We start from the raw sequence: 54,685 nt of genomic DNA, 5'->3' as shown, positions 1-54,685 counted from the left end.
TCACGGCGCAGCACAAGCCGCCGTGCACAGCTTGTAACAGTTGGTGCACGGCATCGGTCTGCAACAAGGGTTGCGGGGTGAGGCCGCGGCTGTGGAAGTTGTGGTCGATGGACTGACGAAAGTGCATGCCGCTGGTGAGCATGCCCAGTGGCAGTTCGATCAACGATTCCCAGCTCAACGGTGCGTCGCCGAAGGTGAAAAAGCGCTGATCGTAGAGCAGGCCCATGTGGGTTTCGCTGAGCGTGAACGAGTCGAAGTGTTCGGCATCCAGGCGCTCCAGGTACGACACGCCGAGATCCAGGCGGTTGTTCGCCAACTGTTCGAGGATTTGCTCGGAACTCAGTGCCGACAGCTCGAAGCGCAAGTTCGGGTGTTCGGCATGCAGGCGTTGCAGCAGGGGCAACGGGTCGAAGCTCGACAGCGGCACCACGCCCAGGCGCAAGGTGCCGACCAGATTGCCACGGCAGGCCGCCGCCTCGGCGTATAAACCGTCATAGGCCGCCAGCACGGTGCGTGCCCAGGCCAGTACCCGTTCACCCGGCGCGGTGAAGCCTTCGAATCGCTGCCCGCGATTGACCAGTGGCAGTTCCAGTTCTTCTTCGAGGCTGCGCAGGCGCATGGACAGGGTTGGCTGGGTGATGTGGCAGCGCGCGGCGGCCTGGCCGAAGTGCCGGGTTTCGTCGAGAGCGATGAGGAATTTCAGCTGCTTGATGTCCATCTTCGCTCCAGGATGCGGGAAGGGGCGGATTCTATCGCCTGGGGGGAAGCGGCGTCATTGGTCGGTTTGGAGTCGTGTTTGGCAACCGTGGTCTAGGCTTTTGCGTCTGGACCCTAAATTCCCCAAGGAGAGCACACGATGAGCCTGTTCAGTTTTCTGAAAGAAGCCGGAGAAAAAATCCTCGATGCGCTGACGCCGGACAAGGCCGAAGCCAACAGCGAAGCGTTGACCAAGCATGTGCAGAGCGCGCTGACGGGGATCGACACGTCGAAGATCCAGGTGAAAGTCGAGGGCGACAAGGTCATCGCCACGGGCGAAGCGAATACGCAGGAAGAGAAGGAGAAAATCCTTCTGGCCCTGGGCAACGTGGCGGGTGTCAGCGGTGTTGAAGATCAGATCACCGTGACCGGCCCGGTGGTCGTGGCCGCGAAGTTTGTCGTGGTCGAGAAGGGCGACACCCTGAGCGCCATTTCACTGCGGGTGTATGGCAATGCCAACCTGTACAACAAAATCTTCGAGGCCAACAAACCGATGCTCAAGGATGTGAACAAGATCTATCCGGGGCAGTCGTTGCGCATTCCCGAGTAATGCGAGGCCTGTAGGAGCTGCCGAAGGCTGCGATCTTTTGATTTTGATATTTACAAAGCAAGATCGAAAGATCGCAGCCTTCGGCAGCGCCTACAGGAATTCAAAGCCCTGCAATCAAATCCCGATAATCCCCCACCGCCGCAAATTCCGCCGTGTCCTTCGGCCCTTTACGGCTGTCAGGTTCTTTTACGGCCAGCAAATGCGCCACCCCAAAGTCCCGTGCACTGCGCAAAATCGGCAGCGTATCGTCGATGAACAGGCTGCGCGCCGGGTCGAAGTCGATGTCCGCCTGCAACGCGTCCCAGAATTGCGGGTTTTCCTTGGGGAAACCGTAATCATGAGAGCTGATCAAACGCTCGAAGTACGGCGCCAGTTCGATTTTTTCCAGTTTCAGTGACAGTGAGTCGCGGTGAGCGTTGGTGATCAGCATCACGCGTTTGCCGGCCCGCTTGATCGCCGCCAGAAAGGTGTCCGCATCCGGGCGCAGGGCGATCAGGTGCGCGGTTTCCAGTTTCAGTTCGCGCACCGGCAGCTTCAGTTCGGCACTCCAGAAATCCAGGCAGTACCACTGCAACCGGCCAGCGTTGCGTTCGAACAACGGCTGCAATTCCAGCTCGGCCATGGCCCGGCTGACCCCGTGCAGGTCGGCGTAGCGCTGGGGCAGGTGCTCCAGCCAGAAATGGTTGTCGAAGTGCAGGTCCAACAGCGTGCCGTCCATGTCCAGCAGAACGGTGTCGATGTCGTGCCAGGGCAACGGGGGCATAAAAACTCTCCAACGATAAAAAGGGTATCCGGGGACAACAATCAGGATAGGCCGGGTATAGTAACCCGTTCACGCCAAGGAGCTTTTCATGCGCCAGAAACCCACCATCCTCTCCCGCGAAATCGTCGCCACCAGCCGTTTGTTTTGCGTCGAGGCGCTGAAGCTGCGCTTTTCCAATGGCGTGGAGCGCACCTATGAGCGATTGGTCGGCAAGGGCGCCGGGTATGGCGCGGTGATGGTCGTGGCGATGCTGGATGCCGACCACGCCGTACTGGTCGAAGAGTATTGCGGCGGAACGGACGAGTACGAACTGTCGCTGCCCAAAGGCCTGATCGAGCCGGGCGAAGATGTGCTGGCCGCCGCCGAGCGTGAACTCAAGGAAGAAGCCGGGTTTGGCGCGCGGCAGCTTGAACACCTGACGGAGCTGTCGTTGTCGCCCGGCTACATGAGCCAGAAAATCCAGGTGGTGCTGGCCACCGATCTGTACGAAGAGCGCCTGGAAGGTGACGAGCCTGAGCCGATGGGCCTGGGCAAGGTCAACCTGCGGGAATTGTCGGCGCTGGCGCAGAACCCGCAATTCACCGAGGGGCGTGCCTTGGCGGCGCTGTACCTGGCCCGTGACCTGTTGACCCAGCGCGGAGTGTTTTTGCCATGACGTTTCCCCATCCGTTGATGGCACCGGTGGTCGAGCTGGCCTTGCAGGCAGGTGATGCGATCCTGCCATTCTGGCGTACCGGTACGGCCGTTACCGCCAAGGCTGACGATTCGCCGGTCACGGCCGCGGACCTGGCCGCCCATCACCTGATTCTCGCCGGGCTGACGGCGCTCGCCCCCAGCATCCCGGTGCTGTCCGAAGAAGACGCCAACATTCCTCAGAGCGTTCGCGCCGGGTGGCAGCGCTGGTGGCTGGTGGACCCGCTGGATGGCACCAAGGAGTTCATCTCGGGCAGCGAAGAATTCACCGTCAACATCGCGCTGATCGAGCAGGGGCGTGTGGTCTTCGGTGTCGTTTCGATGCCGACCAACGGACGTTTTTATGTCGGCGGCGCCGGAATGGGCGCGTGGCGTGGCGATAAGGGCGGCGAGCCGCAGCCGATCCAGGTTCGCACTGTGCCGCCGGCAGGTGAGGCCTTCACCGTGGTCGCCAGCCGCCGGCATTCCAGCCCTGAGCAGGAGCGCTTGCTGGCCGGGTTGAGCGCCAGCCTGGGTGAGCTGGAGCTGGCCAATATCGGCAGCTCGCTGAAATTTTGCCTGTTGGCCGAAGGGGCCGCCGATTGTTATCCGCGCCTGGCGCCGACTTCGCAGTGGGATACGGCGGCGGCGCAGGGCGTGCTGGAAGGGGCGGGAGGCGAGGTGCTGGACTTGAGCGGCGCGCCGTTCTGTTATCCGGCGCGGGAGTCGCTGTTGAATGCGTTTTTCCTGGCGTTGCCGGCGAAGGCAGCGTGGCGGGAGAAGCTGCTGGAGCTGGCGCGTTCCTGAGCTTCTCGACCTTTACAGTAAATACACCCCCGTTAAATTCCGTTGACTGATTTGCGGCTGCTGGGCAGCCGTTCGCGAGCAAGCCCGCTCCCACATTTGATCTGCGGTGAATACTGCATTTGTGCACGACGCAGATCAAATGTGGGAGCGGGCTTGCTCGCGAAGGGGCCTAGCGGTGCAATACATACTGCCCGACAAACCTCACCGAATCCTCATCGCTGCCCGCATTCACCACCCGCGTATGTAGGGTCAAGCGTGCGCGGCCGTAACGCTGATAAATGGTCAGGAATTTCTTCCACGCCTGGCTGCTCGGCGCCTGGCAAATGGCATGTGCATCGCCCGTCACCGGCAGCGGGTAGTTGATCTGCCCTTCCTGGATCACGATGTGCCCGTCGGTGATGCCTTCTTCTTTCAGGCGCAAATGCAGCCAGCCCCAACCTGCCAGGACCGCGCCGCAATACAGGCTGCCGCCAAACATGGTGCTCTTGTGGTTGACGTTGGCGTCCAGCGGCAAGTGCAGGCGCAGTTGCTGGTCGTGCCAGTCGAGCACTTTGAGGCCCATGTCCCGGGTGAGGGGGATGTCGTGGTGGAGGACGGATTCCAGTTGACGACTGTCGCGGCTCATTCGGGGCCTCTTGTGCAATGGGTGATTGATGGGGGGCTCAATCGAGTTCATCGGTGTGGCTGGCGGCACCGCTGTCGGCGAAGCTCAGGCCATGCTTGCGCAGCTTGTCGTGCAAGGTCTTGCGCGGAATGCCGAGGGCTTCGGCCACGCTGCGCACCGAGCTGTGGGAGCGCGCCAGTTCGGCGGCAATCAGGGTTTTTTCGAAGTTCTCCACCTGCTCGCTCAACCCGCCGCTGACCAGTTCCACCACCGTGCCGGCGGTGCCTTGCGCCTCGTTGTTGTCCAGCGCCAGCTCCAGGCCGAGGGCGAAGCGTTCGGCGGCGTTTTGCAGTTCGCGCACATTGCCGGGCCAGGTGTGGCGCAGCAGCAGGGCGCGTTGGCCCGGTTGCAGCTCATGGGGCGGCAAGCCGTGACGGGCGCTGGCCTCGTCGGCAAAGTGCTGGAACAGCACCAGCGCATCCTCCCCGCGCTCGCGCAACGGCGGAATGCGCAGCGGCGCGACGTTCAGGCGGTAATACAGGTCGGCGCGGAAACGCCCCTGATCGGCGGACTGCCGCAGGTCTTCCTTGGTGGCGGCAATGATGCGGATGTCCAGCGGGATCAACTGATTGCCACCCAGGCGTTCGACCACGCGCTCTTGCAGCAAACGCAGCAATTTCACTTGCACGTCCAGGCTCATGCTCTCGATCTCATCGAGGAACAGTGTGCCGCCATTGGCGAATTCGAACTTGCCGATGCGCCGCTTCTGCGCACCGGTGAAAGCGCCCGGCTCATGCCCGAACAGCTCGCTCTCGACCACCGACTCGGCCAGCGCGCCCGCGTTGATCGCCACGAACGGACCGTTTCTGCGGCTCGACAAGTCATGCAGCGCCCGCGCCACCACTTCTTTGCCGGCGCCGGTTTCGCCGAGGATCAGCACGTCGGCCTTGGTCGCCGCCAGGGCACCGATTTGCTCGCGCAACCGCAGCATCGAAGGCGATTGCCCGACCAGGCGGGCGCTCAACTCATTGCGATCACTCAGGGCCAGACGCAGGCTGCGGTTATCCAGCACCAGGCGACGCAAGGCCAGGGCACGGCGCACGCTGTCGAGCAGCGCGTCGCTGGCAAAAGGTTTTTCCAGAAAGTCATAGGCCCCGGCGCGCATGGCCTGCACCGCCAACGGCACGTCGCCGTGACCGGTGATCAGCAGCACCGGCAGCTCCGGATCCTGGGCGTGGAGTTCGCTGAGCAGTTCGAGCCCGTCCATGCCCGGCATGCGAATGTCACTGACCACCACGCCCGGCCAGTCGCGTTCCAGTTGCGCGGCCAGGCCCTTGGCTTCGGCCAGCGGCAGGATTTTCAGGCCGGCCAGATCCAGGGTCTGGCTCAGAGCCTGGCGCAGATGGGGATCGTCGTCGATCAACACGACCTGGATGCGATTGTCGATGGTCATGCACTTCGGTCCTCGGACGGTTGCAGGCTTACGCCCGGCGCGCCAGCACGCAGTTTCAGGGTAATCAGGGCGCCACCTTCCTTGTGGTTGGCAAACGACAGTTCACCGCCGAAGGCGCGCATCAGGGTCTCGCAGATCGCCAGCCCCAGCCCAAGCCCCTGAGTGCGGGTCTTGGTGGTGTAGAAGGGCTCGCTGGCGCGACCCAGGGCCTCCATGCAGAAACCGGGGCCGTTGTCGCGAATGTACAGGGTGACGCCGTCGGCAGTGGATTGGGCACTCAACCAGAGTTTACGTGGCGGGCCTTTTTCCGTCAGGGCGTCCAGGGCGTTGGCCAGCAGATTGCCGAGCACCTGGCGCAGACGGGTTTCCCCGGCCTCGACCCACAAGGTGGCGGCGGGCATATCGCGGATCAGTTCGACTTCCATGCTGCGTCGGCGCTTGGCCAGCAAGGCCAGGGCGTCGTCCAGCGCCGGTTGCAGGGCGACGCTTTCCGGGGCGTGGCGATCGCGTCGGGCGAAGGCGCGCAAATGGGCAATGATCGAGGCCATGCGCCCGGTCAGCTCGCTGATCAGCTTGAGGTTGCCGCGGGCATCGTCGGTGCGCTGGTGGTCAAGCAGCACTTCGGCGTTTTCTGCGTAGCTGCGGATGGCCGCCAGCGGCTGATTGAGTTCGTGGCTGATGCTGGCCGACATCGTCCCCAAGGCCGAGAGTTTGCCGGCCTGGACCAGATCGTCCTGGGCGCGCACCAACTCTTGCTGGGCCTGTTCGCGCTCCAGCACTTCCTGTTTGAGGCGTCGGTTGAGGCCTTCCAGGTCGCTGGTACGCTCGGCGACGCGGCCTTCCAGTTCGAGCCGGGCCTTGGCTTCAAAGGCGATCCGCTCCAGGTAATGACGACGGCGCTGCATCATCAGGCCGAGCAACAGCATCACCACCAGCAGCGTCGCGCCACCGATGGCGACCACCGTGCGCACCGGACGGTCGATCAGGGTGCGCGGGGCGAGGATGCTGACATTCCAGCCGGTTTCCGCGATGGCCTGGGTCTGGGTCAGCCAGGCATTGGGGTTGAGCTTCAAGGGCTTCGGATCGCGGGTCGGATACGGCTGGATCGCGCTGATGGCCTTGCGTTCGTCTTCGCTCAACGGGCGGGTCGAGCGGAAGCGCCATTCAGGCCGCGAGGTGAGGATGACCACACCGTTGTGGTCGGTCAGCAGCAGTTGTTCCGGGGTTTTGCCCCAGAGGCTTTCGGTGTGGTCGAGGTCGACCTTGACCACCAGCACGCCGGCAACTTTTTCACCACTGCGCACGGCCGCCGCGAAGAAGTAACCGCGCTTGGCGGAGGTGGTGCCGAGCCCGAAAAACCGCCCGAGCCGCCCGGCCATGGCTTCGCTGAAATACGGCCTGAAGGAAAAATTGCGCCCGACGAAACTGTCGTGCTTGTCCCAGTTGGAGGCCGCCAGGGTCTTGCCCGTGGTGTCCATCAGGTACATCACTTCGGCGCCGGTCTGGGTGCTGATGTTTTTCAACAGGCGGTTGGCGTTGCCCTGGGTGACACCGTCGTCCGGCGCGCCAAGCACGGCGCGCAGGGCCGGCAGGTCGCCGAGAATCTGCGGCAGCACTTCATAGCGGTGCAGGGTGCCCAGCAGGTTGGCGACGTAGAGGTCGAGGGTCTGGCGATTCTGCCCCACCAGTTCACTGCGGTAATAGCGCTCGGCCAGATGCTCCAGCGGCCACAGCAACGGCGCCAGGCACAGCGCAAGCAGGGCCAGGCTGCGCCAGCGGGGTCTGCGGGGGAGGGTCGGGGTCATGAGCATCGAGCGCCTGTGGGTACGGGCACATTATGCCTAGGCAAAGACGTCGGCGTCCTTGAAGAGTGATGCGCCTTGATCCTTGGCTGACAGCAGGGGCGCTCCGTCCAGCTGCCAGTCGATATTAAGGTCCGGGTCGTCCCAGCGCAGGGTGCGTTCGGCGCGCGGGTCGTAAAAGTCGGTGGTTTTGTAGAGCACCTCGGCGGTATCGCTCAATGCGACAAAGCCATGGGCGAAACCCTCGGGAATCCACAACTGACGATGGTGCTCGGCGCAAAGGCGGGTGGCGAGCCATTTGCCGAAATTCGGCGAGCTGCGGCGGATGTCGACCGTCACGTCCAGAATTTCGCCACTGACCACGCGAACCAGTTTGCCCTGGGGCGTTTCCAGTTGGTAATGCAGACCGCGCAGGACGCCTTTCTTCGAGCGCGAGTGGTTGTCCTGAACGAAGGTCGCCTGCACACCGGTCGCATGCGCAAACGCGTCGGCATTGAAGCTTTCGTAAAAGAAACCACGTTCGTCCTCCAGTACCCGAGGCTCGATGATCAGAATACCGGGTAGCTCGGTGGCGATAACGTTCATGGTTTTCTCCGACAGTGGGCGTTGCTGGGCGTCATTCTTGCGCAAAGAGTCGGCGGGTGCGAGTCACCACTGGGCGTGCAGGGCAGGTTCGGGGGTTGCGTATCGGCTCGCGCAATGGCGATATAGGCGCCTAATAAATTTAACACCTTCATTGAAGAGGTCTGTTTCATGCCGCTCGCCACGTTGATTCATCGCGCCAGTTTGCCCAGCCCGCAAGTGTCTGCGGAGCAAGCGTCAGAGCTGTTGCAGGAGCATTACGGGCTCAGCGGAAGGTTACAGGCCCTGGGCAGCCAGCAGGATTTGAACTACCGCGTCGACAGCGACCAGGGCCGTTTTGTCCTGAAAATCTGCCGGGGCGATTATTCGGCGCTGGAGTTGCAGGCCCAACATGCCGGGCTCAAGCATTTGGGCGAACATCCCGCTGTGCACGTCCCGCGCGTGATCCCGGCGAAAAACGGTGCGGACCTGCTGTCCCTTGAGGTCGGCGGCCAGGCGGTGCATGTGCGCCTGCTGGACTACATCGAAGGCCAGTCACTGACCCACCTCGATCATTTCAACCGTACGGTCGTGGCAGGTTTCGGTCGTTTGTGTGGCGAGATGGACCTGGCGCTGGCGGCATTCGATCATCCGGGGCTGGAGCGCACGTTGCAGTGGGATGCGCGTCATGCACAGGCTGTGATCGCGCACTTGCTGCCGATTATCCAGGATGACGCCCAGCGCCAATTGATCGCCGACGCCGCGCTGCAAGCTGGGCGCCACCTGCAACCGTTGCAGGACAAGCTGCCGCTGCAGGCAATTCACATGGACATCACCGACGACAACGTGGTGTGGCAGCGGGATGGCGAACGTCAGTGGCAATTGCAGGGCGTGATCGATTTTGGCGACCTGGTCCGCACCTGGCGCATCACCGATCTGTCGGTGACCTGCGCGGCATTGCTGCACCACTGCGATGGCGATCCGTTCTGCATTTTGCCGGCGGTGCAGGCGTATCACGCGGTCAATCCGTTGCAGCATGAAGAGTTGCTGGCGCTGTGGCCGCTGATCGTCGCCCGTGCGGCGGTGCTGGTGCTCAGCGGTGAGCAGCAGGTCAGCATCGACCCGGGCAATGCCTACAGTCGCGACAACCTGACGCACGAGTGGGAGATTTTCCGCGTCGCGACCTCGGTGCCCTTGGCGTTGATGGAAGCCGCGATCCTGACAGCGGTCGGGCAGCATCTGCCCGGCATCGCCAGCGAAGGGTTTGCACCGCTGCTGCCGAGCCTGGTGGGGCGTGAATTTGCCCTGATCGATCTGGGCGTGCTCAGCCCGCACTTCGAGGCCGGCAACTGGGAACAGGAAGGCATCGATCAACGCCTGCTGGATGAAGCCGCCGCGGCTCACGGTCTGGCGGCCAGTCGCTACGGGCAATATCGCCTGTCCCGCACTTGTCCGGACAGCGCCATCGAACCGGACACCTGCCCGTTGCACGTCGAGTTGCGTGTACCGCAAGGCACGACGGTCGAGGCGCCGTTTGCCGGGGTGGTTCACCAGCCATCGCCGGGCGTGCTGCAACTGGATGGCCCGCAACTGAGCGTGCGACTGTGGGGCGTTACGTCCTCGCTGCACACAGGCGCTGCGCTGGTCAAAGGCCAGGTGTTGGGGGCCGTCAGCGGACCGCTGCTTGTGCAATTGAGCCGGGATTCGTCGTTCAGCGCGCCCTTGTTCTGCTCGCCGACCCGCGCGGCGGCCTGGCAATCGCTGTGCCCATCACCGGCAGCCTTGCTGGGACTGGCCTGCGACGCTGAACAGGAACTCGATGCGCAGACCTTGCTGGCCCGTCGCGACGCCAGTTTCGCCCGCACGCAAAAACATTATTACGTCGACCCGCCGCGCATCGAGCGTGGCTGGCGCAACCACCTGATCGACATGCAGGGCCGTTCCTACCTCGACATGCTCAACAACGTCGCCGTGCTCGGGCACGGTCACCCGCGCATGGCCGCGGTCGCCAGCCGCCAGTGGTCGCTGCTTAACACCAACTCGCGGTTCAACTACGCGGCGGTCGCCGAGTTTTCCGAGCGCTTGCTGAAGCTGGCGCCGGATTCCATGGATCGCGTGTTCCTGGTCAACAGCGGCAGTGAGGCCAATGACCTGGCGATCCGCCTGGCCTGGGCCTACAGCGGCGGGCGCGACATGGTGAGCGTGCTGGAGGCCTATCACGGCTGGACCGTGGGCGCGGACGCGGTGTCGACTTCGATCGCCGACAACCCCAAGGCCCTGGAAAGTCGACCGGACTGGGTGCATCCGGTCACTGCGCCGAACACCTATCGCGGTGAATTCCGTGGCCCGGACAGCGCGCCGGACTACGTGCGCAGCGTTGAGCACAACCTGGCGAAAATCGCCGAACAGAAACGCCAGTTGGCCGGTTTCATCTGCGAGCCGGTGTACGGCAATGCCGGTGGTATCTCGTTGCCACCGGGTTATCTGAAGCAGGTTTACGAAATGGTCCGCGCCCGGGGCGGAGTGTGTATCGCCGATGAAGTGCAGGTCGGCTACGGGCGCATGGGCCACTTCTTCTGGGGCTTCGAAGAGCAGGGCGTGGTGCCGGACATCATCACCATGGCCAAGGGCATGGGCAACGGCCAGCCACTGGGCGCGGTGATCACACGCCGGGAAATCGCCGAAGCGCTGGAGGCCGAAGGTTATTTCTTCTCGTCGGCGGGCGGCAGTCCGGTCAGTTGCCAGGTCGGCATGGCGGTGCTGGATGTGATGGAAGAAGAAAAGCTGTGGGAAAACGCCCAGGTGGTGGGCGGTTACTTCAAGGAGCGTCTGGAAGCGCTGATCGATATTCATCCGTTGGTGGGCGCGGTGCATGGTTCCGGTTTCTATCTGGGCGTGGAGTTGATCCGCAACCGCGAAACCCTGGAGCCGGCCACCGAGGAAACCACGGCGCTGTGCGATCGCTTGCGCGACCTGGGCATCTTCATGCAGCCGACCGGTGATTACCTGAACGTGCTCAAGATCAAGCCGCCGATGGTGACGTCTCGCCAGAGCGTGGATTTCTTTGTGGACATGCTTTCGAAGGTGCTCGCCGAAGATCTGTAAAACCGATATCGCGGGTTTACCCGCTCCCACGGGTGAAGTACGATAATAGTTCGATTGTTATCGGGTTTAAGTGGGTAATTTTAGACGAAAGGCAGATTGGCAGCTTTAAAAGTCGATATTTATCGGATATAAAGTCGGCAATGCCAGGGCGCGGAAAAGCCATGCCCGACCGTCAAGCACTTGCCCGGAGATGATCCATGAGCCGTATCGTTACCGTTGCCGCCACCCAGATGGCCTGTTCCTGGGACCTGGAAGGCAACATCGAGGTCGCTGAAAGACTGGTCCGTGAAGCCGCCGCCAAAGGCGCGCAGATCATCCTGATCCAGGAATTGTTCGAGGCGCCGTACTTCTGCCAGAAGCCGAACCCGGATTACCTGCAATTGGCCACGACGGTCGAAGACAACGTCGCCATCAAGCACTTCCAGAAAGTCGCCAGGGAACTGCAAGTGGTGCTGCCCATCAGCTTCTACGAGCGGGCGGGCCGCGCGCGCTTCAACAGCATCGCGATCATCGACGCCGACGGCAGCAACCTCGGGATTTATCGGAAAAGCCACATCCCGGACGGTCCTGGCTACCACGAGAAGTACTACTTCAACCCGGGCGATACCGGCTTCAAAGTGTGGAACACCCGCTACGCGAAAATCGGCGTGGGCATCTGCTGGGACCAGTGGTTCCCGGAGGCCGCGCGCAGCATGGCGTTACAGGGCGCGGAGATTCTGTTCTACCCGACCGCCATCGGCAGCGAGCCCCACGACAAGACCATTTCATCCCGTGATCACTGGCAACGCGTGCAACAGGGCCACGCCGGCGCTAACCTGATGCCGCTGATCGCCAGTAACCGCATCGGCAATGAAGAACAAGACGGCTACGACATTACCTTTTATGGTTCGTCGTTCATCGCCAACCAGTTCGGCGAGAAGGTGCAGGAACTCAACGAAACCGAAGAAGGCATTCTGGTTCACACCTTCGACCTCGACCAACTGGAACACATCCGCAGCGCGTGGGGCTCGTTCCGTGACCGTCGTCCGAACCTGTACGGCGCGCTGAAAACCCTCGACGGAACCCTGGAGTCCTGATCGACATGACCACTTTGAAAAGCACCCCGCGCGCCGACGGCTTCTACATGCCGGCCGAGTGGGCACCCCAGACCCAGACCTGGATGATCTGGCCCGAGCGGCCGGACAACTGGCGCCTGGGCGGCAAACCGGCGCAAGCCGCGCACGTGGCGGTGGCCAAGGCCATTGCGCGTTTCGAACCGGTGACCGTGGCGGTGTCCGCCGGCCAGTATGAAAACGCCCGTGCCCGCCTCGACGTGCCGAATATCCGCGTTGTGGAAATGTCCAGCGACGACGCCTGGGTCAGGGATACCGGCCCGACGTTCGTCATCAATAACAGCGGCGAAGTCCGTGGCGTGAACTGGGATTTCAATTCCTGGGGCGGTTTCGACGGTGGCCTGTATTCGCCGTGGAACCGTGATTCGCAGGTGGGCGGCAAGATTCTCGAGATCGAGCGCAGCCCACGCTACCGCACCGAGGGCTTCGTGCTCGAAGGCGGTTCGATCCATGTCGATGGCGAAGGCACGCTGATCACCACCGAAGAATGCCTGCTCAACCGCAATCGCAATCCGCACCTCGATCGTGCGGAAATCGAAGCGGTGCTCAAAGATCATCTGGCTGTGGATAAGATCATCTGGCTGCCGGACGGTCTGTTCAACGACGAAACCGACGGCCATGTGGATAACTTCTGCTGCTACGTGCGTCCGGGCGAAGTGCTGCTGGCCTGGACCGACGATCCGCAGGACCCGAACTACCCACGCTGCCAGGCCGCGATGAACGTGCTGCAAAACAGCACCGATGCCAAGGGCCGCCCGTTTACGGTGCACAAAATGCCGATCCCGGGCCCGCTGTACGCGACCGAGGAAGAGTGTGCCGGCGTCGACCCGGTGGACGGCACTCAGGAACGCAATCCTACGGTGCGTCTGGCCGGTTCCTACGTGAATTTCCTGATCGTCAACGGCGGCATTATCGCCCCGAGTTTCGATGACCCACTGGATGGCCCTGCCAAAGAGATTCTGCAGGCACTGTTCCCGCAGCACGAAGTGGTGATGGTCCCGGGTCGCGAACTGTTACTGGGCGGCGGCAACATTCACTGCCTTACCCAACAACAGCCGGCGCCTCACAAGAATTGAGTGAGTGCGTAACAGCTTGAGTTGATTGCGAAATCATTTCGCGCAAACGTTTTCGCGATTTGCCCCGCACACAGCCCGCAGTCCATCAGGACTGCGGGCTTTTTTGTATTTATCTGTCGCTATTTCGTACATATTGGCACAGCTCTTGTATCGCTTTGGGTGCAAAACAGGGAGGGGGAGAACTTAGTCGTTCTGTCATAAACCTTGGATAAAGTTAGGCCGCTCACAAACCAGGAGAGAGCGCTGAAATGAACGCCGAAGTAAATGTAGTGAGCGAGCGGGCGTTGCATCCCCTGGCAGTCAATAACGAATCGCTCCAGATTCTGGCGCACTGGTTCAAGTCCAATGGAACGCGTCAGATCAGCGAGACTGATCCGCGCCGGACGATAATCGAGCGCTACCCCGCTGGTTTATTCAGCGAAGCGGAGCTGGATGCGTTGTGGGATGTGATGGAAGGATAAGAAGAAAAACAACGGATTGATCAAACAAAAGCGCTGCCGGGATGGCAGCGTTTTTTTATGGGCGATGAAAAATAAATGTGGGAGCGGGCTTGCTCGTGAAGAGGGCATGTCAGTCGATAGAGAGGGTGACTGACACATCGCTTTCGCGAGCAGGCCCGCTCCCACAGGAGTCGAGCGTGAACACAGAATTGGCAGTGTTTAGAAACTGTAGGTTCCAGTGACCACCACGCTACGCGGCTCCCCCGGCTGGATCTGCGCCGCACTGGTCGCCGACGAGTAGTAGGTCTTGTCGCTGATGTTGTTCAGCGCCGCGCGTAAATCCCAATCCTTCTGCCGGAAGCCTGCCAGTGCATCCCAGCGTCCGTAACCCGGCAGGACCGTGGTGTTCAGGTTGTCCGCATAGCGATCGCCGACCAGGGTCAGGCCGGTTTCGGCATACCAGCCCATTTCCGGTTTCCAGGTCAGGAACAGGCTGCCGTTATGCTTGGCCACGTTGCTGATGCGTTTGCCTTCAAAGCCGTTGTTGTCCTTTTCCACCGTGGCATCCTGCACACCCACGCCACCGCGCACGTACCAGTTGCCGGCAATCTTGCCCGTGGCCGTCAACTCGATCCCGCGGGAACGTTGCTTGCCGGTGAGCAGGGTGACGGTCGGGTTGTTTGGGTCGCTGGTGCGGCGGTTGTAGAGTTCCAGTTCGTAGATCGCCAGCGTGGTGCTCAGGCGCTCATCCAGCCAGTCGCTCTTCACGCCGATTTCTTTCTGCCGGGTCAGCTCGGGACTCAGGTCATTGGTGTTACCTGCGGCGCCGGGTGTAATACCGATCAAGCCTCCGCCGACCGGTGAGAACGTTTTCGACCAGGAGGCGTAGAAGGAATGGTTCTGCAGCGGCGTCCAGACCAGTCCTACACGAGGGCTGGTGCTATGGCTGTCACGGTCTTCGGACATGTCCCGCAGCTTGTTGGTCGACTCGATGTCGAACGTGTCGTAGCGCAAACCGGCGAGCAACTGCCATTGATCGTTCAGATGCAGTTGGTCCTGCACATACACCGCACGGCTTTCGACCTCGGTGTGCGAGCTGCTCGAAACCTGCATGCGCCCGGTGTGGCGCACATCACGATTGGGATTATTCAGGTCCAGCGAGGGCACGGGTGAGCTGCCCGGTCCCGTGGTGGCGGCGGTGTACAAGGTCGGATCGCGCCGCTGGCTGCCGATCTCGATCCCGGTCAGCAGGCGATGTTCCAGGCCGAAGGTATCGAAACCACCTTCCAGTTCAACGTTGTTGTAGATGTTGCGGGTGGTCAGGTCCTGTTGCCAGTGTTGGCGCGTGACCCGGTTGGTGGCCGGGGTGTAGCCGGTCAGGTAAGTGTTGTCGAAGTCGCTGTTGAGCTTGAACACGCCGAGGGTCTGGCGCAGCTGCCAGTTGTCGCTGAGTTCATAGGTGAGTTTCGAACGCAGGGATTGCGACTTGTCGTCGATGAAATCGTGCTCGCTGCCGTAGGTCGTATCGCGGCCCACATCAGCCGGGCGGCCGTTTACCCCGGGGATGCCGCGATCCGGCGTGCGGTTGTAGCGGCTGTATTCGTACTGCACCAGCCAGTTCAGGTCAGGGGTCAGTTGCCAGCTCATCGACGGCGCGAACAGTTGGCGATTGCCGCTCACGCCATCGCGGAAACTGTTCTGGTCCATGTTGCCCATGTTCAGGCGCAGGCTGATGTTTTCGGAAGGGTCGGTGCTGAGGTCGGCATACAGGCTGCGCAGATCGTCGCTGCCACCCTGGGCTTCGATTGTCGAGCGGCGACCGAATTCCGGCAGCTTACTGACCCGGTTGACGATCCCGCCCTGGCTGCCACGGCCATAGAGGACGGCTGCCGGGCCTTTGAGCACGTCGATTCGCTCGATGTTGTGCAAGTCGCGCACGTACTGACTGTCATCGCGGATGCCGTCGAGATAGAAGTCGTTGCTGGCATCGAAGCCCCGGATGCGCAGGCTGTCGAAGCGGGTGTCGGCGCCGCTGCTGACGTTGGGGATTCCGCTGAGCGCTGTTCCCAGATCATTCGTGCCGTAATCGACGACGTTCGAAGTTTTGATCGAATCGATGGCTTGCGGAACGTAGCGCACCGGTGTGTTGGTACGGGTCGCCGTATTCGTTTCCTTCACACGCGGGTCATCGGCCTCAGCTTCGGCGCTGATGGCGGTGGCGGGTAAAGTGGTGGGGGCAGCGTAGGAAAAACCGGCAGACAGCAAAGCAGAAAGCCCAAGACTGAAGGGCGAAAGGCGTAATGGGGCAGGCATTGAGGAACGCATCCGTAGGATTTTTAGGGTGTAGCGTGCAGGGTGCGAATGGTAATGCTTGCTATTTACTTCCGTTAATTATTCTTGAAATGTTCCTCTGATTGATTGTTTCCAATTATGTCTAGATTGTTACTTTCGTCGTGTCCAATCATTTACAGGCGTCTTAAATTGGAAACAATTGAAATTTCCTGCCAAGTAAAGCCATTTCTTAGACGATTTTCGCCTACATACAGAAGATTCATGAAATTGACACAACGTCAGGGGCGCGGCTACGATTCGGCCAACGCCTGTGGCTAACCGCCATGACTCTTAAAATTACAAATAGGCCCGCCACGATTCGCTCGTGCGCGGGCCTTTTTGTTTTAAGGTGAAAAAAGAGCGCCAAAGCGCCGTTTCTACTGTTGGGCGCAGCGCGTATCAACCCGTATTAAGGAAAAAAATAAAATGTTGAACAAGCGAATCAGCCTGATCGCTCTGGGGATTTTGAGCGCTTCACAGGCCATGGCTAACGACCAGGCCGAATCCAAGGGATTTGTCGAAGACAGCAGCCTCAAAGTGCTGCTGCGCAACGCTTACATCAACCGTGACTACAAGAACGGTAACGAAGACAAAGCCGAGTGGGGCCAAGCGGCCATCGGTACGTTCTCGTCCGGTTTCACTCAGGGCACCGTGGGCGTGGGTGTGGACGCCTTCGGTCTGTACGCACTGCGCCTGGACGGCGGCAAGGGCCGTAGCGGCGCCGGTGGTATCGACTTCTTCAAACAGGGCGATAGCGGCAGCGCGGCCAATGACCTGTCCAAGGGTGGCGCAGCGGTCAAGTTCCGTCTGTCGAGCACAACACTGACCTACGGCGACCAGATGCCGGCCCTGCCAGTATTGAGCTACGACAACGTGCGCCTGCTGCCAGAGAGCTACACCGGTACCCTGATCACCTCCAAGGAGATCAAGGGCCTGGAACTGAACGCCGGTCGCTTCACCGCCGAATCGCGCAAAAGCGCCGAAGGCCGTGACAGCGGTGGCCTGAAGTCGATCAACGTGTTGGGCGGTAGCTATCAGTTCACCGAACAATTCAAGGCTTCCCTGTACGCGTCCGACGTGGAAGACGTTCTGAAGAAACAGTACGTGAACGCCAACTACGTGTTCCCGCTCGCCAAGGATCAGTCCCTGACCCTGGACTTCAACGGCTACCGCACCAAGCTGGACGACTCCTACGTCCGCGAAGTCGGTGCAACCGGCGACGACAACAAAATCTGGAGCCTGGCGGGCACCTACGCCACTGGCCCTCACTCGTTCACCCTCGGTTACCAGCGCAGCACGGGCGACAGCAACCTGGGCTATGCCTACGGCGGCTACCAGAAAGGCCAGAACCGTGTCGGCGACGGCGGCAACACCATCTACCTGGCCAACTCCTACTGGTCCGACTTCAACGCCGAAGACGAACGCAGCTGGCAACTGGGCTATGGCCTGGACTTCAGCACCTTCGGCATCCCGGGCCTGAGCTACAACTTCGCCTACGTGCGTGGCGACAACATCACCACCTCCACCAGCGAAGGCGGTACCGAGCGCGAAATCTTCAACCAGTTCAAATACGTCGTGCAGAGCGGCCCGGCCAAAGACCTGAGCGTGAAACTGCGTAGTTCGGTGCTGCGCGTGTCGCAGAAGTCGAGCGAATACAACGTCAGCGGTAACGAATTGCGCGTGTTCGTGGATTACCCGATCAACATTTTCTGATGATGGGTTGCGGTGTTGAGGCCTGATTCAAAGGCTCGTCACTAAGGAAAGCCCCGACTGGTTCGGGGCTTTTTTGTGCCTGCAATTTGTGAGATTTCGCTGCAAAAAATATCGCGCGACGTTTGAAACGTCTTTCAAATAAATTACACCACGTAACTAATGATGTTCCCGTTCCCATCTTTATCCCCTCCAGCTAACTGCCTACATTGAGCTCCAACGCCTCTCCCATCATCCAGACGGGAAGGTCACTGGAGATTCCTCAATGCCTTTCGTAAGTGTCCGCATCACCCGCGACGGGGTTACCACTGAGCAGAAAGCTCAGGTGATCGCCGAAATCACTGAAACACTGGAACGCGTCCTCAACAAGCGCCCTGACCTGACCCACATCGTGATCGAAGAAGTCGACACCGACAACTGGGGCTACGCCGGGATCACGACCACTCAGTACCGCAAGCAACTGGCGGAAGAGGGGCAGTCATGACGGCCGCGGTGACCATCGATTTCGTCTCCGATGTGGTGTGCCCATGGTGCGCGCTGGGGGCAACAGCGCTGGAGCAGGCAATCGAGAACGTGTCGGGCGACATTTCGGTGCAGCTGACCTACAAGCCTTTCGAGCTGAACCCGAACATGCCGGCCGAGGGCGAAAAAGCCGTCGAGCACCTGATGCGCAAATACGGGCGCACAGCCCAGGACGTCGCTGCCGGTAAAGCGATGCAGATTGAGCGCGGTGCGGCCCTCGGCTTCAAGTTCGACCTGGAAAAACGTACTCACTTCTACAACACCTTCGACGCTCACCGGTTGTTGCTTTGGGCGCTGGAAGAGGGACGCCAGGTGGCGCTGAAGAAGATCCTGCTGCGCGCTTACTTCAGCGAAGGCCAGAACCCGAGTGATCAGCAGACGCTGGTGCGGTTGGCGGGTGAAGCCGGGTTGGACGAAACCCGGGCACGCGAGGTGCTGGTGTCTGGCGCGTTCGCTGACGAAGTGCGTGAGCTTGAGGAGTTTTACCGCCAGCACGGCATCAATTCGGTCCCGGCCATGGTGCTGAACGGCCGTCACCTGGTGTCTGGATCGCAGTCAGTCGAGTACTACGAACAAATGTTGAGACAAATGGCGTCGGCCCCTGCTGAAGCCTGATTCACCCCATTTCAAATCCCATTATTGTTAGAGGTCTACATCATGAGCAATTCGAAAAAAGTCATCGTCATCACTGGCGCATCCCAAGGTCTCGGCGACGGCATGGTCAAGGCCTTCCGTGAACTCGGCTACCAGATCGTCGCGACCTCGCGTTCGATCAAGCCGTCCACCGACCCGGACATCCTCACCGTGGCCGGCGACATCGGCGAACCGGCAACCGCTCAACGGGTGATTCGCGAAGCCATCGCACGTTTTGGCCGTATCGACACCCTGGTCAACAACGCCGGGATCTTCATTGCCAAGCCGTTCACCCAGTACACCGCTGAAGACTACGCCAACGTGCTGTCGGTCAACGTCAATGGCTTCTTCTACATTACCCAACTGGCCATCGCCGAGATGGAAAAACAGGGCAGCGGCCACGTCGTCAACATCACCACCAGCCTGGTCGACCACGCCATCGACGGCGTGCCATCGGTACTGGCCTCGCTGACCAAAGGTGGCCTGAACGCGGCGACCAAATCCCTGGCGATCGAATACGCCAAGCGCGGCATTCGGGTAAACGCTGTTTCGCCTGGCATCATCAAGACCCCGATGCACGGCGAAGAAACCCACGCCGCACTGGGCGCCTTGCACCCGGTCGGTCACATGGGCGACATCGATGACATCGCCAACGCAGTCGTGTACCTGGACGGCGCCAAGTTCGTCACCGGCGAAATCCTGCACGTGGATGGTGGCCAGAGCGCAGGTCACTAAGCCCTGAACTTCAAACGGTAGAAACAACCAAGCCCTCGTAGCAATACGAGGGCTTTGTTGTTTCCGCTTCAGATGTGATGGTCAACATTTTCAGAAGTGTCTGACATACGCAGTATCGAACTCCCAATGATCATTGATTCTTTCCCGTGGCGCGTGGCTACGGAGGGTCACTGAGGGATTTCGATTGCAGTACTTGAAGTTGCATCGCCGTCGAGTTCACAACGGTCAATCGAACGCCCCGTCAGAACTGGACCGTCATTGATGGTAACCACTTTCGATAGGGTCTTTTTTGACGTGGATCGCGTGTTCTGTATTTCACTGAGTGAACGCGAAGACAGGCGGGCATTGTTTCAACGGACCGTCGCACCGCTGATTTCCAACCCGATTGAATTCTTTATTGCGCAGCGCAGCAGTGATCCGGTCCAGGGTTGTTACGAGTCGCACCAGGCGCTCGTCAAAATGGCCTTGGCCGAACATTGGCAGAGAATTCTAATCTTCGAGGACGACGCGAAACCGTACAGGTTTTGCGCCATGCAGGTTCGGTGGGTCAATCGGTTCATCCGAGGAAAAAAATTCCAGACGCTGCATCTGGGCTACAGCATGGGCCGCACCTGGCTGACCTGGTTTCCGTTCATTGCACGTGGAAAAATCGTTGCGCTTCACGCCTACATCATCTCGCGCGAGGGCTGTCAGGTCCTGGCCGAAACGTCTTATTCCGGAACGCCTGTAGACGTCGTATTCAAACAGCGAATAAAACAACATTGTGTTTTCCCCATGCTTTTCCGCCAGCACGCAGCGGCTGTGGCAGGCAGCAATATTCTCTCAGTGGCCATCAATGAGGATGAATGGTGGGAACGCAACTGGAAGAAGCACCAGCGATCGGTGCTCAAAAACATGTGGCGAACGGTGTTTCGCCTGAAATTTTGATTGAACGACACCGAATCCCAGAAACAACAAAGGCCCGCATTTCTGCGAGCCTTCGTTTTGTATGGTGCCGGCACCAGGAATCGAACCCGGGACCTACTGATTACAAGTCAGTTGCTCTACCATCTGAGCTATACCGGCGTGTTGGGCGACGATTATAGCGATTGGTTTGGTTCTGTAAACCCCTGAATTCAGACTATTTTTACGCGAGGCTTTGTCGTGGACGGATACGACTCGTCTGTCGCCTTGTTCTGCGCTTTTCAGGTCATCTCCGGGCACGGTCTCTTGCTGACTGATGTGTGCCTTTTCTGCTCGAACAGCCCTTTGGTTCTGTGGTTATGTTCTTTTGAGCCAGCGCTTATGCACAACCGGATTCGCGAAGCACGGCCTATATGACGAATTTGTGGATCCGTTCTCATCCGATCGCAAATCACTGTTTTTCGGGTTTTTTATCCGGGTGTACGAATTCTGAACAGTGTCGTTTCACCCCTGATACAGCTGTAAATATTGGATCCACGATATTTTCATCAACAGAGTTATCCACAGGCGGCGATGCTTTAAGTGCGCTCCGCCACTATCAGCAGATTACGCGGAGTGAGCGCTGTTTCGCAGAAGGTGCCGAGTTGAACCCGGTAGCCCTGCTCGTGCAGGAAAAGCGCGCGGTCGAGCACCAGCCAAAGCTCCAATGGGCGTCGGAAAAGTCCGCGCAGCAACTCCAGATTGCGCACTTGCGCCAAGCGTTGCCAACCGGCGGTTTCCAGTGCAGGCCAATTCTGCGGGCCGATTGTGGATAACTCCTTGAGCGAGGCCAGGTGCTGGCAGTAATCGGCGAGGGGTTTGTCGAGCCATGTGCTGGGCAGGGAAGGGGCCGGCAGGTATTCGTCGACGCCGCGCAGCTGTCGTTGCAACAGGTCGAATGCCAGGCGACGGGCCATTGAAGTGTCACGCTGGCGTCGAACGCGTGCGCCAGCGGTCACTGTTTCGCTCATCGGTAGCCCGAGATCGTCGAGGGATAGCTGTAGTACAGAGCTTTGGGCGGCAGAGGAAATCGTAGCGTACTGGGTCAGTTTGATCCGGTTGTAGCAGCAAGGGGAAAGGGCGATTTGCTTGCAACCTGCGGCACTGGCGAGCTGTATCAAACGCACATGCAGATCACCGCAAGCGTGGAGCGCGACAGGGGTGGACCCGGCGTTCAACAAAGTGGCCGCATTGGCTGCGAGTGCATCCTGTTGGACGTGCAGCGCATGTAACTGGTGCCGTTGGCTGAGGGCCTGGCCACTGGCAACCAGGGCCGGGTCGACTTCCAGGCAGGTCAACTGTTGGCCGGGTTGCAGCAAACGCCGCCCCAAATGACCTTTGCCGGAACACCAGTCCAGCCAATGCTTGGGCGCCTCGGCGAATTGCAATCGACTGGCGAAGGCTTCGATCTGTTGCCACTTGCGGCCGGGTACGTCGACATTCAATCGATGGCTCGCGGCTTCCAGCGCATGGGCGGGCAATTCATCCACAGCGCTTAGCGCAAGGGACATCGTCGCCAACGAAGCAAAAGGCTCCGGCGCACCCAGTAAGGCGGGTTGGTTGTGAGCAGTTTCCGCGTCCTCCAGCGACCGCCCGCGTAGCCATGAGGCCAGCTCTGGGTAGGAAGTTTCCCAGGACAGGTGCAGATGAGTGAACGGCCGGGGTTTCCACAGGGCCTGATGCTGTGTCAGAAAAGCATCCAGCGCGGTGAAACGGACGAGCAGGGCCTCGCCCGTCAACACCTGGGGATCAACGCCCTTGGCAGGCATCGACGCGCAGCCAGCGCTCCAGCAGCTTGAAGCCGCGTACCAGCACATAAGCCATCAGCAGGTAGAACATGCCCGCGGCGAAGAAGATTTCTACCGGCAGGTAGGTCCGCGCAATGATAGTCCGGGCCATGCCGGTCAGTTCCAGCAGGGTCACGGTGCTGGCTAGGGCGCTGGCCTTGAGCATCAGGATCACTTCGTTGCTGTAGGCCGGCAGGCCGATGCGCGCCGCCCGGGGCAGGATGATGTAGAACAGCGCCTTGGGTTTTGACATGCCCAGCGCCCGTGCGGCTTCGATCTCGCCCGGGGGAATGGCCTGGATCGCGCCGCGCAGGATTTCGGCGATGTAGGCCGCGGTATGCAGGGTCATGGTGGCCGTGGCGCACCAGAACGGATCGCGCAGGTATGGCCACATCGAGCTGTTGCGGATCGCGTCGAACTGCGCCAGGCCGTAGTAGACGAGGAACAGCTGAACCAGCAACGGCGTGCCACGGAAAAAGAAGATGTAGCCGTAGGGAAATGCCCGCACCCACCACAGGCGCGACGAGCGGGCGATGCCCAGTGGAATCGCCAGCAACAAACCGGCGATCACGGCGATGGCGACCAGTTCCAGGGTCAGCGTTGCGCCCTGGGCCAGTTTCGGCAGCCACTTGATGATGACTTCCCAGTTCATTGGGTGCTCCTCGCGAAGCCGCGAGCGGCGCGTTTTTCCAGGAAATGCATGCCAGTCATGGCCAGAATCGTCAGGCCCAGGTACATGAAGGCGGCGACCATATAGAAGGTGAACGGTTGCTTGGACACAGTCACGCCGATTTGCGCGTGACGCATGATTTCTTCCAGGCCGATCACCGACACCAGCGCGGTGTCTTTCATCAGGATCATGAACAGATTACCCAGGCCGGGCAGGGCGATGCGCCACATCTGCGGCATGATCAGTTTGGTGAAGATCCGCCATTTCGAAAGACCCAGGGCCACACCGGCCTCACGATGGCCTTTGGGAATGGCGAGGATCGCGCCGCGAAACACTTCCGTGGCGTAGGCGCCGAAACACAGGCCCAGCGCAATCACGCCTGCGGCGAAGGCGTTGAGTTCCAGGTCCGGGTTGCCGAAGAACTCACCCAGGGCACGCATCAGGTTGACCGTGCCGAAGTAGATCAGCAGCACCCAGAGCAATTCCGGGATACCCCGAACCAGGGTCGAATAAGTACCGCCAAGCCATTGCAGCGGCTTGTACGGGGAAGTCTTGGCCAAGGCGCCGAGCAAACCGAGCACCAGCCCCAGGCACAGGGCCGAGAGTGCCAGTTTCACAGTCATCAGCGCGCCAGCGGCAAGCGCCGGGCCGAATCCGTAGAGGTCGATAATCATGGATTTCTTTTCGTATCGCGGCAGGCAAGGCCGGGGACCGGCGCCGTCGGGAGACGGCGCCGGTCCGGCAGGTCAGTATCAATAGATGCTGAACGGGAAGTACTTGTCGTTGATCTTCTTGTAGGTGCCGTCAGCAACGATTTCTTTCAGCGCAACGTTGAGCTTCTCGCGGATCGGGTCGTTTTTGCGTACTGCGATACCGATCTTGTCGCTTTCTTCCACCGGGTCGCCCTTGAACTCGTAAGAACGGCCGGCGTCGCTTTTCAGCCACTCGTAGTTGACGTATTTGTCCGCCAGGATGCCATCCAGACGACCGGAGGTCAGGTCGAGGTAGGCGTTTTCCTGGGTGTCGTAGAGCTTGATGGTGATGTCGTCGCCGTACGTGTCTTCCAGGAAGGTGCCGGCCAGGGTCGCGCGCTGGGCGCCGATCACTTTGCCTTTGAGCGCGTCCTTGTCGGTCTTGAAGTCGACGTTTTTAGGCGCGATGAACTGCAGCTTGTTGGAGTAGTACGGGTCGGTGAAGTCCACCGCTTGCTTGCGCTCGTCGGTGATCGACATCGAGGAGATCAGGAAGTCGAACTTCTTGGCGTTCAGGGCCGGGATGATGCCGTCCCAGTCGGAAGTGACCACGGTGCATTCGACTTTCATCTTGGCGCACAGGGCGTCGCCGATTTCCTTGTCGAAGCCGACGACATTGCCGCTGGCATCTTTATTGTTGAACGGCGGGTAGGCCGCTTCGATGCCCATCTTCAGGGTTTCGGCCATGGCACCGGCGCTGAAGGCCAGGGTGACGGCGGCAGCCAGGAAGACCTTTTTGTAGTTCTGCATGCGGGTAGCTCCGTTAGCGGTTGCTGGACATGAATTGTTTGCAGCGCGCCGAAAGCGGGTTTTCAAACACCTGCTGTGGCGATCCTTGCTCTTCTACCAGGCCCTGGTGGAGGAACACCACTTCGCTGGAGACCTGACGGGCGAAGCCCATTTCATGGGTGACCAGCAGCATGGTGCGGCCTTCTTCGGCCAGTGCGCGGATGACATTAAGTACTTCCTGGACCATTTCCGGGTCAAGGGCGGAGGTCGGCTCGTCGAACAGGATGACCTTGGGCTGCATGGCCAGGGTGCGGGCGATGGCCGCGCGTTGTTGCTGGCCGCCGGATAATTGCGCCGGGTAGGCGTGGCGCTTGTCGGCGATGCCAACCTTGGCCAGCAAGGCTTCGGCGACTTCGATGGCTTCGGCCTTGCTCTGGCCGAGCACGCGGCGCGGGGCCTCGATGATGTTGTCGAGCACGCTCATGTGCGGCCACAGATTAAAGTTTTGAAACACAAAACCAATTTCGCTGCGCAGGCGATTGATCTGCTTGCCGTCGGCAGCGACCAGTTCGCCGTTTTTCGCGGCCTTGAGCTTGAGTTCTTCACCGGCCACCAGGATCTGGCCCTGGTGCGGGTTTTCCAGCAGGTTGATGCAGCGCAGGAACGTGGACTTGCCGGAGCCGGAGGAACCCAGGATCGAGATCACATCGCCGTCGCGGGCGGTCAGCGAGACGCCTTTGAGCACCTCCAGCGAACCGTAGCGTTTGTGCAAGTTGCGGATTTCAAGCGCGGGCGTGGCCTCAGCCATGTGCGTTCCTCATATATGTTGCGCTCCTGCTGTTGGTGGCCTTCCTGGCGAGGCGGCCAACCTAGCATAGCGTTTCAATGGCAGCCAACAGCGCTACGGGTGGTAAGCGGGTGGCATGTCGCAGGTTGTCGCATCGGCACAGCAGACTGTCGCCCCATCAACAACCGAACAGCCGTTTGAAGCGTGCTTCCCAATGGAAAGCGGGTCGGCTGTCGCAAAAAGGGCGCGATGTTGCCAGCTTTGGCGGGGGGTTGGAAGCGCTAACCGGCCAAACGCACTTTTAATGTGCGCTGAGGGATATAGGGGTGTGTTTCCGGTGCGCGATTTCGTTCATTAAGTGGGTCACAGGGTAACGCTCTGGCAAAATGCTATTACACTCAATGACTTGCGATGACTGACCGGTCTGTTCGAGATCGGCGGATTAGAGGGTTTTGAAACATTTTGGCGCAATTATTGCGTGCAGATTCCGGAACGCCCCGTTGGTTTCTTTTTACAGAGAGGAAATTCAAACGGGATGCACGCATTCGCTTTTCCTTACAAAGGTAGTTTCAATGAGCAGTACCCAAAGCTCTAACGGCCTCGAACAGGGGCTTAAACCGCGTCATGTGACCATGCTGTCGATCGCCGGTGTTATCGGCGCCGGCTTGTTCGTTGGCTCGGGCCACGCGATCGCTGCCGCAGGCCCAGCCGTGCTGTTGGCCTACGCCGCCGCCGGTATGCTGGTGGTGTTGGTGATGCGCATGCTGGGTGAAATGGCTGTTGCTTCGCCAGACACCGGCTCCTTCTCCACTTACGCCGATCGCGCAATCGGTCACTGGGCCGGTTTCACCATTGGCTGGCTGTACTGGTGGTTCTGGGTGCTGGTAATCCCGCTGGAGGCCAACGCCGCCGCAACCATCCTGCACGCCTGGTTCCCTGGCGTGGACATCTGGGCCTTCGCCCTGGTCATCACCATGCTGTTGACCGTGACCAACCTGTTCAGCGTGAAGAACTACGGTGAGTTCGAGTTCTGGTTTGCCCTGATCAAAGTGCTGGCGATCATCGGTTTCATTATTCTCGGCGTGGCGGCGATCTTCGGTTTCCTGCCGAACAGCCAGGTCAGCGGCGTATCGCACCTGTTCGACACCCAAGGCTTCCTGCCGAACGGCATGGGCGCGGTATTGGGTGCCATCCTGACCACCATGTTCTCCTTCATGGGCACCGAGATCGTGACCATTGCGGCCGCGGAATCGAAAAACCCGGGCAAGCAAATCTCCAAGGCCACCAATTCGGTGATCTGGCGGATCGGCTTGTTCTACCTCGTGTCGATCTTCATTGTCGTGGCCCTGGTGCCATGGAACGATCCAGTTCTGGCCAGCCTGGGTTCTTACCAGACCGTGCTTGAGCGCATGGGCATCCCTAACGCCAAGATGATCGTCGACATTGTGGTACTGGTTGCTGTAACCAGCTGCCTGAACTCGGCGCTCTACACCTCCTCGCGTATGTTGTTCTCCCTGGGCAAGCGCGGCGATGCACCGGCCTTGTCCACCCGTACCAACAAAAGCGGCACGCCTTACTGGGCTGTGATGCTGTCCACAGGCGCCGCATTCCTGGCAACGTTCGCCAACTATGTGGCCCCGGCGGCGGTGTTCGAATTCTTGCTGGCCAGCTCCGGTGCAATCGCATTGCTGGTGTACCTGGTGATCGCGATCTCGCAACTGCGCATGCGCAAGCAGCGTATGGCTCGCGGTGAGAAAATTGTCTTCAGCATGTGGTTGTTCCCTGGCCTGACTTACGCGGTGATCATTTTCATCGTCGCGGCCCTGACCATCATGCTGTTCCAGGATGCCCATCGCGTGGAAATCCTCGCGACCGGTCTGCTCAGCGCTCTGGTGGTTGCCGCCGGTTTGCTGGTGGCTCGTCGTCGCAAGCTGGAAAAAAATGGCGCGGTGGTCTTGAACTGATCCATACCGCGTAACGCAAAACGGCCGCTGTCAGTGATGACAAGCGGCCGTTTTTGTTTGCGCCGTATCCCTTACTCGGCTTTTTCTTCCGGCGAATCCTGCGACTGGCGGTAGACGTCCAGTGCATCGCCGAAGTCAGCGATGAACTGCGGGTCGCTCAGCCATGTTTGAGCGGCCTCGCGGTCCATGCCGTCGGCCCACATGCGGTAGTCGATCAGCATGTCGGCGGCCAGGTGGGTGGCGGCCATGCCTTCGTCGTCGGCGTTTTCCAAATCCAGCAGCTCTGGATGGTCAATGATGATGAAGGCGAGGTTCGTCAGCAGCACGGAGAGCATTTCGCTGCGGCTGACAGCTTCCGCATCACGCATTTTGCTGAACATCGCCAGGGTGTATTCCGGGATCGGCTCGCCGATTTCGCCCAGGTCATCGTCCAGCGCGGCGGGTTTCCTGCCGTGGATATTGATCTGCTTGGCTTTGGCTTTTGCGCGTTTGGCGCGTTTCTGTTGCTTGTTCAGGGAGGCCATGGGAACTCAGTTCGGTTTCTGTTGGGTTTGGGCTGCGATAGCGTCGGACGCCGCCACGTAGTCAGCCTGGAAGGCCGGGGATTCGATCCATGCCAGTGCGCCGGCTTCGTCGGTTTCGGTGGACCATTGGCGATACTCGATCAGCGCCGCGAGGATGAAGTCCATCGCACCTTCTTCGCCTTCCTGCTCGTACACCAGCTCCAGCAGCGGGTCTTCGAGGAACGCGGTGCACATGGCTTGCTGGCTGGTCTTTTCGGCGTCGATCATTTTCTTGAACAGCTCGGTCAGATCCACCGACTCGAAGTCGATGCGGTCATCGTTCGGGTCCAGCTCGACCGGGGCGGCGGCCCGTTGCGTGCGGTTCTGCTTGGCCTTGGCCTTGGCGCGGGTGGCACGTTTTTGCTGCTTGTTGGCGGAGGCCATGGGCGTCGTTCCGTAATTCGTTGAAAGGGCAGTGGCTCAGTTGCGTGGCACTGTCCGCCCGGGTGTATCGGGGGCCAGTTCGCCGTTTTGCAGCCAGGACAATGCAATGGGCCATAGTGTGGCTTGGTATGCGCTGCGAAAAAAGGCGAAATGTCCGACTTCTGCTTCGCCGATGTCTTCGGGAGCAATGCGCAGGTGGGTATTTGTGCTGCCGGTGAAGTAACCGAGCAGGCGTTCGATGGCCGGGACGGTGCCGTAGGGATCGTCGCTGATGCTGATCGCCAGGACTTCTGCGCTGACGGTGGCGAACGGCAGGCGACCGGTGGTTGCCTGCATAGCGCGACCGCTGGGGCGTTTTTCGTAGCGGGGTGTCGATGTGCTCCAGTCGCTGACCACGCCGGCGGGTGTGTCTTCCAGCCAACCGAGGCGTTTACCTGGGAAGTAACCGCAGATCATCGTCACCAATGGCATCACCACATGCCACTTGCCGAACATTCGCCAGCGATGGACGGGCGCGTAGTCGCGCCAGTAGGCGAACTGCGCGCCAACCGTCACCAGACGCCGGATCAGGTGGCCAGAAGCTCCCAGGCCCGCTGCGCAGCCTCCAAAGCTGTGGCCGACCACATCGATCGGCTGACCGGGAAACTCGCGCTGTGCACGCTGGAGCATCGCTTCGAAATCCAGTGCGCCCCAGTCGGTCCATGAAGCTTGAACGCCTTTGAGCGAGGCTGGACGCGATTCGCCGATCCCACGGTAGTCGTAGGTGATCACATCAAAGCCGTTGGCGAACAGGTAATCGGCGAAGCGCGAGTAGTGGCGGCAGCGGACCGACGTGGCGGCGTTGATGATGACGACCGGGCGGGATGTGTCCCGGGCCGCATGCCGCCACGTGAAGCCGCCGAGGGTGAAGCCGTCGGCGGCGGCCTGGCTGAAGGGCTCGCCCAATAAGTCGGCTGTCGGTTGCGGCTCGATTTGTGTGGGAGCGAGTAATGGCATGTCCTGCAAATTCATCGGCGTCGGACCTTTGCGGGTAGCTGCCAACGATAGTCTTCACGCCGTGTATGAACAATCCATTGTCACTATCACTCGCAGGAACGCCTCAATGGCAGCCAAGGCGTCAGGAGCACATCACGTAGTACGTTTCGTAGTGAACCCAAGTACAAATTGATCTGAAACGGGACCGCTCCCGCTGAAATCCCAATTGAACAACGATTGGGTTCTGAAGAATCCGGGAGTCGTCATCATGAAGAGCGTCCATTCACTGATGTTGCCCCTCGCCACCGTCGGCGTGCTGATGTTTCCGGCCATGCTGCTGTCCGCCAGCCTTGAGCCTGTCGACAGTTCAGGCGTGCAAGTTCAGCGGCAGGAACAGAACGGCATCGCGTACTTGTCTGGCGGGATCGGCGAGGACGAGTCGAAAGCCATCCAGCAAGCCACGGGCTACAACCTGCACATGACCTTCTCCATCGGGCCGGAGAACAAATACGTGCCTGACGTGGATGTGACCGTGGAGAAAGCGCCAGGCCAAGCGGTGTTGACGCTGAGTCAGGCCGGTCCGCTGGTGTACGCCCAGTTGCCTCCCGGCAAATACACGGTGGTCGCGACACGTAAGGGTGTCGAGCGGCGGGACACGGCGGATGTCGGTAGCGGCACCGCGCGCAATCTTGTCTTTCACTGGAATGACGAGCAATAACCATCCTTCGCGCTCGAAGACGATGCTCACCACAAGCGATCCCGGTACAAGGATTGCGGGTTTTTTGTGGCCCGTGGAAGAGGCTGGATGCGGTTGCCATGAAACGGCGGGCATAAAAAAACCCTGAATCTTGCGATTCAGGGTTTTCGGTATTTGGTGCCCAGAGACGGAATCGAACCGCCGACACGGGGATTTTCAATCCCCTGCTCTACCGACTGAGCTATCTGGGCAACGGGGCGCATTAAACGGGTTTTTCAGGGGGTCGTCAAGCAAGTTTTCAAAAAATATTTAATTATTACCGTCGCTTACGATCCAACCCCCGATTTCACGGGGTTACTCGGCAGGCGGCACGTAGCCTTCGGCCTTGGCGTAATCCTCGCCGGAGAAGAACTTGTCCATCTCGCCCTGAAGATATTTGCGATCTTCGGCGTTCATCATGTTCAAGCGTTTTTCGTTGATCAGCAGGGTCTGGTGCTTTTGCCAGTCGGCCCAGGCCTTGGCCGAGACGTGGTCAAAAATGTCCTGGCCTTTGGCGCCAGGGAAAGGCGCACGCTCCAGGGCGGGCAATTCTTCTTTGTACTTGCGGCACATGATGGTGCGGGTCATGACGACTCTCCTGCGTTCAATACGACGGCCGCGCGTTCGAGCAAGGTCTTGACCGGGGCGGCGAGGCCCAGGCGCGGCGGGGTGGCGAGGTTATACCAGAGCCAGTCGGCCTCGGCCACGTGATGGCCGGCCTCCTGGACCTGAACCAGCCAGGGTTCGATGGATAACTGAAAATGGCTGAAGGTGTGCACCAGGCTCGGCAGCGCCTGCCGGGGGCCGAGTTCCAGCGAGTGTTGCGAAGCCAGGTGTTGCAGGTCGTCGAGGTCGTCGAGTTCCGGCAGGCTCCACAGGCCGCCCCATAGTCCCGTGGAAGGGCGACGATAAAGCAGGATCGCGCCTTCACCGTTGGTGAGCATTGGCATCAGTGTGCGCTTCTGCGGGATGGCCTTGCGCGGCTTGGGGATCGGGTAACGGGTTTCCAGGCCGAGCATGTGCGCCTCGCAGCCTTTTTCCAGCGGGCAGAGCAGGCAGCTCGGTTTGCTGCGGGTGCAGAGCGTCGCGCCCAGATCCATCATGGCCTGGGTGTAGGCGTTGACCCGATCATGCGGCGTAAAGCGCTCAGCATTCGCCCAGAGCTGTTTGGCGACCTTCGGCTCGCCGGGGTAGCCCTCTTGTGCAGTAAAGCGCGCCAGCACCCGTTTAACGTTGCCGTCGAGGATCGGTGCACGCAGGCCCATGCTGATGCTGGCAATGGCGCCGGCGGTGGACAGGCCGATGCCTGGCAGGTCAGTGAGTTTTTCCACGTCCCGGGGGAATTCGCCGCCGTACTGCTCGACGACGATCTTCGCGGTCTTCTGCAGATTGCGCGCGCGGGTGTAATAACCCAGCCCTGTCCACAAATGCAGGACTTCATCCTCCGGCGCAGCGGCCAGGGCTTCGACTGTTGGCAGCGAAGCCATGAAGCGGTCGAAGTAGTTCAGCACCGTGCTGACCTGGGTTTGCTGCAGCATGATTTCCGAGACCCACACCCGATAGGGGTTGATGCCCTGCTGCCAGGGCAAATCGTGACGGCCGTGGCGGTCGAACCAGTCCAGCACCGCCGTTGAAAACTGCTCGGCTTTCATCGCTTGAACAGCCCCTTGAGTGCGTCCTTGAGTTCTGGACTCACCTTGTCACCCAGTTTTTCGTCGATTTTCTCGCTGATCCGCTCGCCAGCCAGTTTGCTTGCGACCTGACCCATGCGCTCGTTGTCCAGTCGGCAGGCCTTGGCGCCCAATTCCAGCGGGCCACGGCAACGCAGCGGCCATTCGATGCCGACGAATTTCTCGCCAACCTGGCAAGCCGGGTCCGGCATGTCGCTCTTGTCGCCTTCGACGATGATGCCTACGCGGTAATCCATGCCCAGGACGCGCAAATCGACATCGCCGTCGCCGTTGACGGTCATGCCAGGGATACGCACTTTCAAGTCCGGGTTGCTGGCGACACCGTTACGGAAATTCAGGTTGCCCTTGAGTTCCTGGAAGGGCGTGTCCTTGCCCCGAGGCTCGCCACTGAGGGCTTTTCGGTTGAGCGTGGCGATGCCTTTGCACAGCTGTTGTTCGAGGTTGGCATTGAGCAGCACGCCATTGTTGATGACGAAACCGGCATTGCCGTTGAGGGTCTCGATCAGCGCTTTTTGACTGTTGCCGCTACCGGTCAGGGTGCTGTTGAGGGTGACCAGGCCTTTTACCGGTGGGTTCTTGCCCTGGCTTTCGAGGATTTTTTCCACCGGCACGCGGCTGATCTGTGTCTGCATACTCAGCACTGGTGCCTGCTGGCGCACATCCAGGGTGCCTTTGGCTTCGAAGTTGCCTTCGTACAGGTCGCCGCTCAGGTTCGCCAACGTCAGCAATCCGCCCTGGCCGTTGGCCTTGAGCGTGGCGTTATGGATCGGCAGTTTTTCCAGGGTCAACTGGCCGAAGGTCAGGTCAGCGTCCACATCCAGTTTGCTCAGGCGCTCCACCGGCAACAAACGCTCATTGCTCCACGCCTCCTTGGTCGGTGCTGGCGGCAGTGGTGTGCTGCCGGCACCTGCCATGGCGTCGGCTTCGGTGCTGGCGACTTCGGCCTGACGCACTTGTTTCGCGCTGTTGGCCTCGGCCGATTTCGGCGCCAAGTAACGGTCGACGTTGAAGGTGTCGGCCTTGAGGGTGGCGCGCAGGGATTGTTTGGCGAAGTCTTCGACGGCGATGCGGCCAGTGAAAGTGCTGTCGTCGACTTTCAGGTTGATGTCATCCAGCGTGAGGCTGGTGGGCGTGCCTGACAGGCGGCTGGCCAGTTCGACCTTGCTCAGGCTGCCTTCGGCCATTGCCGGGAGTTTTTGGCCGATGCTGTCGACGAATTTCGCCAGATCGAACTGGGCGATCGACAGGCCGCCGCTGACCTGCGGGGTCTTGTCGAGGTCATTGACCTTCAGCTCACCCAGTGCGCGCAGCTGGTTGGCGGAGATTTTGATGCCGGTCCATTCAGCCACGTTGGCGGCCTTGTCCAGCAACAGCTGGCCCTGGGCGGCGAAGGTCATGGTCTTGCCTTGCAGCGGATCGCCGGCGACTTCACCGGAGAGTTTCATGTCTTCAAGCTTGTAGCGCTGCAAGGCGCGTTCGAAGCGCAGTTCGCCATTGAGCTCGGTGCGGACCCGCAGCACCGGCTGGTTGGTGCCCAGGAACGCGGTGAGCTTGACCGGGATGTTGGTGGAGTCATGCACCGGACCTGTACTCAGTTGAATGCTTTCCGCGCTGAACTGCCTGCCGGTTTTCTCGTCGCTGTATTCGACCCGGGCGTTGTTGACGGTCAGGCTGTCGATGTCCAGGCGAATGGGCTGGGCTGGTTTTTCGACTTTAGCGGTGGTCTGCGGCTCAGGCTCGCCGGCCGCGGGAGCTGTGCCAGGGGCGTTCGCAGTGGCCGGCACCTTGCCGATGTCTTCCCAGTTGCCATGGCCATCCTTGTCGCGGTTCAGGCGCAGGTTCAGGCCTTCGACACGTACGTCGCTCATCTGTACTTCACGACGCAGCAGAGGCAGCACGCGGACCGACAGGCCGAGCATCTGCAAATCAGCGAACGGTTCGGCCGGCTTGGCCAGGGTCGCCACGCCGGCGTCGTGCAACTCCAGGCCCAGCCACGGGAACAGGCTCCAGCCGATATCGCCATTGAGCGTCAGCTCGATGTGGGCCTTGTCGCGGGCAATCTGGCGGATCTCGTCTTTGTAGTCGTTGGGATCGAAGAGGTGGGTCAGGGCAAAGCCCAGCGCCACAATGATCAGCAACAACCCGAGAAGTACCAGACCCAGGATTTTGCCGAACGCTTTCATGGGCGAGTCCTTGTAGTTAGTCGAATTCGAAATTTAGCCGAGGAGTATAGCGCTGCAAAACGGACGATCGGTCAGCGATCACTCGGACAGGGCATCCAGCGGCACGTTCAACTTCGCCGCCAATGCCTGGGCTTCCAGGTGACCGACGGGCGCCAGCAGGTGCAGGGTGGCACCCGCTTGCGCGGCCATGGTCTGCGCTTCACGGACCAGTCGCTCCGCGACTCCGCGGCGGCGGGTAATTTTTCGTACGCATAATTGAGACAGATGCCACACGTCTGGCTGTCGTTGCAGGCGTGCCGCGCCTAGCAGTCGATCATTGAAGCGCCCGGCGATCAACGAACCGTCCAGTAGACAGGCCTCGATCAGCTGCGCATCCCCAGTGAACGGCACAAACAGCCACGGTGGCGCGTCCCGGTAGATTTTTTGCAGATCTTGCTGATCCTGGCAGGTGGCTTCGTTCAGCGACTCGACAACGATGGGCATGGAGAATCCTGTGAGGTTGTGTGGGGCTGCCGAAGACGGCGATTCTTCGACTTTTCCAGATGTATCAGAAGATCAAATGTTCGCAGCTTTCGGCAGCGCCTACGGCACGAGAGATCAGATAACGTACAAAACGTGATATCAGTTTGGTTTTTCTGTCACGTGCAAGTGGTAACCTTCGCCCGTTCGTCGGTCCTTCTGCGACCGGATGTCGCACCAAAATGGAGCTTCACCCTCAAAAAGACAGTCATGCCTGCGTGCATCAAGGCTGAGGTGAAGAGTGCCTGGCGAACCATACTAATAATTGGGGGATACACAATGACCACGAGTATCACGGCGGACGGCTATGCCGGCCAGCCCGCGTTCCTGTCCAAGGAACGCATCATCGCCAAGCCCGGTTTCAACCGCTGGCTGGTGCCACCGGCCGCCCTGGCCATCCACCTCTGCATCGGCATGGCCTACGGCTTCTCGGTGTTCTGGCTGCCACTGTCCAAGGCCTTGGGTATTTCGAAGGCGGTAGCCTGCGCGCCGGACATGAGCTTCATCGCTCAGGTCTTTTCGTCCCAATGCGACTGGCCGATCTCGATGCTCGGCTGGATCTACACCCTGTTCTTCATTTTCCTGGGTTGCTCGGCAGCCATCTGGGGCGGCTGGCTGGAACATGCCGGGCCGCGCAAGGCCGGCGTTGTGTCGGCACTGTGCTGGTGTGGCGGCTTGCTGATTTCGGCGCTGGGTATCTACACGCACCAGATCTGGCTGATGTGGATTGGTTCCGGCGTCATCGGTGGTATCGGCCTGGGCCTGGGCTACATCTCACCGGTGTCGACCCTGATCAAGTGGTTCCCGGACAAGCGCGGCATGGCGACCGGCATGGCGATCATGGGCTTTGGCGGTGGCGCGATGGTCGGCGCCCCCCTGGCGACAGCCTTGATGAGCCACTTCGGTTCGGCAGACGGCGTGGGCGTATGGCAGAGCTTCGTGGCGATGGCTGCGATCTACTTCGTGTTCATGATCGGTGGCGCACTGTCCTATCGCGTGCCGCCAACCGGCTGGAAGCCTGAAGGCTGGACCGCCCCGGCGAAAAAAGCCTCGAACGCGATGATCACCAACCGTCACGTCCACGTGAACGTGGCCTGGAAAACACCACAATTTCGCCTGGTGTGGCTGGTGCTGTGCCTGAACGTATCGGCCGGTATCGGCATCCTCGGCATGGCCTCGCCACTGTTGCAGGAAGTGTTCGGCGGCAAGCTGCTGGGCAATGACCTGGCGTTCGGTCAGCTGGATGCGGGGCAACTGGCCTCGATCGCCGCAATTGCCGCCGGTTTCACCGGTTTGCTGAGCCTGTTCAACATCGGCGGCCGGTTCTTCTGGGCCTCGTTCTCGGATTACCTGGGCCGTAAAAACACCTACTTCGTGTTCTTTGCCCTGGGCTTCGCGCTGTATGCACTGATCCCGAACCTCGGTCATCTGGGCAGCGTCGCGCTGTTCGTGGCGGCGTTCTGCGTCATCCTGTCGATGTACGGCGGCGGTTTTGCCACCGTTCCGGCTTACCTGGCGGACCTGTTCGGTACGCAAATGGTTGGTGCGATCCACGGTCGCCTGCTGACGGCATGGGCGGCGGCGGGCGTGTTGGGCCCGGTGCTGGTGAACTACCTGCGTGAGTATCAGCTGAGCATCGGCGTAGAACGTGCCGCGGCTTACGACATCACGCTGTACATCCTGGCGGGCCTGCTGGTGCTGGGTTTCATCTGCAACCTGCTGGTGCGGCCGGTGGCCGACAAGTACTTCATGACCGACGCGGAACTGGCTGCCGAGCAGGCGCTGGGCCATGACAAGGGCGCTGACAGCAGCACTGTGCTGGAGTGGAAAGCCGCTGCGGGCACCAAACCATTGGCGATCGCTGCCTGGCTGGCAGTGGGCATTCCGTTGGCGTGGGGTGTCTGGGTGACGCTGCAAAAAACTGCGGTACTGTTCCACTAAGTAAACGCAGTACCCCTTGTGGGAGCGGGCTTGCTCGCGAAAGCGGTGTTTCCAGTCGACTTCAATCTTGACTGACACACCGCTTTCGCGAGCAAGCCCGCTCCCACATTTGTTTTGTGGTGTGCCCCTATGGCTTGTATGGACATGTCTATCCCCGACGGCGTGGGGTTCTATCCGTCAGTGATATCACCTCCCGTGTTTCTGTTTCCCGCCCGCGCCCCTATAATGGTTGCCTTTTTCGCCCAATGATTTTGCGGAGCTGGTGATGGCCGAACGTAAGGCGTCAGTCGAGCGCGACACTCTGGAAACCCAGATCAAAGCCTCGATCAACCTGGATGGCACCGGAAAGGCCCGATTTGATATCGGTGTACCTTTTCTTGAGCACATGCTGGACCAGATCGCCCGTCACGGGCTGATCGACCTGGATATCGTCAGCAAAGGCGACCTGCATATCGATGACCACCACACGGTGGAAGATGTCGGTATCACGCTGGGTCAGGCATTCACCCAAGCCATCGGCGACAAGAAAGGCATCCGTCGCTACGGTCACGCCTACGTGCCGCTCGATGAGGCGCTGTCGCGCGTAGTGATCGACTTCTCCGGCCGTCCAGGCCTGCAGATGCACGTTCCGTATACCCGCGCCACGGTCGGCGGCTTCGACGTTGACCTGTTCCAGGAGTTCTTCCAGGGCTTCGTCAACCACGCCAACGTTACCCTGCACATCGACAACCTGCGTGGTCACAACACCCACCACCAGATCGAAACCGTGTTCAAGGCTTTCGGCCGCGCGCTGCGCATGGCGGTAGAACTCGATGACCGCATGGCCGGGCAAATGCCTTCGACCAAGGGCGTCCTGTAATGCAGACAGTCGCGGTTATCGATTACGGCATGGGCAACCTGCACTCGGTGGCCAAGGCCCTCGAGCACGTCGGTGCCGGCAAGGTGCTGATCACCAGCGATGCCAACGTGATTCGCGAAGCCGACCGGGTGGTTTTCCCCGGCGTAGGTGCGATTCGCGATTGCATGGCGGAGATCCGTCGCCTGGGTTTCGACTCGCTGGTGCGTGAAGTCAGCCAGGATCGCCCGTTCCTCGGCATCTGCGTCGGCATGCAAGCCTTGCTCGACAGCAGTGAAGAGAACGATGGCGTCGACTGCATCGGCTTGTTTCCGGGCGCGGTGAAGTTCTTCGGCAAGGACCTGCATGAAGACGGCGAACACCTGAAAGTCCCGCACATGGGCTGGAACGAAGTGAAGCAGACGGTCAATCACCCGTTGTGGCACGACATTCCGGACCTGGCGCGGTTCTACTTCGTGCACAGCTACTACATCGCGGCCGCCAACGCGCGCCAGGTGGTGGGTGGCGGTCACTACGGTGTCGATTTCGCCGCGGCGCTGGCCGATGGCTCGCGTTTCGCCGTGCAGTTCCACCCGGAGAAGAGCCATACCCATGGCCTGCAATTGCTGCAGAACTTCGCGGCGTGGGATGGTCGCTGGTAAATGGCCGTCAAGAAGAAGCCGCCGATCCTGATCCTCACTCCCGAACAGGAGAACGAGGCCAATCTCAAGATCAAACGCTTCATGGAGGATCGCTTCGAACTGGACCTGGGTTCGTTCGAAGCGGCCGAAATCCTTGAGCTGTTTACCCGCGAAATTGCTCCGCACTATTACAACAGGGCGATTTTCGATGTGCAGACGCACCTCAAAGAGAGGTTCGAAAGCATCGAAAGCGACTTGTGGGCGCTCGAGAAAAACTGATTTTCGAGCGAAGCTGAACAATCGAATTTGAAGGTTTGCCAGATGCTGATTATTCCCGCTATCGATCTTAAAGACGGTGCCTGTGTTCGTCTGCGCCAGGGCCGCATGGAAGATTCCACGGTGTTCTCCGATGACCCGGTGAGCATGGCTGCCAAGTGGGTGGAGGGCGGTTGCCGTCGTCTGCATCTGGTCGACCTGAACGGCGCCTTCGAAGGCCAGCCGGTCAATGGCGAAGTGGTCACCGCCATTGCCAAACGCTACCCGAACCTGCCGATCCAGATCGGCGGTGGTATTCGCTCGCTGGAAACCATCGAGCACTACGTGAAAGCGGGCGTGAGCTACGTGATCATCGGCACGAAGGCGGTGAAAGATCCGGCGTTCGTCGCCGAAGCCTGCCGCGCGTTTCCGGGCAAGGTGATTGTCGGCCTGGATGCCAAGGACGGTTTCGTCGCCACTGACGGCTGGGCTGAAATCAGCACCGTGCAGGTCATCGACCTGGCCAAACAGTTCGAGGCCGACGGCGTGTCCGCCATCGTTTATACCGACATCGCCAAAGACGGCATGATGCAGGGCTGCAATGTACCGTTCACTGCCGCACTGGCCGCTGCCACGCGCATTCCGGTGATCGCATCCGGTGGTATCCACAACCTGGGTGACATCAAGTCGCTGCTCGACGCCAAGGCCCCGGGCATCATCGGCGCAATCACGGGCCGGGCGATCTACGAAGGCACCCTCGATGTCGCTGAAGCGCAAGCTTTCTGCGATTCGTACAAAGGCTGAGGACTGACCATGGCGCTGGCCAAACGCATCATCCCTTGCCTGGACGTGGATAACGGCCGGGTGGTCAAGGGTGTGAAATTCGAAAACATCCGCGACGCCGGCGACCCGGTGGAAATCGCCCGTCGTTACGACGAGCAGGGTGCCGACGAGATTACCTTTCTCGACATCACCGCCAGCGTCGACGGTCGCGATACCACGCTGCATACCGTCGAGCGCATGGCCAGCCAGGTGTTCATCCCGCTGACCGTCGGTGGTGGCGTGCGCACCGTGCAGGACATTCGCAACCTGCTCAATGCCGGGGCGGACAAAGTGTCGATCAATACCGCCGCGGTGTTCAACCCTGAGTTCGTCGGTGAAGCAGCGCAGCATTTCGGCTCGCAGTGCATCGTCGTTGCCATCGACGCGAAGAAGGTTTCGGGTCTCGGGGAAACGCCACGCTGGGAAATCTTCACCCACGGCGGCCGCAAGCCGACCGGCCTCGACGCGGTCGAGTGGGCGAAGAAGATGGAGGGTCTCGGTGCCGGTGAAATCCTGCTGACCAGCATGGACCAGGACGGCATGAAAAACGGCTTCGACCTGGGCGTCACCCGCGCCATCAGCGATGCGCTGGGCATTCCGGTGATCGCATCCGGCGGCGTCGGCAACCTGCAGCATCTGGCCGACGGCATTCTCGAAGGCCATGCCAGTGCGGTATTGGCGGCGAGTATTTTCCACTTCGGTGAATACACCGTGCAGGAAGCCAAGGCCTACATGGCCCATCGTGGCATCGTGATGCGTTAAACAATCCAATACAGGCCAGTGGACATCATGGCGGGCTCAAGGCACTCTTGGGTACGCCATGGATTTCGGTAGCCAGACATGCTTAAACGCCTTCTTCTCGTCCTTGCCAGCGCTTCCTTGTTGTTGATCAACGGCGGGGTACACGCTAAAGACAGTCCCGATACCGACATGGTGTTGCTGACGGAAAACTTCCCGCCCTACAACATGGCGAAGAACGGCAAGAACTTCGCCCAGGACGAAAACATCAGTGGCATCGCCACGGACATCGTCCGCGAGATCTTCAAGCGCGCCGACATTACCTACAGCCTGACGCTACGTTTCCCCTGGGAGCGGATCTACAAACTCACCCTGGAAAAACCTGGCTATGGCGTGTTCGTCATGGCGCGGCTGCCAGATCGTGAAAAACTGTTCAAATGGGTGGGCCCGATCGGTCCGGACGACTGGATCATGCTGGCCAAAGCGGACAGTAAGATCACCCTCGAAACCTTGAATGACGCGCGCAAGTACAAGATCGGCGCCTACAAGGGCGATGCGATTGCCGAGACGTTGACCAAGCAAGGCTTGAACCCGGTGGTGGTGCTGCGCGATCAGGACAATGCGAAGAAACTGGTCAACGGCCAGATCGACCTGTGGGCAACAGGTGACCCGGCCGGCCGTTACCTGGCAAGGCAGGACGGCGTGACCGGGCTCAAGACAGTGTTGCGCTTCAACAGCGCCGAGCTTTATCTGGCACTGAACAAGGACGTGCCGGACGAGACCGTTGCCAAACTGCAGGCTGCATTGGATCAGCTGCGCAAGGAAGGCGTGGTGGATGACATCATGGCGCGGTATCTGTAGCTGTTGGCAATTGCTCCATCGGCTGCGGGGTGATTGCGGGGCTGTCCTCTGACGGGAATTCGCTCAGGTGCAGGCTTTCGTCGTCTGTGTAATCAATGGAGATGGCCACTTGTGTTCCATCTTCGCGCAGCAACACGTATGTGCTCTGCATCTGATAAACCACCACAGCTTTGTTTTTCGCCGCCATGGCGATGATGTCCCGGGGGGCCGTGTTCCACCAACTGTCTGAAAATTTTTCGGTGTGTGTGAAGCGTTCATTCAGATTTGCCGAGAAGTCTATCGCCGGGACATGTCTGGCAGGCTCGATTGGCCAGGCACTTGCGATTTCGATAGAGGAAATGCGGCAGAAGACTTGCGTTCTTATTGTGTCTTGAGCCCGATTGGCTGCCCATTTGATAGGCCGGGCCTTGTCGCTTGTGTTGCGACCATGCCCGACGAGCACCCATTGGTCTGTTCTTTCCAGGCGGTAGACTGAGGACGTCCGTAATTGGTCGATTGGGGGCATGGCGTCTTTAACGGCGAACCACGGGAGTTTGACCACTTGAGTCGTCTTGCCGGTTTCGATCGCTGAAGGAGCTTCGTATCCGGAAAGTTCCGGAGCCTCTGGTGCCGAGGCTACCTCCAGAGGGATCTGCATGCGTAATGCGTAGACAAGGGCGGTTGCGGGTTTGTCATGGCTCTGGACGCCAAAAAAGGCGCCTGGGGTGAAATAGATCTCTCCCGGTGCTGCGGTCGGCGGCTGAATTCTCCAGGCACTGAAATTCTGCGTGGCACCACTACCGGCGTCGTTCCATATCAATTCCCCAACACTCGAAGCGATGACCAGATCCGCTCGCACGCAGCGTACAGCGTTCAGCGAAGGTTTTACGGAGTCGTTGGAGCAGACCATTCCCAATGCAACGTAGCCTTCGGGAGGAATCGGGCGCCATATCGACGCGTCCGTTGTGGCGCCCGAGCCAGAATCAGTCCAGACGCGCTCAAAGTCCTCGGGCCGACTGAGTGCCTTTCCTTTGGTGTTGTCGGCGCTTGGTGAGCCGCTGTCGCGAACAACGGCCGCGACCCTGAGGCCATTGATGTTGGTATCTCCGGAAATAGCGAGATCGCCCAAGGGGAAGTAGCCTGGCAATACATCCGGGGGTGGTGCAGGCCGCCAGAAACCGGCGGCACTCGAATCCAGGGTTCTGGTGTCCAGAACCCGATTGAACTCCGTCGTGAAGTTGATCAGCAGGTTGTCATGCTGGATGACTTCCATTTGCGTGGTGGGCAATGTGTCGTTTTCGGTGGTCATAGTCTGTCCTGATAGCGAAAGGCAACTCGGGGAGTCGCGACTTGTTGGAAGTCTCACTATTGGGACGTGGCCAGGGCACCTGGCGGTAATTATGTATACGTCGTTGCTGGGTATTACCGGTAAATACCGTGTTGACCATGGGCGATCATGGCGCGATTGCCGCGCACACTGATCATCTGCCGAATATCGATCCACTCAATCCCCTGGGCCTTGAGCTTTGGCAATTCCCGCTCCAGCACCGCCAGTGTCTGTGGATACGGATGGCCGATCATGACCGCCGAACCCTGCTTGCGCGCCAGTTCGATCGCGGTCTGCAACTGGGTCTGGATCGCGGATTCGGTGCGCTCGTCATCGAGAAACACATCCCGCGAAACGCTCGCCAGATCAACCTTCTGCGCCTGTTGCGCCGCCACCGTCTGAGCACTGGTGCGGCTGTCGACGAAAAATTTATGACGCCGCTGTAGCTCACCCATCAACCACGCCATGGCGGCCGGTTGCGCAGTCATGCGGCTGCCCATGTGGTTATTGATGCCGGCGGTGTAGGGCACCACCTTGAACGCAGCGTTCAGGCGTTGCTCAAGCTCTTCGATGGGCAGTTCGGGGTGCCAGGCGAACGGGCCGGTGGCCGGGTCCATGGGCATGTGCAGGATGACGATTTTGCCGGCGCGGTGGGCCTCACGGGCAAACTCGGTGGCGTGAGGCGTGTCGGGCATGATTGCCGTGGTGACCGGGCCGGGGAGGGCCAGCACGCGGCGATCCCGGGGCAGGCTTTGCCCCAGGTCATCGATGATCAGGCTTAGATAGGCCTTGTGAGGCGTCGACCCGGCGGATTCTGCGTGAACAGTACCCGCCAGGCAGCACAACAGGACGAGGATGAAGCGCAGACCCATTCTCAACGGCCGGAGGTAATGCTCAGCCCTTTAAGCAGGCTCAGGGCCTGGGCCAGTTGGTAGTCATCATCCTGCGGCATGGCCTTGGCCTTGCCGCCGGAGCCTGTCGGTTTGTCGGCGCCGCCGTTGCCATTGCCCAGGTGACCTTGCAGATCGGCTTCCTTGAAGTAGTCGCCGTCTTGCTCGCTGGTGATCTTGGCCTTGCGCACTTCGATGTCCGGGACGATGCCCTGGGCCTGGATCGAGCGACCGTTCGGCGTGTAGTACAGCGCCGTGGTGATTTTCAGCGCACGGTCGTTGTTCAGCGGCAGCACGGTTTGCACCGAGCCTTTGCCGAAGCTGGTGGTGCCCATGACGACGGCGCGCTTCTGATCCTGCAGGGCGCCGGCGACGATTTCCGAAGCGGAGGCGCTGCCGCCGTTGATCAGCGCAACCATTGGCACGGCCTCGCTTTCGTCCTTGCCGGTGGCGGAGAAGCGCAGCTCGGAGTTGGCGATACGGCCCTTGGTGTAGACGATCAGGCCTTTGGTGATGAAGTGATCGACCACTTCCACTGCCGCTTGCAGCACACCGCCCGGGTTGTTGCGCAGGTCGAGAATGATGCCGTTGAGCTTCTTGCCGTTGTCCTTGCGCAGCTTGGCCAGGGCCTTGGAAACCTCTTCACCGGTCTTGACCTGGAACTGGGTGATGCGGATGTAGCCGTAGCCCGACTCCAGCAACTGGCTCTTCACGCTCTTCACTTGAATGATGGCGCGGGCCAGGGTCACGTCGAACGGCGTGCCGCCGTCGCGCACCAGGGTCAGGGTGATTTTCTGGCCGATCTTGCCGCGCATCTTGTCCACGGCTTCGGTCATGCTCTGGCCGCGGGTCGGCTGGCCGTTGATCTTGACGATGAAGTCGCCGGCCTGGATGCCGGCCTTGGAGGCCGGGGTGTCATCGATCGGCGACACCACCTTGATGAAGCCGTCCTCGGCGCCGACTTCGATGCCCAGGCCACCGAATTCCCCGCTGGTGCTCTCCTGCAACTCGGCGAAGTCTTCCGGCCCCAGGTAGGCGGAGTGCGGGTCAAGGTTGCTGAGCATGCCCTTGATGGCGTTTTCCAGTAGGGTCTTGTCGTCCACCGGTTCGACATACGCGGCTTTGATCCGGTCCATGACCTCGGCGAAGGTGCGCAACTCTTCCAGCGGCAACGGCGCCTTGGTGGTCGCAGCAGTGCCCGCCGGTGCGACCGCCGGGGCCGGTTGAGCGGCAAACGCCAGCGGCGCGCCGATCACCAGGGCGATCGTCAGGGCCAGCGAGGTAAGGCGGGACAAATGCAGCATGTCGAACGAACTCCTGAGTTGGATGGCGCGCTTATCCTTGCGCGCGACACCATTGTGCCGGATCACTCGGGTGACCCTGCTGACGAATCGCGAAATACAGTGCTGGCGTGTCCTGTCCGCCACTGTTACCGACAGTGGAGATGGATTCGCCGGCTTTTACCACGTCACCCGCCGACTTGAGCAGCGTCTGGTTGTGGCCGTAAAGACTCAAAAAACCGTTGCCGTGGTCGAGAATTACCAGCAACCCGGCACCGCGCAACCAGTCGGCGAACACCACGCGTCCGCCATGCACCGCATGCACTGCACTGCCGGCCGAGGCGCCGATCATGACGCCGTCCCACTTGGTCCGGGCATCGTCGCCACGGCTTTCACCGAAGCGTGCCAGCAGTCGACCGTCGACAGGCCAGGGAAGTTTTCCACGGGTTGCCGAAAAGGCTCCGCCAAAGGTCTCGCCCGAACTGGACACCAGGGCGCCAGGTGTCGATTTAACCGGTTTGCGTGGGGCGTCGTCGCTGGCTTCTGCCTGCGCCTGCGCCTCACGTAAACGCTTTTTTTCGGCTTCCTGCTGGGCAATCAGCGCTTTTTGCCGCGCTTCTTCTGCCTCACGGGCCTGGCGGGCCAGGGTTTCTTCAATGGTTTTAAGGACTTTAGACAGGTCTGCCTGATCCTGCTCGCGGGCTGCCAGTTTCTGGTCGCGGGCCTTCACGTCGTCATTGAGTTTGGCCAGAACCTGCTGGCGTTCCTGGCGGACCTTGTCGAGCTCATCGCGCTGGCTGTCGAGGCTGCTTTTCTGCACCAGCAGCTGGGCTTGCTGTTTGGCGATGTCCTGCTCGACGTTGGCCAGCTGGCGCAGGGTTTCGTTGAAATTCTTCAGCTGCTCCAGGCGGGCCTGGCTCAGGTAGTCGTAATAGGTGAGGGTGCGGGCGAATTTTTCCGGATTCTGCTGGTTGAGCAGCAGCTTCAGGTATTCCTGGCGACCGTTCTGGTAGGCCGCGCGGGCCTGGATGGCGATCAGTCGTTGCTGTTCAGTGCGCGCGCTCTGGAGTTTTTTTTTCTCCGCATCGAGTCGCTGCAGCTCGGATTCGCTTTTCTTCAGCTCTTTTTGCAGGGCATCGACCTGCTTCTCGAGCTTGCCCATCTCGGTTTCCGTGCCCTTGAGGTCTTTCTGCACGCCGGACTTCTCTTCCTGCAGCTTGCCCAGCAGTTTTTTCAGCTCGGCAATGTCCTGACGCGTGGCGTCCAACTGTTGTTGGGTTTGCGCGCGCTCGTCCGCGAAGGCCGGTTGGAGCAGGCAAGTCAGAGCAAGGGCAATCAGGACGCGAAGCATAGAGGCGGGCGACACCAGGGAAAGGGACAGCCTAGTATGCCCGCCCCACGCTGCAAAAAAAACGCCCAATTGGGACTGTGTGATAACTGGCCTTGAAAACACCGCAAAACCAATGTGGGAGCGGGCTTGCTCGCGAATGTGGTGTGTCAGTCAATGTTGATATCGACTGATACACCGTATTCGCGAGCAAGCCCGCTCCCACAGGGTTTTGCAGTGTCTGGGCGAAACGGGTTTACACCAGGATCGAGGTCCCGGTCATTTCCGCCGGTTTTTCCAGGCCCAGCAGCTTCAGCATGGTCGGCGCCACGTCCGCCAGCACACCGCCTTCGCGGACCTTGAGGTCACGCTTGCCGACATAAATGAACGGCACGGGTTCAGTGGTGTGTGCGGTGTGCGCCTGGCCGGTGGATTCATCGGACATCTGCTCGACGTTGCCGTGGTCGGCGGTGATCAAGGCTTCGCCGCCAACTTTTTCCAGCGCGTCGACGATACGGCCGACGCACTGGTCCAGGCACTCGACGGCTTTTACCGCGGCTTCGAACACGCCACTGTGGCCGACCATGTCGCCGTTGGCATAGTTGACCACGATCACGTCGTAACGCTGGTTGTCGATGGCGTCGACAATGCGGTCGGTCACTTCCGGCGCACTCATTTCCGGCTGCAAGTCATAGGTGGCGACTTTCGGCGACGGGATCAGGATGCGTTCTTCGCCCGGGAACGGCTCTTCGCGTCCGCCGGAGAAGAAGAAGGTCACGTGGGCGTACTTCTCGGTTTCGGCGATGCGCAGCTGGGTCTTGCCGTTTTTCGCCAGATAGTCGCCCAGCACGTTGTCCAGGCTGCCGGCAGCGAAGGCCGAAGGCGCGGGAATGCTGGCGGCGTATTGGGTCAGCATCACGAAGCCGGCCAGTTTTGGCTGGCGGCTGCGCTCGAACTCCTTGAAACCGTCCTCGACGAAGACACGGGTCAGCTCGCGGGCGCGGTCGGCGCGGAAGTTCATGAACACCACGGCGTCGCCGTCTTCGACTTTCACCGGTTCGCCGATGGAAGTGGCTTTGACGAATTCGTCGCTCTCGCCACGCTCGTAGGCAGCTTGCAGGCCTTCCTGGGCGGTGGCGGCGTTGAATTCGCCATGGCCATCGACAATCAGGTTGTAGGCCTGGGACACGCGGTCCCAACGGTTGTCACGGTCCATGGCGAAGTAGCGGCCGATGAGGCTGGCGATTCGGCCTTTGCCCAGCGCCTGGAACGTTGCGTCGAGCAGTTCGATCGACGATTGCGCGCTTTTCGGTGGCGTATCGCGGCCGTCGAGGAAGGCGTGCAGGTAGATTTTTTCCGCGCCGCGTTTGGCGGCCAGTTCGGCCATGGCGACCAGGTGGTCCTGGTGACTGTGTACGCCGCCATCGGACAGCAGGCCCATGAAATGCACGGCCTTGCCGGCAGCCACGGCTTTATCCACCGCAGCGCAGATGGTCGGGTTCTCGAAGAACTCGCCGTCGCGGATCGATTTGGTCACGCGAGTGAAGTCCTGGTACACCACGCGGCCGGCGCCGAGGTTCATGTGGCCGACTTCGGAGTTGCCCATCTGGCCATCAGGCAGGCCGACGTCCATGCCGCTGCCCGAGATCAGGCCGTTGGGCACGGTGGCCCACAGACGGTCCAGTACGGGCTTCTTCGCCGCGAAAATCGCGTTGGATTCGGGGCTCTCACTGTGACCGAAGCCGTCGAGAATGATCAGGACCAATGGTTTAGGCGTGGTAGTCATGGAATCCACTCTGGCTTGAGTTAAAGGGGCGATGGAAAAGGGAGTGGCAGTTTAAAGCGAAGTTCCGGCCACGTCACCGCCGGACGGGGTTTGGCCCACCATGGGGGCTGTGTATACTGGCCGACATTTTAACGCCCTGGAACCTCCTTCGATGGTTGCTAACCTGATTCAATTTGCCACCAACCACTACATTCTCGTCGGTATCTTCGTCGTACTGCTGGCCCTGCTGATTGCCTATCAGATGCAGGGTGGCGGCCGTAGCCTGAGCACCGGCGAACTGACCGGACTGGTCAACAAGGACGCCGGCGTGGTGATCGATATTCGTCCAACCAAGGATTTCGCCGCCGGTCACATCGTTGGCGCGTTGAACATTCCTCACGACAAGCTGGCCGCTCGCGTTGGCGAACTGGAAAAACACAAGGCCAAGACCATCATCCTGGTCGATGCCATGGGTCAGACCGCTGGCACCCACGCTCGCGAACTGGTGAAGGCCGGCTTCACCGCCGCCAAGCTGTCCGGTGGCGTTTCCAGCTGGAAAGCCGACAACCTGCCGCTGGTGAAGTGATATGAACAACGTCGTCGTCTATTCCAGCGATTACTGCCCTTACTGCTCGCGAGCCAAGTACCTGCTCGAGAACAAAGGCGTGGCCTTCGAAGAGATCAAGGTCGATGGCAAGCCTCAGGTGCGCGCCGCCATGGCTCAGAAAGCCGGACGTACGTCCGTGCCGCAGATCTGGATCGGCAGCACCCACGTAGGTGGTTGTGATGATTTGTTTGCCCTGGAGCGCGCCGGCAAGCTCGACGCGATGCTCAAGGCCTGAGTTCCATACCCTATAAAAGACCCAAGATCAGAAAGGATCTGAGATGACTGACCAACAGAACACTGCAGCTAGCGAAGAAGAAACCGCACCGCAATTCTCCTTGCAGCGCATCTACGTACGTGACTTGTCCTTCGAAGCCCCGAAAAGCCCGGCGATCTTCCGCCAGCAGTGGGAGCCGAGCGTCGGTCTGGATCTGAACACCCGTCAAAAGGCTCTGGAAAACGATTTCCACGAAGTCGTACTGACCCTGTCGGTCACTGTGAAGAACGGTGAGAGCGGAGAAGTGGCGTTCATCGCTGAAGTGCAACAGGCCGGGATCTTCCTGATCAAGAACCTGGACGACGCTTCGATGAGCCACACCCTGGGTGCGTTCTGCCCGAACATCCTGTTCCCGTACGCGCGTGAAACCCTGGACAGCCTGGTCACCCGTGGTTCGTTCCCGGCCCTGATGCTGGCTCCGGTTAACTTCGATGCGCTGTACGCACAAGAGCTGCAACGCATGCAGGCAGCAGGCGAGACGCCGACGGTTCAATAATCGGTCTGAGCGTCGAAGCAAGTCCAATGTGGGAGCGGGCTTGCTCGCGAAAGCGGTGGGTCAGTCAAGATTGAAGTCGACTGACCCGCCGCATTCGCGAGCAAGCCCGCTCCCACATTTGTTATGTGGAGTTACTTGAAACCGTTCTGCCGCCAGGCTTCGTAAACGGCTACAGCCACGGTGTTGGACAGGTTCAGGCTGCGGCAACCTTCACGCATCGGCAGGCGCAGGCGTTGATCGGCGGGCAGGGCATCCAGGACTTCAGCGGGCAGCCCACGGCTTTCCGGGCCGAACAGGAACGCATCGCCCGGGACGAAACTGGCGTCGTGGAACGGTCGCGAACCCTTGGTGGTGAAGGCGAACACCCGCGGGTTGCCCAGGCTTTCCAGGCAGCTGGCCAGGTCCGCGTGGCGTTGCAGGGTGGCATACTCGTGATAGTCGAGGCCGGCCCGGCGCAGGCGCTTGTCGTCCATCTCGAAGCCCAGCGGTTCGATCAAATGCAGGTGGCAGCCACTGTTGGCGCACAGCCTGATAACGTTGCCGGTATTCGGCGGAATTTCTGGTTGGAAAAGGATGACGTGAAACATGCACGGCTCCGAAGGTAAAGATGAGCGGCATTCTACGCCGCAACCCGACCCTCGTTCGAAACTATTCCCGCGAGTGATGGCATCGCTGGCAATTGTCGGGGTGATGGTGGGGATGATGATCGGTCGCCTCACGACGCCCGACCCCAGCGAGTTGCAACAGGTCGAGGTCACAAACGACGGCTTGGTGGTTTGGTTCAACAACGAACCCAAGACCCACGGCGAGATCGTCGACGGGAGTGTTGCGCTGTTGTTCGAGGCTAAAGGCAAGGCACAGAAGGGCCAATTCAAGTTCAACGGCAAGGATGTGAACTGGCGAACGCGCTTGAGTGATGGAGGTATGTTGCTGACGCTGGTGGCGGCCCGGCCCCTGCAGGGCGACTGGGCCGGCAGCGAGGTCGATGACCGCTGGCGGCTGGAGATCCATCTCCGGGAGCAATAAAAGAGGGAATCCCCGGCCTGCCTGTACCAAGGTCCCCAAAACGGGAGGGTTCGCGCATGGCGTCGTGAACCCGGTGTAAAGAGGGAATCCCCGGCCTGCCTGTACCAAGGACCCCAAAACGGGAAGGCTCGTCGCGTGTGCGGTGTGAGCCTGGTGTAAAGAGGGGAATCCCCGGCCTGCCTGTACCAAGGTCCCCGAAACTGGGTAGTGAACTGATTCACTGATGAGACTATTGCAGGGGGCGTGCCAGGTTTTAACAAGTTGATACAGAAAGTCGCGTCTAAGCGTCGAAAGCCCCGTATTACGGGGTTTTCATGTTTTTTCGATAGTCGTTCGATTGCGGACGCAGGCGGGATTTTGGATTCGTGGCTGTGCGCGATTGCGGTTCACGGTGCCTTCAGGCGGTGCACGCAAGCCCAAAAAGCGTTGCGGGCAAGCCCGCTCCCACAGCAATGGCGCAAACCCTGTGGGAGCGGGCTTGCCCGCGATGGATCTATTGAGCGATGCAGGTCAGAAAGACTGATTAACCCTCATCCCCCTCCTCTTCATCGCCACCGTCGACCTTCATCCCCAGCTCCTTGATCTTGCGTGTCAGGGTATTGCGCCCCCAACCCAGCAAGACTGCGGCATCGCGACGTCGGCCAGCGGTATGTTTGAGCGCCGTTTCAATCATGATCCGCTCAAACGCCGGCACGGCGCTGTCCAGCAGGCTCGATTGACCGCGCGCCAGCGCCTGGTCCGCCCATTGGCGCAAGGCCTGTTCCCAGTTGGTCACCGGTGCCGAATCCTGCGGCAGGCTCAGCAACTCCGGCGGCAGGTCGCCGATGTGCACTTCGCGACCGGAAGCCATTACGGTGATCCAGCGGCAGGTGTTCTCCAACTGACGCACGTTGCCCGGCCATGGCAGGTTTTTCAGGTATTCCTCAGTCTCGCTTTTCAGCAGCTTCGGCTCGACGGCCAGCTCTTGCGCGGCACGACTGAGGAAGTGCTTGGCCAGGGTCGGGATGTCTTCACGGCGGTCCGACAGGCGCGGGATGTGGATGCGGATCACGTTGAGGCGGTGGAACAAGTCCTCACGGAATTTCCCGGCATGGACCAGGGTTTCCAGATTCTGGTGGGTCGCGGCGATGATTCGCACGTCGACCTTCACCGGAACGTGCCCGCCCACCCGGTAAAACTCGCCATCGGCCAGCACCCGCAGCAGGCGGGTCTGGGTATCGGCCGGCATGTCACCGATTTCGTCGAGGAACAAGGTGCCGCCATCGGCCTGTTCAAAGCGCCCGCGACGCAGGTTGGCGGCGCCGGTGAAGGCGCCTTTCTCGTGACCGAACAGCTCGGATTCCATCAGGTCTTTCGGGATCGCCGCCATGTTCAATGCGATGAACGGCGAAGCCGCACGCGGGCTGTGGCGGTGCAGGGCATGGGCCACGAGTTCTTTACCGGTTCCCGATTCGCCGTTGATCAGCACGGTGATGTTGGAGTGGCTCAAGCGCCCGATGGCGCGAAACACTTCCTGCATCGCTGGCGCTTCGCCGATGATTTCCGGGGTGCGGGTCAGCGCGACCGGGACTTCCAGGCCTTGCTGTTCCTGGGCGTGCTGGTTGGCGCGCTTGACCAGGGAAACCGCTTCGTCGACATCGAACGGCTTGGGCAGGTATTCAAACGCGCCGCCCTGGTAGGACGCGACAGCGCTGTCCAGATCGGAATGCGCGGTCATGATGATCACAGGTAACCGTGGGTGTTGCTCGCGAATTCGCGCCAGGAGGTCCAGGCCGCTGGCGCCGGGCATGCGGATGTCGGAGATGATCACGTCCGGCTGCTGGCGCGCCAGGCGGCTCATCACGCCATCGGCGCTGTCGAAGCTTTGCGTGGTCATGCCTTCTTGCTGCAAGGCTTTTTCCAGGACCCAACGGATAGAACGGTCGTCATCGACGATCCACACGGTTTCACTACGGCTCATGTCGATGTGGCTCCTTGTTCCAGTGGCAGAAAGATCGAGAAAGTGGTGTGGCCGGGGTGGCTGTCACATTCGATCAGGCCCTGGTGCTGGCTGATGATGTTCTGGGTAATGGCCAGGCCTAGCCCGGTACCGTCCGGACGGCCGCTGACCATGGGAAAGAAGATGGTTTCCTGGAGTTCCGCAGGAATACCCGGACCGTTGTCGATGATTTCGATCTTGGTCACCAGGCGATGGCGCACATGGCCGATGGTGAACTGGCGCATGGCACGGGTGCGCAGGCTGATGCGGCCCAGGCGCAGCTCGTTCTGGCTGCTGATCGCCTGCATCGCATTGCGCACAATGTTCAGCACGGCCTGGATCATCTGTTCGCGATCGATCAATACGTCCGGAATGCTCGGGTCGTAGTCGCGCACCAATGTGATGCAGCCCTGGCTTTCGGCCTCGACCAGATGGCAGACGCGCTCCAGCACTTCGTGGATGTTGCACATGGCCAGCGACGGCAGTTTGTTGGAACCGAGCATGCGATCCACCAGGTTACGCAGGCGGTCGGCTTCTTCGATGATGACGTTGGTGTAGTCGCGCAGGCTGTCTTCCGGCAACTCGCGAGCCAGCAACTGCGCCGCGCCACGGATGCCGCCCAGCGGATTCTTGATTTCGTGGGCGAGGCCGCGCACCAGCATCTTGCTGGTTTCCTGCTTGGACAGTTGCGCTTCTTCCTTGGTGATCCGCAGCAAGCGGTCGCGGGGATGGACCTCAAGCAACAGCATCGTGTCGCCACCGCTCAGGATTGGGGTGACCGCGTAATCGACCGTCAGGGTCTGGCCAGTGAGGGCGGTGAGCATCGCTTCGCGCTTGGTGAACGGATGCGCCTGCTGGACCGCCTGGCGCAAGGAATTCAGCGCTTCGGTGGATTCGGTGAACAACTCGCTGATGAACTGGCCATGGCTGCGCTGGCCGCTGATGGCCAGCAGCATCTCCGCCGCCGGGTTCATGTACTCAAGGCGCAGTTCGGCGTCGAGCAGGATGGTCGCGGTGGTGAGGTTGTCGAGTAGCAAGCGGTGTAGTGCGTCACTGATGGTCATTCGGGACCTCTTTTGGCGCATGAATAAAGAGCTGATGCGAGGAAACTGCAAAAACCAAACCAAGGCTCCGAAAAGAAGCGCTTAACGCCTGAAACGGGCGTTTGACGCTCGATTGCGTGGCGCTCTGCCTGCTCCGGCGGGTACTTTCGAACCAAAATGGGTTGAAATTCGACGGCGGTGCAACCATTCGCACCAATATAGTGCGCAAACCTGAATGAGGTTAGAAGAGGCGCAAAAGCGGGTTTTTTTCTTCGGCGGGTTTGTCGGCGATCGGGCATTCCGGCCGCTGGCCATAGTCGGTGAGGGCGCAGGGCTTGACCTTGCGTTTCTGTGCAAGCGAAATGCGTTGCATGTGGAACGGCTGATTGGCAGTACGTTCGACGGTTCTGCCTTGCTCGTCGAGGATCTCCACGGAGAGTTGATGGGTGCCACGGTCGATGTTGGCCAGTGGGAAGACCGGGCTCGGGCCGGGTGCGGCGGTGGGTTGTCCATCGAGCAGCAGTCGATAGCGGTGGCCCCGCTGCAGGCCAGGTTCACTGGTAACGCTGACGATGATCTCGCCGGCGGTGCTGCGCACGGTGGCGTCAGGCTCGGGCACCAATATGCGCAACAGGTCGTAGTGTCGCGGTGGATTTTGCCCGGCCTTCTTTGCTGTGGCCATGGCCGGGGCGGTGTCCGGAGCAGACATGCGATTGCTGGTCGCCAGCGGGACGCGTTTGGCGTTGCGGGTTGTGGGCTGGTCAGTAAAAACCCGGTTGCCCTGGGCGTCGACGTAGGTGAAAACTTCCGCCGACGCGGGCAGTGCGAGCAGGCAGGCGATCAGCAGCCAGGCCTTCAAGGCTTGTGCACTCGCTGCACGGTGAAGGTCACGGTGGGGCTTTGCTGGATCACGGTGTCGCCGTCAATCACCTGCACCGCGAGGCTGTGCAGTCCGCGATCGATGTTCACCAGTTGCAGGATCGGTACGTTGCCGGGCTGGCCGTAGGGTTGCTCGTCCAGGAGCAGCCTGAGCAGATGCGGGCCTTGCAAGCGTGGTTTGATCAGTACGTTGACGGTAAAGGTGCCGTTGTTGGCGCGCAGGGCTTCGCGGGTGGGCAGGCCGGTGAGTTCGAGTACCTCGTAGGCACTGCGGGACTGTTCGTGGTCTTCGGTAGCTGGCGCAGGTTTGCCAGGCAGCTGGGTTTCGACGCTGTTGAGCGGTGGCAACTCGACCGGCTGCGCCCTCACGCCATCGGGTGGTTGATTGCTGTAGGCGGTGTTGCCGTCGGCGTCTGTGTATTTGTAGATCTGCGCTGCGGCGGGCAGGGCGATCAGCAGCAGGATGAAGACAAAACCACGACCCATAAAATCGACCGGAAACCAAAAGCGATGGGTTGCAGCATAGGTCAGGGTTGTCGGTAGGCCCAGCCTGTTTGTATTTGGGTACAGAAAAGCAGGATCAAAAGATCGCAGCCTTCGGCAGCTCCTACAGAGCCCCGCCGTCCTGTAGGAGCTGCCGAAGGCTGCGATCATTTGATTTCGGAACATAAAAAAGGCCTCCCGAAGGAGGCCTCTTTTTGTTGTCACGCCGCTTGCGCAGGCGCTACCGGATCAGCAGCTGTAGTACAGCTCGTATTCCAGTGGGTGTACAAAAGTACGTACCTTGATTTCTTCTTCGCTTTTCAGGGCGATGTAAGCGTCGATGAAGTCGTCGCTGAAAACGCCGCCTTTGGTCAGGAACGCACGACCTTTGTCCAGCTCTTCCAGGGCTTCTTTCAGGCTGCCGCAAACTTGTGGGATCTCTTTCGCCTCTTCAGGCGGCAGGTCGTACAGGTTTTTGTCAGCAGCGTCGCCAGGGTGGATCTTGTTCTGGATGCCGTCCAGGCCAGCCATCAACAGGGCAGCGAACGCCAGGTACGGGTTGGCTGCTGGATCCGGGAAGCGTGCTTCGATACGGCGTGCTTTCGGGCTCGACACGTAAGGAATACGGATCGAAGCGGAGCGGTTACGGGCCGAGTAAGCCAGCATTACTGGCGCTTCGAAGCCTGGAACCAGACGCTTGTAGGAGTTGGTTGCCGGGTTGGTGAAGCCGTTCAGGGCCTTACCGTGCTTGATGATGCCGCCGATGAAGTACAGGGCTGTATCGGACAGGCCGGCATAACCTTCGCCAGCGAAGGTGTTTTTGCCATCTTTCCAGATCGACATGTGTACGTGCATACCCGAGCCGTTGTCGCCGTACAGAGGCTTAGGCATGAAGGTAGCGGTACGGCCGTAGGCATCGGCAAC

General features: G+C 60.3%; 55 protein-coding genes and 2 tRNA genes (2 of these 57 only partly in view). 25 read left to right on the top strand and 32 right to left on the bottom strand.

The features are described 5' to 3' along the window. Positions 1–718, bottom strand: partial view of a LysR family transcriptional regulator gene (locus F8N66_RS20820; RefSeq protein WP_150771973.1) — the 5' portion only. Its footprint begins 170 nt before the window's first position; 718 of the gene's 888 nt are visible here — the first part of the coding sequence; the start codon lies at positions 716–718; the stop codon falls past the left edge of the window. Positions 719–856: 138 nt separating this feature from the next. Here F8N66_RS20820 and lysM point away from each other — a divergent pair, with 138 nt between their 5' ends. Then, positions 857–1,306, top strand: coding sequence for a peptidoglycan-binding protein LysM (gene lysM, locus F8N66_RS20815; protein ID WP_150771972.1), 450 nt, complete (start codon positions 857–859; stop codon positions 1,304–1,306). Between the two features lie 100 nt (positions 1,307–1,406). On the opposite strand, the gene yrfG is transcribed toward lysM, so the two are convergent. Beyond that, positions 1,407–2,069: a GMP/IMP nucleotidase gene (gene yrfG / locus F8N66_RS20810; RefSeq protein ID WP_150771971.1), complete on the bottom strand. Its 663-nt coding sequence runs from the start codon at positions 2,067–2,069 to the stop codon at positions 1,407–1,409. Between the two features lie 88 nt (positions 2,070–2,157). On the opposite strand from yrfG, the gene nudE reads away from it, so the two are divergent. Then, positions 2,158–2,724: an ADP compounds hydrolase NudE gene (gene nudE, locus F8N66_RS20805; RefSeq protein WP_150771970.1), complete on the top strand. Its 567-nt coding sequence runs from the start codon at positions 2,158–2,160 to the stop codon at positions 2,722–2,724. After that, entirely contained in the window at positions 2,721–3,548 is an 828-nt protein-coding gene (cysQ, locus tag F8N66_RS20800) for a 3'(2'),5'-bisphosphate nucleotidase CysQ (RefSeq protein WP_150771969.1), read from the top strand. Before nudE ends, cysQ begins: the two co-directional genes overlap by 4 nt. Positions 3,549–3,717: 169 nt before the next feature. Here cysQ and F8N66_RS20795 read toward each other — a convergent pair whose 3' ends face one another. Genes F8N66_RS20795 through rfbC form a run of 4 tightly spaced genes read right to left on the bottom strand, consistent with a single transcriptional unit; the run spans position 3,718 to position 7,992 of the window. Then, positions 3,718–4,173: a thioesterase domain-containing protein gene (locus tag F8N66_RS20795; protein ID WP_150771968.1), complete on the bottom strand. Its 456-nt coding sequence runs from the start codon at positions 4,171–4,173 to the stop codon at positions 3,718–3,720. Between the two features lie 37 nt (positions 4,174–4,210). Continuing rightward, the gene (locus F8N66_RS20790) at positions 4,211–5,605 is read right to left on the bottom strand and encodes a sigma-54-dependent transcriptional regulator (protein WP_150771967.1); all 1,395 of its coding nucleotides are present in this window, start codon (positions 5,603–5,605) and stop codon (positions 4,211–4,213) included. Further along, complete coding sequence (locus F8N66_RS20785; RefSeq protein WP_150771966.1) at positions 5,602–7,410, bottom strand: sensor histidine kinase; 1,809 nt, start codon at positions 7,408–7,410, stop codon at positions 5,602–5,604. The genes F8N66_RS20790 and F8N66_RS20785 overlap by 4 nt, the downstream gene beginning before the upstream one ends. Before the next feature lie 36 nt (positions 7,411–7,446). Continuing rightward, positions 7,447–7,992, bottom strand: coding sequence for a dTDP-4-dehydrorhamnose 3,5-epimerase (gene rfbC, locus F8N66_RS20780; RefSeq protein ID WP_150771965.1), 546 nt, complete (start codon positions 7,990–7,992; stop codon positions 7,447–7,449). Positions 7,993–8,160: 168 nt separating this feature from the next. Here rfbC and F8N66_RS20775 point away from each other — a divergent pair, with 168 nt between their 5' ends. The 4 genes from F8N66_RS20775 to F8N66_RS20760 all read left to right on the top strand — a co-directional run bounded on the left by F8N66_RS20775 (position 8,161) and on the right by F8N66_RS20760 (position 13,722). Beyond that, entirely contained in the window at positions 8,161–11,073 is a 2,913-nt protein-coding gene (locus tag F8N66_RS20775) for an aminotransferase (RefSeq protein ID WP_150771964.1), read from the top strand. Positions 11,074–11,270: 197 nt separating this feature from the next. Continuing rightward, on the top strand, positions 11,271–12,149 hold the full coding sequence (aguB, locus tag F8N66_RS20770; protein WP_150771963.1) for an N-carbamoylputrescine amidase: 879 nt from the start codon (positions 11,271–11,273) through the stop codon (positions 12,147–12,149). A 5-nt stretch (positions 12,150–12,154) separates the two neighbouring features. Then, complete coding sequence (gene aguA, locus F8N66_RS20765; RefSeq protein WP_150771962.1) at positions 12,155–13,261, top strand: agmatine deiminase; 1,107 nt, start codon at positions 12,155–12,157, stop codon at positions 13,259–13,261. A 248-nt stretch (positions 13,262–13,509) separates the two neighbouring features. After that, entirely contained in the window at positions 13,510–13,722 is a 213-nt protein-coding gene (locus F8N66_RS20760; RefSeq protein WP_150771961.1) for a hypothetical protein, read from the top strand. A 198-nt stretch (positions 13,723–13,920) separates the two neighbouring features. Here the strand turns inward: F8N66_RS20760 and F8N66_RS20750 are convergent, their stop codons facing one another. Continuing rightward, positions 13,921–16,014, bottom strand: a complete 2,094-nt coding sequence (locus F8N66_RS20750) for a TonB-dependent receptor (RefSeq protein WP_150771960.1) — start codon at positions 16,012–16,014, stop codon at positions 13,921–13,923. A gap of 444 nt (positions 16,015–16,458) precedes the next feature. Between F8N66_RS20750 and F8N66_RS20745 the strand changes: the two genes are divergently transcribed. From F8N66_RS20745 to F8N66_RS20725, 5 genes are all read left to right on the top strand, one after another. After that, on the top strand, positions 16,459–17,745 hold the full coding sequence (locus F8N66_RS20745; protein ID WP_150771959.1) for an OprD family porin: 1,287 nt from the start codon (positions 16,459–16,461) through the stop codon (positions 17,743–17,745). A 262-nt stretch (positions 17,746–18,007) separates the two neighbouring features. Continuing rightward, on the top strand, positions 18,008–18,226 hold the full coding sequence (locus F8N66_RS20740) for a tautomerase family protein (protein WP_056852134.1): 219 nt from the start codon (positions 18,008–18,010) through the stop codon (positions 18,224–18,226). Beyond that, positions 18,223–18,879: a DsbA family oxidoreductase gene (locus F8N66_RS20735; RefSeq protein WP_150771958.1), complete on the top strand. Its 657-nt coding sequence runs from the start codon at positions 18,223–18,225 to the stop codon at positions 18,877–18,879. The genes F8N66_RS20740 and F8N66_RS20735 overlap by 4 nt, the downstream gene beginning before the upstream one ends. Before the next feature lie 42 nt (positions 18,880–18,921). Next, on the top strand, positions 18,922–19,632 hold the full coding sequence (locus F8N66_RS20730) for an SDR family NAD(P)-dependent oxidoreductase (RefSeq protein WP_150771957.1): 711 nt from the start codon (positions 18,922–18,924) through the stop codon (positions 19,630–19,632). A 261-nt stretch (positions 19,633–19,893) separates the two neighbouring features. After that, on the top strand, positions 19,894–20,559 hold the full coding sequence (locus tag F8N66_RS20725) for a hypothetical protein (RefSeq protein ID WP_150771956.1): 666 nt from the start codon (positions 19,894–19,896) through the stop codon (positions 20,557–20,559). A gap of 62 nt (positions 20,560–20,621) precedes the next feature. On the opposite strand, the gene F8N66_RS20720 is transcribed toward F8N66_RS20725, so the two are convergent. The 6 genes from F8N66_RS20720 to F8N66_RS20695 all read right to left on the bottom strand — a co-directional run bounded on the left by F8N66_RS20720 (position 20,622) and on the right by F8N66_RS20695 (position 25,320). Beyond that, a tRNA-Thr gene (locus F8N66_RS20720) sits at positions 20,622–20,697 on the bottom strand. A 416-nt stretch (positions 20,698–21,113) separates the two neighbouring features. Further along, positions 21,114–22,343, bottom strand: coding sequence for a methyltransferase (locus F8N66_RS20715; protein ID WP_150771955.1), 1,230 nt, complete (start codon positions 22,341–22,343; stop codon positions 21,114–21,116). Then, positions 22,324–23,013 carry an ABC transporter permease gene (locus F8N66_RS20710; RefSeq protein WP_150771954.1) on the bottom strand — a complete coding sequence of 230 codons (690 nt, stop codon included), beginning with the start codon at positions 23,011–23,013 and terminating at the stop codon, positions 22,324–22,326. The genes F8N66_RS20715 and F8N66_RS20710 overlap by 20 nt, the downstream gene beginning before the upstream one ends. After that, positions 23,010–23,705: an ABC transporter permease gene (locus F8N66_RS20705; RefSeq protein ID WP_060544038.1), complete on the bottom strand. Its 696-nt coding sequence runs from the start codon at positions 23,703–23,705 to the stop codon at positions 23,010–23,012. Before F8N66_RS20705 ends, F8N66_RS20710 begins: the two co-directional genes overlap by 4 nt. A 78-nt stretch (positions 23,706–23,783) precedes the next feature. After that, positions 23,784–24,533 carry an ABC transporter substrate-binding protein gene (locus F8N66_RS20700; RefSeq protein WP_150771953.1) on the bottom strand — a complete coding sequence of 250 codons (750 nt, stop codon included), beginning with the start codon at positions 24,531–24,533 and terminating at the stop codon, positions 23,784–23,786. 13 nt (positions 24,534–24,546) lie between these two features. Further along, positions 24,547–25,320: an ABC transporter ATP-binding protein gene (locus tag F8N66_RS20695; RefSeq protein WP_007922616.1), complete on the bottom strand. Its 774-nt coding sequence runs from the start codon at positions 25,318–25,320 to the stop codon at positions 24,547–24,549. 551 nt (positions 25,321–25,871) lie between these two features. On the opposite strand from F8N66_RS20695, the gene gabP reads away from it, so the two are divergent. Further along, complete coding sequence (gene gabP / locus F8N66_RS20690) at positions 25,872–27,263, top strand: GABA permease (protein ID WP_150771952.1); 1,392 nt, start codon at positions 25,872–25,874, stop codon at positions 27,261–27,263. A 71-nt stretch (positions 27,264–27,334) separates the two neighbouring features. On the opposite strand, the gene F8N66_RS20685 is transcribed toward gabP, so the two are convergent. Genes F8N66_RS20685 through F8N66_RS20675 form a run of 3 tightly spaced genes read right to left on the bottom strand, consistent with a single transcriptional unit; the run spans position 27,335 to position 29,221 of the window. After that, the gene (locus tag F8N66_RS20685) at positions 27,335–27,787 is read right to left on the bottom strand and encodes a hypothetical protein (protein ID WP_150771951.1); all 453 of its coding nucleotides are present in this window, start codon (positions 27,785–27,787) and stop codon (positions 27,335–27,337) included. A 6-nt stretch (positions 27,788–27,793) separates the two neighbouring features. Then, positions 27,794–28,210, bottom strand: a complete 417-nt coding sequence (locus tag F8N66_RS20680) for a hypothetical protein (RefSeq protein ID WP_150771950.1) — start codon at positions 28,208–28,210, stop codon at positions 27,794–27,796. Between the two features lie 36 nt (positions 28,211–28,246). Next, positions 28,247–29,221: an alpha/beta fold hydrolase gene (locus F8N66_RS20675; RefSeq protein WP_150771949.1), complete on the bottom strand. Its 975-nt coding sequence runs from the start codon at positions 29,219–29,221 to the stop codon at positions 28,247–28,249. Positions 29,222–29,453: 232 nt separating this feature from the next. Here F8N66_RS20675 and F8N66_RS20670 point away from each other — a divergent pair, with 232 nt between their 5' ends. After that, entirely contained in the window at positions 29,454–29,903 is a 450-nt protein-coding gene (locus tag F8N66_RS20670; RefSeq protein WP_150771948.1) for a carboxypeptidase regulatory-like domain-containing protein, read from the top strand. A 154-nt stretch (positions 29,904–30,057) separates the two neighbouring features. On the opposite strand, the gene F8N66_RS20665 is transcribed toward F8N66_RS20670, so the two are convergent. The 5 genes from F8N66_RS20665 to F8N66_RS20645 all read right to left on the bottom strand — a co-directional run bounded on the left by F8N66_RS20665 (position 30,058) and on the right by F8N66_RS20645 (position 34,278). Continuing rightward, positions 30,058–30,133, bottom strand: a tRNA-Phe gene (locus F8N66_RS20665). Between the two features lie 103 nt (positions 30,134–30,236). Beyond that, complete coding sequence (locus tag F8N66_RS20660; RefSeq protein WP_095192313.1) at positions 30,237–30,509, bottom strand: oxidative damage protection protein; 273 nt, start codon at positions 30,507–30,509, stop codon at positions 30,237–30,239. Beyond that, positions 30,506–31,573, bottom strand: a complete 1,068-nt coding sequence (gene mutY, locus F8N66_RS20655) for an A/G-specific adenine glycosylase (RefSeq protein ID WP_150771947.1) — start codon at positions 31,571–31,573, stop codon at positions 30,506–30,508. The genes F8N66_RS20660 and mutY overlap by 4 nt, the downstream gene beginning before the upstream one ends. Then, entirely contained in the window at positions 31,570–33,795 is a 2,226-nt protein-coding gene (locus F8N66_RS20650) for an AsmA family protein (protein WP_150771946.1), read from the bottom strand. The genes mutY and F8N66_RS20650 overlap by 4 nt, the downstream gene beginning before the upstream one ends. A gap of 78 nt (positions 33,796–33,873) precedes the next feature. Further along, positions 33,874–34,278 carry an acetyl-CoA sensor PanZ family protein gene (locus F8N66_RS20645; protein ID WP_150771945.1) on the bottom strand — a complete coding sequence of 135 codons (405 nt, stop codon included), beginning with the start codon at positions 34,276–34,278 and terminating at the stop codon, positions 33,874–33,876. A 315-nt stretch (positions 34,279–34,593) separates the two neighbouring features. Here F8N66_RS20645 and F8N66_RS20640 point away from each other — a divergent pair, with 315 nt between their 5' ends. The 7 genes from F8N66_RS20640 (at position 34,594) to F8N66_RS20610 (ending at position 40,407) form a co-directional block, all read left to right on the top strand. Then, positions 34,594–36,255 carry an OFA family MFS transporter gene (locus tag F8N66_RS20640; protein WP_150771944.1) on the top strand — a complete coding sequence of 554 codons (1,662 nt, stop codon included), beginning with the start codon at positions 34,594–34,596 and terminating at the stop codon, positions 36,253–36,255. A 265-nt stretch (positions 36,256–36,520) separates the two neighbouring features. Further along, on the top strand, positions 36,521–37,114 hold the full coding sequence (gene hisB, locus F8N66_RS20635) for an imidazoleglycerol-phosphate dehydratase HisB (protein WP_024778052.1): 594 nt from the start codon (positions 36,521–36,523) through the stop codon (positions 37,112–37,114). After that, complete coding sequence (gene hisH / locus F8N66_RS20630; RefSeq protein WP_150771943.1) at positions 37,114–37,752, top strand: imidazole glycerol phosphate synthase subunit HisH; 639 nt, start codon at positions 37,114–37,116, stop codon at positions 37,750–37,752. Before hisB ends, hisH begins: the two co-directional genes overlap by 1 nt. Then, on the top strand, positions 37,753–38,010 hold the full coding sequence (locus F8N66_RS20625; protein WP_150771942.1) for a DUF2164 domain-containing protein: 258 nt from the start codon (positions 37,753–37,755) through the stop codon (positions 38,008–38,010). A 42-nt stretch (positions 38,011–38,052) separates the two neighbouring features. Then, positions 38,053–38,790, top strand: a complete 738-nt coding sequence (hisA, locus tag F8N66_RS20620) for a 1-(5-phosphoribosyl)-5-[(5-phosphoribosylamino)methylideneamino]imidazole-4-carboxamide isomerase (protein WP_017336056.1) — start codon at positions 38,053–38,055, stop codon at positions 38,788–38,790. A 9-nt stretch (positions 38,791–38,799) separates the two neighbouring features. Further along, positions 38,800–39,570 carry an imidazole glycerol phosphate synthase subunit HisF gene (gene hisF / locus F8N66_RS20615; RefSeq protein WP_150771941.1) on the top strand — a complete coding sequence of 257 codons (771 nt, stop codon included), beginning with the start codon at positions 38,800–38,802 and terminating at the stop codon, positions 39,568–39,570. 78 nt (positions 39,571–39,648) lie between these two features. Next, positions 39,649–40,407, top strand: coding sequence for a substrate-binding periplasmic protein (locus F8N66_RS20610; RefSeq protein ID WP_150771940.1), 759 nt, complete (start codon positions 39,649–39,651; stop codon positions 40,405–40,407). Here the strand turns inward: F8N66_RS20610 and F8N66_RS20605 are convergent. The 5 genes from F8N66_RS20605 to gpmI all read right to left on the bottom strand — a co-directional run bounded on the left by F8N66_RS20605 (position 40,388) and on the right by gpmI (position 46,996). Beyond that, positions 40,388–41,695: a Vps62-related protein gene (locus F8N66_RS20605; RefSeq protein ID WP_150771939.1), complete on the bottom strand. Its 1,308-nt coding sequence runs from the start codon at positions 41,693–41,695 to the stop codon at positions 40,388–40,390. The genes F8N66_RS20610 and F8N66_RS20605 overlap by 20 nt on opposite strands. Positions 41,696–41,808: 113 nt before the next feature. Beyond that, the gene (locus F8N66_RS20600) at positions 41,809–42,585 is read right to left on the bottom strand and encodes a divergent polysaccharide deacetylase family protein (protein ID WP_150771938.1); all 777 of its coding nucleotides are present in this window, start codon (positions 42,583–42,585) and stop codon (positions 41,809–41,811) included. Between the two features lie 2 nt (positions 42,586–42,587). Then, positions 42,588–43,907 (bottom strand): S41 family peptidase, encoded by a 1,320-nt coding sequence (locus F8N66_RS20595; RefSeq protein WP_150771937.1) that lies wholly within the window; start codon positions 43,905–43,907, stop codon positions 42,588–42,590. 31 nt (positions 43,908–43,938) lie between these two features. Continuing rightward, positions 43,939–45,234: a murein hydrolase activator EnvC family protein gene (locus F8N66_RS20590; protein WP_150771936.1), complete on the bottom strand. Its 1,296-nt coding sequence runs from the start codon at positions 45,232–45,234 to the stop codon at positions 43,939–43,941. A 232-nt stretch (positions 45,235–45,466) separates the two neighbouring features. Continuing rightward, the gene (gene gpmI, locus F8N66_RS20580) at positions 45,467–46,996 is read right to left on the bottom strand and encodes a 2,3-bisphosphoglycerate-independent phosphoglycerate mutase (RefSeq protein ID WP_150771935.1); all 1,530 of its coding nucleotides are present in this window, start codon (positions 46,994–46,996) and stop codon (positions 45,467–45,469) included. Between the two features lie 151 nt (positions 46,997–47,147). On the opposite strand from gpmI, the gene F8N66_RS20575 reads away from it, so the two are divergent. The 3 genes from F8N66_RS20575 to secB are packed head-to-tail and all read left to right on the top strand — an operon-like array spanning position 47,148 to position 48,352. Beyond that, positions 47,148–47,561, top strand: a complete 414-nt coding sequence (locus F8N66_RS20575; RefSeq protein WP_008058536.1) for a rhodanese-like domain-containing protein — start codon at positions 47,148–47,150, stop codon at positions 47,559–47,561. Between the two features lies 1 nt (position 47,562). Beyond that, positions 47,563–47,817, top strand: a complete 255-nt coding sequence (gene grxC, locus F8N66_RS20570; RefSeq protein ID WP_007939440.1) for a glutaredoxin 3 — start codon at positions 47,563–47,565, stop codon at positions 47,815–47,817. A 43-nt stretch (positions 47,818–47,860) separates the two neighbouring features. Continuing rightward, positions 47,861–48,352, top strand: coding sequence for a protein-export chaperone SecB (secB, locus tag F8N66_RS20565; RefSeq protein WP_150771934.1), 492 nt, complete (start codon positions 47,861–47,863; stop codon positions 48,350–48,352). Between the two features lie 131 nt (positions 48,353–48,483). Here secB and F8N66_RS20560 read toward each other — a convergent pair whose 3' ends face one another. Beyond that, positions 48,484–48,939, bottom strand: a complete 456-nt coding sequence (locus F8N66_RS20560; protein WP_150771933.1) for a tRNA (cytidine(34)-2'-O)-methyltransferase — start codon at positions 48,937–48,939, stop codon at positions 48,484–48,486. Here F8N66_RS20560 and F8N66_RS20555 point away from each other — a divergent pair. Then, positions 48,938–49,378 carry a hypothetical protein gene (locus tag F8N66_RS20555; RefSeq protein WP_150771932.1) on the top strand — a complete coding sequence of 147 codons (441 nt, stop codon included), beginning with the start codon at positions 48,938–48,940 and terminating at the stop codon, positions 49,376–49,378. The genes F8N66_RS20560 and F8N66_RS20555 overlap by 2 nt on opposite strands. A 523-nt stretch (positions 49,379–49,901) precedes the next feature. Here F8N66_RS20555 and ntrC read toward each other — a convergent pair. The 5 genes from ntrC to glnA form a co-directional block, all read right to left on the bottom strand. Next, entirely contained in the window at positions 49,902–51,338 is a 1,437-nt protein-coding gene (ntrC, locus tag F8N66_RS20550) for a nitrogen regulation protein NR(I) (protein ID WP_150771931.1), read from the bottom strand. Beyond that, a complete protein-coding gene (gene glnL / locus F8N66_RS20545) occupies positions 51,335–52,420 on the bottom strand; it encodes a nitrogen regulation protein NR(II) (RefSeq protein ID WP_150771930.1) in 1,086 nt (361 codons plus the stop codon). Before glnL ends, ntrC begins: the two co-directional genes overlap by 4 nt. A gap of 220 nt (positions 52,421–52,640) precedes the next feature. Further along, on the bottom strand, positions 52,641–53,258 hold the full coding sequence (locus F8N66_RS20540; protein ID WP_191623031.1) for a DUF4124 domain-containing protein: 618 nt from the start codon (positions 53,256–53,258) through the stop codon (positions 52,641–52,643). Further along, positions 53,255–53,764: a DUF4124 domain-containing protein gene (locus F8N66_RS20535; protein WP_150771929.1), complete on the bottom strand. Its 510-nt coding sequence runs from the start codon at positions 53,762–53,764 to the stop codon at positions 53,255–53,257. The genes F8N66_RS20540 and F8N66_RS20535 overlap by 4 nt, the downstream gene beginning before the upstream one ends. A gap of 246 nt (positions 53,765–54,010) precedes the next feature. Further along, positions 54,011–54,685: the 3' end of a type I glutamate--ammonia ligase gene (glnA, locus tag F8N66_RS20530; RefSeq protein ID WP_150771928.1), read on the bottom strand. Its footprint extends 732 nt past the window's final position; 675 of the gene's 1,407 nt are visible here — the last part of the coding sequence; its start codon lies off the right edge, out of view; it ends in the stop codon at positions 54,011–54,013.

It is taken from the genome of Pseudomonas fluorescens (genome assembly GCF_902498195.1).
Classification (GTDB): domain Bacteria; phylum Pseudomonadota; class Gammaproteobacteria; order Pseudomonadales; family Pseudomonadaceae; genus Aquipseudomonas; species Aquipseudomonas fluorescens_BU.
Note: the sequence above shows the minus strand (reverse complement) of the source record. Positions and strands in the feature narration are given on the sequence as shown.

What these genes read in the sequence shown, in the direction of transcription:
- lysM (WP_150771972.1), top strand. Translation starts at nt 857, where the DNA reads ATGAGCCTGTTCAGTTTTCTGAAAGAAGCCGGAGAAAAAATCCTCGAT.
- yrfG (WP_150771971.1), bottom strand. Translation starts at nt 2,069, where the DNA reads ATGCCCCCGTTGCCCTGGCACGACATCGACACCGTTCTGCTGGACATG.
- nudE (WP_150771970.1), top strand. Translation starts at nt 2,158, where the DNA reads ATGCGCCAGAAACCCACCATCCTCTCCCGCGAAATCGTCGCCACCAGC.
- cysQ (WP_150771969.1), top strand. Translation starts at nt 2,721, where the DNA reads ATGACGTTTCCCCATCCGTTGATGGCACCGGTGGTCGAGCTGGCCTTG.
- F8N66_RS20795 (WP_150771968.1), bottom strand. Translation starts at nt 4,173, where the DNA reads ATGAGCCGCGACAGTCGTCAACTGGAATCCGTCCTCCACCACGACATC.
- F8N66_RS20790 (WP_150771967.1), bottom strand. Translation starts at nt 5,605, where the DNA reads ATGACCATCGACAATCGCATCCAGGTCGTGTTGATCGACGACGATCCC.
- F8N66_RS20785 (WP_150771966.1), bottom strand. Translation starts at nt 7,410, where the DNA reads ATGACCCCGACCCTCCCCCGCAGACCCCGCTGGCGCAGCCTGGCCCTG.
- rfbC (WP_150771965.1), bottom strand. Translation starts at nt 7,992, where the DNA reads ATGAACGTTATCGCCACCGAGCTACCCGGTATTCTGATCATCGAGCCT.
- F8N66_RS20775 (WP_150771964.1), top strand. Translation starts at nt 8,161, where the DNA reads ATGCCGCTCGCCACGTTGATTCATCGCGCCAGTTTGCCCAGCCCGCAA.
- aguB (WP_150771963.1), top strand. Translation starts at nt 11,271, where the DNA reads ATGAGCCGTATCGTTACCGTTGCCGCCACCCAGATGGCCTGTTCCTGG.
- aguA (WP_150771962.1), top strand. Translation starts at nt 12,155, where the DNA reads ATGACCACTTTGAAAAGCACCCCGCGCGCCGACGGCTTCTACATGCCG.
- F8N66_RS20760 (WP_150771961.1), top strand. Translation starts at nt 13,510, where the DNA reads ATGAACGCCGAAGTAAATGTAGTGAGCGAGCGGGCGTTGCATCCCCTG.
- F8N66_RS20750 (WP_150771960.1), bottom strand. Translation starts at nt 16,014, where the DNA reads ATGCCTGCCCCATTACGCCTTTCGCCCTTCAGTCTTGGGCTTTCTGCT.
- F8N66_RS20745 (WP_150771959.1), top strand. Translation starts at nt 16,459, where the DNA reads ATGTTGAACAAGCGAATCAGCCTGATCGCTCTGGGGATTTTGAGCGCT.
- F8N66_RS20740 (WP_056852134.1), top strand. Translation starts at nt 18,008, where the DNA reads ATGCCTTTCGTAAGTGTCCGCATCACCCGCGACGGGGTTACCACTGAG.
- F8N66_RS20735 (WP_150771958.1), top strand. Translation starts at nt 18,223, where the DNA reads ATGACGGCCGCGGTGACCATCGATTTCGTCTCCGATGTGGTGTGCCCA.
- F8N66_RS20730 (WP_150771957.1), top strand. Translation starts at nt 18,922, where the DNA reads ATGAGCAATTCGAAAAAAGTCATCGTCATCACTGGCGCATCCCAAGGT.
- F8N66_RS20725 (WP_150771956.1), top strand. Translation starts at nt 19,894, where the DNA reads ATGGTAACCACTTTCGATAGGGTCTTTTTTGACGTGGATCGCGTGTTC.
- F8N66_RS20715 (WP_150771955.1), bottom strand. Translation starts at nt 22,343, where the DNA reads ATGCCTGCCAAGGGCGTTGATCCCCAGGTGTTGACGGGCGAGGCCCTG.
- F8N66_RS20710 (WP_150771954.1), bottom strand. Translation starts at nt 23,013, where the DNA reads ATGAACTGGGAAGTCATCATCAAGTGGCTGCCGAAACTGGCCCAGGGC.
- F8N66_RS20705 (WP_060544038.1), bottom strand. Translation starts at nt 23,705, where the DNA reads ATGATTATCGACCTCTACGGATTCGGCCCGGCGCTTGCCGCTGGCGCG.
- F8N66_RS20700 (WP_150771953.1), bottom strand. Translation starts at nt 24,533, where the DNA reads ATGCAGAACTACAAAAAGGTCTTCCTGGCTGCCGCCGTCACCCTGGCC.
- F8N66_RS20695 (WP_007922616.1), bottom strand. Translation starts at nt 25,320, where the DNA reads ATGGCTGAGGCCACGCCCGCGCTTGAAATCCGCAACTTGCACAAACGC.
- gabP (WP_150771952.1), top strand. Translation starts at nt 25,872, where the DNA reads ATGAGCAGTACCCAAAGCTCTAACGGCCTCGAACAGGGGCTTAAACCG.
- F8N66_RS20685 (WP_150771951.1), bottom strand. Translation starts at nt 27,787, where the DNA reads ATGGCCTCCCTGAACAAGCAACAGAAACGCGCCAAACGCGCAAAAGCC.
- F8N66_RS20680 (WP_150771950.1), bottom strand. Translation starts at nt 28,210, where the DNA reads ATGGCCTCCGCCAACAAGCAGCAAAAACGTGCCACCCGCGCCAAGGCC.
- F8N66_RS20675 (WP_150771949.1), bottom strand. Translation starts at nt 29,221, where the DNA reads ATGAATTTGCAGGACATGCCATTACTCGCTCCCACACAAATCGAGCCG.
- F8N66_RS20670 (WP_150771948.1), top strand. Translation starts at nt 29,454, where the DNA reads ATGAAGAGCGTCCATTCACTGATGTTGCCCCTCGCCACCGTCGGCGTG.
- F8N66_RS20660 (WP_095192313.1), bottom strand. Translation starts at nt 30,509, where the DNA reads ATGACCCGCACCATCATGTGCCGCAAGTACAAAGAAGAATTGCCCGCC.
- mutY (WP_150771947.1), bottom strand. Translation starts at nt 31,573, where the DNA reads ATGAAAGCCGAGCAGTTTTCAACGGCGGTGCTGGACTGGTTCGACCGC.
- F8N66_RS20650 (WP_150771946.1), bottom strand. Translation starts at nt 33,795, where the DNA reads ATGAAAGCGTTCGGCAAAATCCTGGGTCTGGTACTTCTCGGGTTGTTG.
- F8N66_RS20645 (WP_150771945.1), bottom strand. Translation starts at nt 34,278, where the DNA reads ATGCCCATCGTTGTCGAGTCGCTGAACGAAGCCACCTGCCAGGATCAG.
- F8N66_RS20640 (WP_150771944.1), top strand. Translation starts at nt 34,594, where the DNA reads ATGACCACGAGTATCACGGCGGACGGCTATGCCGGCCAGCCCGCGTTC.
- hisB (WP_024778052.1), top strand. Translation starts at nt 36,521, where the DNA reads ATGGCCGAACGTAAGGCGTCAGTCGAGCGCGACACTCTGGAAACCCAG.
- hisH (WP_150771943.1), top strand. Translation starts at nt 37,114, where the DNA reads ATGCAGACAGTCGCGGTTATCGATTACGGCATGGGCAACCTGCACTCG.
- F8N66_RS20625 (WP_150771942.1), top strand. Translation starts at nt 37,753, where the DNA reads ATGGCCGTCAAGAAGAAGCCGCCGATCCTGATCCTCACTCCCGAACAG.
- hisA (WP_017336056.1), top strand. Translation starts at nt 38,053, where the DNA reads ATGCTGATTATTCCCGCTATCGATCTTAAAGACGGTGCCTGTGTTCGT.
- hisF (WP_150771941.1), top strand. Translation starts at nt 38,800, where the DNA reads ATGGCGCTGGCCAAACGCATCATCCCTTGCCTGGACGTGGATAACGGC.
- F8N66_RS20610 (WP_150771940.1), top strand. Translation starts at nt 39,649, where the DNA reads ATGCTTAAACGCCTTCTTCTCGTCCTTGCCAGCGCTTCCTTGTTGTTG.
- F8N66_RS20605 (WP_150771939.1), bottom strand. Translation starts at nt 41,695, where the DNA reads ATGACCACCGAAAACGACACATTGCCCACCACGCAAATGGAAGTCATC.
- F8N66_RS20600 (WP_150771938.1), bottom strand. Translation starts at nt 42,585, where the DNA reads ATGGGTCTGCGCTTCATCCTCGTCCTGTTGTGCTGCCTGGCGGGTACT.
- F8N66_RS20595 (WP_150771937.1), bottom strand. Translation starts at nt 43,907, where the DNA reads ATGCTGCATTTGTCCCGCCTTACCTCGCTGGCCCTGACGATCGCCCTG.
- F8N66_RS20590 (WP_150771936.1), bottom strand. Translation starts at nt 45,234, where the DNA reads ATGCTTCGCGTCCTGATTGCCCTTGCTCTGACTTGCCTGCTCCAACCG.
- gpmI (WP_150771935.1), bottom strand. Translation starts at nt 46,996, where the DNA reads ATGACTACCACGCCTAAACCATTGGTCCTGATCATTCTCGACGGCTTC.
- F8N66_RS20575 (WP_008058536.1), top strand. Translation starts at nt 47,148, where the DNA reads ATGGTTGCTAACCTGATTCAATTTGCCACCAACCACTACATTCTCGTC.
- grxC (WP_007939440.1), top strand. Translation starts at nt 47,563, where the DNA reads ATGAACAACGTCGTCGTCTATTCCAGCGATTACTGCCCTTACTGCTCG.
- secB (WP_150771934.1), top strand. Translation starts at nt 47,861, where the DNA reads ATGACTGACCAACAGAACACTGCAGCTAGCGAAGAAGAAACCGCACCG.
- F8N66_RS20555 (WP_150771932.1), top strand. Translation starts at nt 48,938, where the DNA reads ATGCACGGCTCCGAAGGTAAAGATGAGCGGCATTCTACGCCGCAACCC.
- F8N66_RS20560 (WP_150771933.1), bottom strand. Translation starts at nt 48,939, where the DNA reads ATGTTTCACGTCATCCTTTTCCAACCAGAAATTCCGCCGAATACCGGC.
- ntrC (WP_150771931.1), bottom strand. Translation starts at nt 51,338, where the DNA reads ATGAGCCGTAGTGAAACCGTGTGGATCGTCGATGACGACCGTTCTATC.
- glnL (WP_150771930.1), bottom strand. Translation starts at nt 52,420, where the DNA reads ATGACCATCAGTGACGCACTACACCGCTTGCTACTCGACAACCTCACC.
- F8N66_RS20535 (WP_150771929.1), bottom strand. Translation starts at nt 53,764, where the DNA reads ATGGGTCGTGGTTTTGTCTTCATCCTGCTGCTGATCGCCCTGCCCGCC.